This is a genomic window from Haloferax sp. S2CR25, from assembly GCF_031624535.1.
Taxonomy (GTDB): Archaea; Halobacteriota; Halobacteria; order Halobacteriales; family Haloferacaceae; genus Haloferax; species Haloferax massiliensis.
Map to the genome: position 1 here is coordinate 55,473 of NZ_JAMQOO010000010.1, position 57,671 is coordinate 113,143.

General features: G+C 64.2%; 45 protein-coding genes and 1 pseudogene (2 of these 46 cut by a window edge). 30 read left to right on the top strand and 16 right to left on the bottom strand.

The window, feature by feature from the left end; genetic code table 11:
* Both NDI65_RS18270 and NDI65_RS18275 read left to right on the top strand, forming a co-directional pair.
* On the top strand, window positions 1-791 hold the 3' portion of the coding sequence (locus NDI65_RS18270; protein WP_042663107.1) for an orc1/cdc6 family replication initiation protein. 487 nt of this gene lie to the left of the window's left edge; only the last 791 of its 1,278 coding nucleotides appear in the window; its start codon lies beyond the left edge, outside the window; its stop codon occupies window positions 789-791.
* Window positions 792-993: 202 nt separating this feature from the next.
* Window positions 994-1,312 (top strand): annotated as a pseudogene (locus NDI65_RS18275) (hypothetical protein); the annotation flags it as partial.
* Between the two features lie 545 nt (window positions 1,313-1,857).
* Here NDI65_RS18275 and sfsA read toward each other — a convergent pair.
* Window positions 1,858-2,598 (bottom strand): DNA/RNA nuclease SfsA, encoded by a 741-nt coding sequence (sfsA, locus tag NDI65_RS18280; protein WP_089780618.1) that lies wholly within the window; start codon window positions 2,596-2,598, stop codon window positions 1,858-1,860.
* 100 nt (window positions 2,599-2,698) lie between these two features.
* Window positions 2,699-3,349, bottom strand: a complete 651-nt coding sequence (locus NDI65_RS18285; RefSeq protein WP_089780616.1) for a ribonuclease HI family protein — start codon at window positions 3,347-3,349, stop codon at window positions 2,699-2,701.
* 745 nt (window positions 3,350-4,094) lie between these two features.
* Between NDI65_RS18285 and NDI65_RS18290 the strand changes: the two genes are divergently transcribed.
* Window positions 4,095-5,687 (top strand): FGGY-family carbohydrate kinase, encoded by a 1,593-nt coding sequence (locus NDI65_RS18290; protein WP_042663101.1) that lies wholly within the window; start codon window positions 4,095-4,097, stop codon window positions 5,685-5,687.
* Window positions 5,680-6,759 carry a hypothetical protein gene (locus NDI65_RS18295; protein ID WP_089780615.1) on the top strand — a complete coding sequence of 360 codons (1,080 nt, stop codon included), beginning with the start codon at window positions 5,680-5,682 and terminating at the stop codon, window positions 6,757-6,759. The genes NDI65_RS18290 and NDI65_RS18295 overlap by 8 nt, the downstream gene beginning before the upstream one ends.
* A 187-nt stretch (window positions 6,760-6,946) precedes the next feature.
* On the opposite strand, the gene NDI65_RS18300 is transcribed toward NDI65_RS18295, so the two are convergent.
* The 7 genes from NDI65_RS18300 to NDI65_RS18330 form a co-directional block, all read right to left on the bottom strand.
* Complete coding sequence (locus NDI65_RS18300) at window positions 6,947-7,750, bottom strand: inositol monophosphatase (RefSeq protein ID WP_042663097.1); 804 nt, start codon at window positions 7,748-7,750, stop codon at window positions 6,947-6,949.
* A 127-nt stretch (window positions 7,751-7,877) separates the two neighbouring features.
* On the bottom strand, window positions 7,878-8,591 hold the full coding sequence (locus NDI65_RS18305) for a ThuA domain-containing protein (protein WP_089780613.1): 714 nt from the start codon (window positions 8,589-8,591) through the stop codon (window positions 7,878-7,880).
* Window positions 8,592-8,840: 249 nt separating this feature from the next.
* On the bottom strand, window positions 8,841-9,284 hold the full coding sequence (locus tag NDI65_RS18310) for a heme-binding protein (protein WP_089780611.1): 444 nt from the start codon (window positions 9,282-9,284) through the stop codon (window positions 8,841-8,843).
* A 66-nt stretch (window positions 9,285-9,350) separates the two neighbouring features.
* Entirely contained in the window at window positions 9,351-10,787 is a 1,437-nt protein-coding gene (locus NDI65_RS18315) for an anaerobic glycerol-3-phosphate dehydrogenase subunit C (RefSeq protein ID WP_089780609.1), read from the bottom strand.
* 100 nt (window positions 10,788-10,887) lie between these two features.
* Window positions 10,888-12,246, bottom strand: a complete 1,359-nt coding sequence (gene glpB / locus NDI65_RS18320; protein ID WP_089780607.1) for a glycerol-3-phosphate dehydrogenase subunit GlpB — start codon at window positions 12,244-12,246, stop codon at window positions 10,888-10,890.
* Window positions 12,236-13,927 carry an anaerobic glycerol-3-phosphate dehydrogenase subunit GlpA gene (glpA, locus tag NDI65_RS18325; RefSeq protein WP_310894069.1) on the bottom strand — a complete coding sequence of 564 codons (1,692 nt, stop codon included), beginning with the start codon at window positions 13,925-13,927 and terminating at the stop codon, window positions 12,236-12,238. Before glpA ends, glpB begins: the two co-directional genes overlap by 11 nt.
* A gap of 211 nt (window positions 13,928-14,138) precedes the next feature.
* Window positions 14,139-15,482: a class II aldolase/adducin family protein gene (locus NDI65_RS18330; RefSeq protein ID WP_089780603.1), complete on the bottom strand. Its 1,344-nt coding sequence runs from the start codon at window positions 15,480-15,482 to the stop codon at window positions 14,139-14,141.
* Window positions 15,483-15,627: 145 nt separating this feature from the next.
* Between NDI65_RS18330 and dgoD (NDI65_RS18335) the strand changes: the two genes are divergently transcribed.
* A complete protein-coding gene (gene dgoD / locus NDI65_RS18335; protein WP_042661876.1) occupies window positions 15,628-16,779 on the top strand; it encodes a galactonate dehydratase in 1,152 nt (383 codons plus the stop codon).
* A gap of 66 nt (window positions 16,780-16,845) precedes the next feature.
* Window positions 16,846-17,613 (top strand): IclR family transcriptional regulator, encoded by a 768-nt coding sequence (locus tag NDI65_RS18340; RefSeq protein ID WP_089780601.1) that lies wholly within the window; start codon window positions 16,846-16,848, stop codon window positions 17,611-17,613.
* A 625-nt stretch (window positions 17,614-18,238) separates the two neighbouring features.
* Here NDI65_RS18340 and NDI65_RS18345 read toward each other — a convergent pair.
* Window positions 18,239-19,915, bottom strand: a complete 1,677-nt coding sequence (locus NDI65_RS18345; RefSeq protein ID WP_089780599.1) for a BNR-4 repeat-containing protein — start codon at window positions 19,913-19,915, stop codon at window positions 18,239-18,241.
* 345 nt (window positions 19,916-20,260) lie between these two features.
* The gene (locus tag NDI65_RS18350) at window positions 20,261-21,028 is read right to left on the bottom strand and encodes an IclR family transcriptional regulator (RefSeq protein WP_089780596.1); all 768 of its coding nucleotides are present in this window, start codon (window positions 21,026-21,028) and stop codon (window positions 20,261-20,263) included.
* A 186-nt stretch (window positions 21,029-21,214) separates the two neighbouring features.
* On the opposite strand from NDI65_RS18350, the gene NDI65_RS18355 reads away from it, so the two are divergent.
* The 4 genes from NDI65_RS18355 to NDI65_RS18370 all read left to right on the top strand — a co-directional run bounded on the left by NDI65_RS18355 (window position 21,215) and on the right by NDI65_RS18370 (window position 26,964).
* Complete coding sequence (locus NDI65_RS18355; RefSeq protein ID WP_089780594.1) at window positions 21,215-22,423, top strand: glycoside hydrolase family 88 protein; 1,209 nt, start codon at window positions 21,215-21,217, stop codon at window positions 22,421-22,423.
* Between the two features lie 90 nt (window positions 22,424-22,513).
* Window positions 22,514-24,343: a DUF2264 domain-containing protein gene (locus NDI65_RS18360; RefSeq protein ID WP_089780592.1), complete on the top strand. Its 1,830-nt coding sequence runs from the start codon at window positions 22,514-22,516 to the stop codon at window positions 24,341-24,343.
* A gap of 133 nt (window positions 24,344-24,476) precedes the next feature.
* Window positions 24,477-25,718 carry an RNA-guided endonuclease TnpB family protein gene (locus NDI65_RS18365; RefSeq protein ID WP_089780590.1) on the top strand — a complete coding sequence of 414 codons (1,242 nt, stop codon included), beginning with the start codon at window positions 24,477-24,479 and terminating at the stop codon, window positions 25,716-25,718.
* A gap of 148 nt (window positions 25,719-25,866) precedes the next feature.
* Window positions 25,867-26,964: a Gfo/Idh/MocA family oxidoreductase gene (locus tag NDI65_RS18370; protein ID WP_089780588.1), complete on the top strand. Its 1,098-nt coding sequence runs from the start codon at window positions 25,867-25,869 to the stop codon at window positions 26,962-26,964.
* Between the two features lie 51 nt (window positions 26,965-27,015).
* On the opposite strand, the gene NDI65_RS18375 is transcribed toward NDI65_RS18370, so the two are convergent.
* On the bottom strand, window positions 27,016-27,822 hold the full coding sequence (locus tag NDI65_RS18375; protein WP_089780587.1) for an aldo/keto reductase: 807 nt from the start codon (window positions 27,820-27,822) through the stop codon (window positions 27,016-27,018).
* 157 nt (window positions 27,823-27,979) lie between these two features.
* Between NDI65_RS18375 and NDI65_RS18380 the strand changes: the two genes are divergently transcribed.
* The 5 genes from NDI65_RS18380 to NDI65_RS18400 all read left to right on the top strand — a co-directional run bounded on the left by NDI65_RS18380 (window position 27,980) and on the right by NDI65_RS18400 (window position 37,744).
* On the top strand, window positions 27,980-29,365 hold the full coding sequence (locus tag NDI65_RS18380) for an extracellular solute-binding protein (RefSeq protein ID WP_089780585.1): 1,386 nt from the start codon (window positions 27,980-27,982) through the stop codon (window positions 29,363-29,365).
* A gap of 3 nt (window positions 29,366-29,368) precedes the next feature.
* Entirely contained in the window at window positions 29,369-30,346 is a 978-nt protein-coding gene (locus NDI65_RS18385) for a sugar ABC transporter permease (protein WP_089780584.1), read from the top strand.
* Window positions 30,347-30,348: 2 nt separating this feature from the next.
* Entirely contained in the window at window positions 30,349-31,197 is an 849-nt protein-coding gene (locus NDI65_RS18390; RefSeq protein WP_089780582.1) for a carbohydrate ABC transporter permease, read from the top strand.
* Window positions 31,198-31,203: 6 nt separating this feature from the next.
* The gene (locus tag NDI65_RS18395; RefSeq protein WP_089780580.1) at window positions 31,204-32,328 is read left to right on the top strand and encodes an ABC transporter ATP-binding protein; all 1,125 of its coding nucleotides are present in this window, start codon (window positions 31,204-31,206) and stop codon (window positions 32,326-32,328) included.
* Between the two features lie 394 nt (window positions 32,329-32,722).
* Complete coding sequence (locus NDI65_RS18400) at window positions 32,723-37,744, top strand: glycoside hydrolase family 2 TIM barrel-domain containing protein (RefSeq protein ID WP_089780578.1); 5,022 nt, start codon at window positions 32,723-32,725, stop codon at window positions 37,742-37,744.
* Window positions 37,745-37,858: 114 nt separating this feature from the next.
* Here NDI65_RS18400 and NDI65_RS18405 read toward each other — a convergent pair whose 3' ends face one another.
* Window positions 37,859-39,850, bottom strand: a complete 1,992-nt coding sequence (locus NDI65_RS18405; protein ID WP_089780576.1) for a beta-galactosidase — start codon at window positions 39,848-39,850, stop codon at window positions 37,859-37,861.
* A gap of 232 nt (window positions 39,851-40,082) precedes the next feature.
* On the opposite strand from NDI65_RS18405, the gene kdgK2 reads away from it, so the two are divergent.
* Window positions 40,083-41,039, top strand: a complete 957-nt coding sequence (gene kdgK2 / locus NDI65_RS18410) for a 2-dehydro-3-deoxygalactonokinase KdgK2 (RefSeq protein ID WP_089780574.1) — start codon at window positions 40,083-40,085, stop codon at window positions 41,037-41,039.
* Between the two features lie 84 nt (window positions 41,040-41,123).
* Here kdgK2 and NDI65_RS18415 read toward each other — a convergent pair whose 3' ends face one another.
* Together NDI65_RS18415 and gfo6 are read right to left on the bottom strand one after the other, a co-directional pair.
* Complete coding sequence (locus NDI65_RS18415; RefSeq protein WP_089780572.1) at window positions 41,124-41,771, bottom strand: bifunctional 4-hydroxy-2-oxoglutarate aldolase/2-dehydro-3-deoxy-phosphogluconate aldolase; 648 nt, start codon at window positions 41,769-41,771, stop codon at window positions 41,124-41,126.
* Between the two features lie 78 nt (window positions 41,772-41,849).
* Window positions 41,850-42,923: a D-xylose 1-dehydrogenase Gfo6 gene (gene gfo6, locus NDI65_RS18420; protein ID WP_089780570.1), complete on the bottom strand. Its 1,074-nt coding sequence runs from the start codon at window positions 42,921-42,923 to the stop codon at window positions 41,850-41,852.
* Window positions 42,924-43,040: 117 nt separating this feature from the next.
* Here gfo6 and dgoD (NDI65_RS18425) point away from each other — a divergent pair, with 117 nt between their 5' ends.
* The 5 genes from dgoD (NDI65_RS18425) to NDI65_RS18445 all read left to right on the top strand — a co-directional run bounded on the left by dgoD (NDI65_RS18425) (window position 43,041) and on the right by NDI65_RS18445 (window position 47,359).
* Window positions 43,041-44,195, top strand: coding sequence for a galactonate dehydratase (dgoD, locus tag NDI65_RS18425; RefSeq protein WP_042661890.1), 1,155 nt, complete (start codon window positions 43,041-43,043; stop codon window positions 44,193-44,195).
* Between the two features lie 67 nt (window positions 44,196-44,262).
* Window positions 44,263-45,033, top strand: coding sequence for an IclR family transcriptional regulator (locus NDI65_RS18430; RefSeq protein ID WP_042661891.1), 771 nt, complete (start codon window positions 44,263-44,265; stop codon window positions 45,031-45,033).
* Window positions 45,034-45,816: 783 nt separating this feature from the next.
* Complete coding sequence (locus NDI65_RS18435) at window positions 45,817-46,692, top strand: ParA family protein (RefSeq protein WP_310894071.1); 876 nt, start codon at window positions 45,817-45,819, stop codon at window positions 46,690-46,692.
* Window positions 46,689-47,099, top strand: coding sequence for a hypothetical protein (locus NDI65_RS18440; protein ID WP_089780689.1), 411 nt, complete (start codon window positions 46,689-46,691; stop codon window positions 47,097-47,099). Before NDI65_RS18435 ends, NDI65_RS18440 begins: the two co-directional genes overlap by 4 nt.
* A gap of 134 nt (window positions 47,100-47,233) precedes the next feature.
* The gene (locus NDI65_RS18445) at window positions 47,234-47,359 is read left to right on the top strand and encodes a hypothetical protein (protein ID WP_255516672.1); all 126 of its coding nucleotides are present in this window, start codon (window positions 47,234-47,236) and stop codon (window positions 47,357-47,359) included.
* A 93-nt stretch (window positions 47,360-47,452) separates the two neighbouring features.
* Here NDI65_RS18445 and narO read toward each other — a convergent pair whose 3' ends face one another.
* Window positions 47,453-48,088 carry a transcriptional regulator NarO gene (gene narO / locus NDI65_RS18450; RefSeq protein ID WP_042661893.1) on the bottom strand — a complete coding sequence of 212 codons (636 nt, stop codon included), beginning with the start codon at window positions 48,086-48,088 and terminating at the stop codon, window positions 47,453-47,455.
* A gap of 264 nt (window positions 48,089-48,352) precedes the next feature.
* Here narO and NDI65_RS18455 point away from each other — a divergent pair, with 264 nt between their 5' ends.
* The 9 genes in view from NDI65_RS18455 to NDI65_RS18495 are tightly spaced (at most 58 nt apart) and all read left to right on the top strand, a layout consistent with a single transcriptional unit that may run on beyond the window.
* On the top strand, window positions 48,353-48,928 hold the full coding sequence (locus NDI65_RS18455) for a hypothetical protein (RefSeq protein ID WP_089780566.1): 576 nt from the start codon (window positions 48,353-48,355) through the stop codon (window positions 48,926-48,928).
* Entirely contained in the window at window positions 48,928-49,581 is a 654-nt protein-coding gene (locus tag NDI65_RS18460) for a Rieske 2Fe-2S domain-containing protein (protein WP_042661894.1), read from the top strand. Before NDI65_RS18455 ends, NDI65_RS18460 begins: the two co-directional genes overlap by 1 nt.
* A complete protein-coding gene (locus NDI65_RS18465) occupies window positions 49,581-51,029 on the top strand; it encodes a cytochrome bc complex cytochrome b subunit (RefSeq protein ID WP_089780564.1) in 1,449 nt (482 codons plus the stop codon). The genes NDI65_RS18460 and NDI65_RS18465 overlap by 1 nt, the downstream gene beginning before the upstream one ends.
* Window positions 51,022-51,234 carry a hypothetical protein gene (locus NDI65_RS18470; protein WP_089780562.1) on the top strand — a complete coding sequence of 71 codons (213 nt, stop codon included), beginning with the start codon at window positions 51,022-51,024 and terminating at the stop codon, window positions 51,232-51,234. The genes NDI65_RS18465 and NDI65_RS18470 overlap by 8 nt, the downstream gene beginning before the upstream one ends.
* Complete coding sequence (locus NDI65_RS18475; RefSeq protein WP_089780560.1) at window positions 51,231-54,182, top strand: molybdopterin-dependent oxidoreductase; 2,952 nt, start codon at window positions 51,231-51,233, stop codon at window positions 54,180-54,182. Before NDI65_RS18470 ends, NDI65_RS18475 begins: the two co-directional genes overlap by 4 nt.
* Window positions 54,179-55,249 carry a 4Fe-4S dicluster domain-containing protein gene (locus tag NDI65_RS18480; RefSeq protein WP_089780558.1) on the top strand — a complete coding sequence of 357 codons (1,071 nt, stop codon included), beginning with the start codon at window positions 54,179-54,181 and terminating at the stop codon, window positions 55,247-55,249. Before NDI65_RS18475 ends, NDI65_RS18480 begins: the two co-directional genes overlap by 4 nt.
* Before the next feature lie 58 nt (window positions 55,250-55,307).
* Window positions 55,308-56,123 carry an ethylbenzene dehydrogenase-related protein gene (locus tag NDI65_RS18485; protein ID WP_089780556.1) on the top strand — a complete coding sequence of 272 codons (816 nt, stop codon included), beginning with the start codon at window positions 55,308-55,310 and terminating at the stop codon, window positions 56,121-56,123.
* Between the two features lie 10 nt (window positions 56,124-56,133).
* A complete protein-coding gene (locus tag NDI65_RS18490) occupies window positions 56,134-56,904 on the top strand; it encodes a molecular chaperone TorD family protein (RefSeq protein WP_310894072.1) in 771 nt (256 codons plus the stop codon).
* Window positions 56,901-57,671 carry the 5' portion of a hypothetical protein gene (locus NDI65_RS18495; RefSeq protein WP_089780777.1) on the top strand. 129 nt of this gene lie beyond the right edge of the window, so 771 of the gene's 900 nt are visible here — the first part of the coding sequence; it begins with the start codon at window positions 56,901-56,903; the stop codon falls past the right edge of the window. The genes NDI65_RS18490 and NDI65_RS18495 overlap by 4 nt, the downstream gene beginning before the upstream one ends.

The window sequence follows — 57,671 nt, forward strand, 5'->3', positions numbered from 1 at the left end:
TTCTGAACCTCGCCTACGATGCGGTCATCATCATTCTGGACGAGGTCGATCGGCTCGACGACGACGATATTCTGATGCAACTCTCACGGGCCCGTGAGTCCGGGAAAGCCGACTGTCACTTGGGCGTTATCGCGGTGAGTAACAAGATCGAGTACCGCGATCAGTTGAACGAGCGTGTCAAGTCGAGTCTCCGCGAAGAGGAGTTCGTCTTCCAACCCTACGACGCGAATCAACTCCGCGGGATTATGAAGCATCGGCGCGATGCGTTCCACGATGGCGTTCTTTCTGATGACGTCATTCCGCTGACTGCGGCGCTCGCCGCGCAGGAACACGGCGACGCCAGAAAGGCAATCGAAATTCTCCGACACGCGGGCGAACTCGCTGAACGAGAGAACGCCGACCAGGTCGTCGCGGAGCACGTCCGCGATGCCCAAGAGTGGGCGGAAGTCGACCGATTCGAGGAGTTACTTCGCGGATCGACGACCCAAGTTAAGTTCATTCTCTACTCACTCGCGCTGCTGACCGAGGAGAGTTCGAACGAAGACGAGTTCTCGACGAGCCGAATTTACAAGCGATACAAGAACACGACTGAGACGGTCGATGCGAAGGTTCTGAGCGAACACCGCGTCTACGAACTGTTGAAGGAACAGGCGTTCCTCGGCGTCGTAGAGTCGACCCGTACGGGTGGTGGGAGGGGAGAAGGAAGCTATCTGGAGCATCGATTGGTTCAGGACACTGGTATCGTGTTAAAATCCGTGCTCCGCGATAGCCGGCTGGAAGATCTCGCGTAATCCCCCTCTCCTCTCCTCTCCTCTCCTCTCCGACCGCGCACCCCCGGTCACGAGTGTAAGTCCCGATTTCCCACGCCGGGGACTCGCACCCTGCATGTAAAGTGTAAATGTGCGGAATCTCGCTGGGAGACCCCGTCAAACACGCATATACTGTCTAGGTGACCTGGTTTGGGAAGCGCACTGCGAGCAGGTCGTCCAGTGAATCGGTCATGACGACCGCAGAGTTCGCACCGGGTGCTTTGCGACGGATTTCGAGGAAACTCGGGAGGGCTCGCCGTCCAGCCACACGCGACCGGCTGTTCACTCGGAGACAAAAAGGAATTCATCGATTTATCGGTGTCGAACGGTCTCATCAAAACGTTTGGAAATCATCGCACAGACTGATCGATAGCGGTCACATCCCGCCTGAGGCCAACCGACGCGGGTTGCGGTCGACGAGACCGCTGGCAAAATCAACGGGAGTGGTCTTCGACGTCGAGTTTCACACCCGCGGTTTTCGAGCCGACCGCTTCGACAGTTCCTTGGGTGGGAAGCCACGCGAACGCCTGCAAAAGTTAGCACAGTTTGTGCAATACTATAGCTTCCAACGCCCGCATTACCTCCCGATTATTACTGTGTATATCGTGCAATAATAGCTGGCTCAGATTGATTCATTGGTAAACAAGTAATCGACTCATTCAGATTATCACATCGCGATTAGCCTGCGCTGATATCGGCTGAGAGACGATGATCTATTTAAGCGAGTGTAGCCCACGTACTCGTAAACTATCTCACGGTAAGTGGTCAAAACCCCCGAAATGTGTTGTTATAGTACGTCTCTTCTCTTTCTATAGAGACCACCACGATGTGGTTCAATCTCATAGGTCTGCTCAAAATGTATTGTAAAAGAAATACAATCGTCTGGTCGGGATAAACTGAACTAACGGCCGGTATCGAGATGAGTCGTTCGCGACGGACGCCGACCCACTCACCGCTCAGCGAGTCGCCCCCGGAGGTCGGACGGTCGGTTCCGATTCGGTCGCACCCAAACGAATCGCTTTGCATATCCACACAGACGGACTGGACGCTATTCGGATTCCGAGCGTCCCGCTCGTGACCCGATGTCGACGGGCAGGTCGTCGTTCCGAAGCGAGTAGTGAGGCGGGTCGAACGAGGTCGTAATCGCGTGTACGTCCACCCCGGTCTCCCGTACGCGGGCGAGTAATTCGGCGAACTCCGGGTCGACAGCTTGGTAGGGTCGGAAGCGTTCGACGTCAGGTCGCTGCACCACGAACACTACGTGTGTCTCGTGGCCGTCTTCGGAGAGCGCTTCGAGGCTCCGGAGATGACGCCGACCGCGCTCGGTTTGGCGGTCGGGAAACATGGCGACGCCGTCCTTGACGTGCGTGCAGGATTTGATTTCGACGAAGGCGGTCTCGCCGGCCGGCGTCTCGACGAGAAAATCCGTTCGACCGTACTCCGGTAGCGAAGGCTCGCGTTTCAGGCAACTGTACCCGTCGAACGCGGGGATTGCATCGCGGGCGAGCGCACGCTCGAAGAGGCCGTTCGCAAGCGCCGGGCGGACGCTCACGTACACGCCGTCGACGCGGACGGCGATGGCGTCGTAGTCCGTCGCTCGCTCCGGGTCCTCGACCGGTGAACAGAGAATCTCGTTTCCCGGTTCGACCGTGCCTTCGAGGGCTCCGGGATCTCCGAGGAAGACGCGTTCGGGCGCGTCTTCGAACCGAACGCGGACGACGAACCGATTCGGTCGGTCGACGATAGTCCCGGTGAGTAACTCGCCGTCGATTGTGAGTAGCGGGTCCATGTGTTGTGGATACGATGCGGCCGAGGGAATACCAATCGTTCGCTTCGAGTCTGTGAGAGCGCTCGGGCCGTCCGGGCGTGTCTCTCTTCTGGTTCTCTTATCAGGGTCCAAAGGCTGCGATATCTGAACCGACCGTCGCCAGCGCGTCGGCGGGGTTCGGGTCGCTGTCCGCCAGATGCTCGTACCAGTGGTTCGGAACGCGTGCCAGCGCCGTGGCAATGGCCTCGCTGTACGTCTCGACGCCGGGCTCTGTCGGGTCGTTACCGCCCCAGATATCGCGGATAACGGTCATCGAGTCGATTCGAACCGCTACGCTGTGTGGTTCGTAGCGGGCCAACAGCTCGGAGAGACCGAGTTGGAGGGCGACGTACTCCGCGGTGTTGTTCCCCGCCCGCGAGCCGACGGGGCGACCGAGACGAGCAAGCCGATTTTCTTCCGAGTCCATGACGACAGCGCCCGCTCCGGCGGGACCTGGGTTGCCGCGCGAGCTACCATCGACGTACAGGATGAACGAGCGGTCGGTCGGCTCCGAAATGGGTGGACGGCCGAGGTCCGAGGAGAGTAGCTCTTCGAGTGCCTGACGGAGCTCTGCCGGAGTGGTCGCGGGGTCGAAGAGACCGCCGTAGCCGGGGACCGCGTCGTCGATGAGTTCAGTGGCAACTGCCATCTCGTATCCGACGCCTGCGAGCACCTCGTCGACGAGCGTGGCGAGCGGTGAGAGGTGCTCGGAGGGGAGCGGTTCTCCGCTCACGCCGGCACCACCTCGTTCCGGTCTCCGTTGCCGGGCCTCCCATCCTCGCTCCCGGGTGAGTTCGTCGGTTCGTCGAACACCTGCATACCTCACCTCTGTCGTCGAGCGGGATAATTCCTTCAGTGCTCCGTCGTGGGAGTGAGGTATCGATTGAACCCGCCTGCCCGTCCCGACGATGCCCGACGCGAGCGCCCCGATAACCGGAGGGAACGTCAAGTTGGTGGTCCAGCCATCTCTGCCTCTCGGCGGCCATCCCACTAGTCACCGGCTATCTCGGGTTCAAACGCGCTGACCTGAGCTGGCCGATTAGTCCGGCCGATTAGTCCGGCCGCCTACTCCGACCACCGCCCGAACAGCACTGACAGCGACGGTCCGGCGTGCGATGCTACCGAGTGCGAGCGAGTCGGAGCGGGAGCCCCGGTATCGGACAAAGATTACGCGATTAGCTCTGTAATTCGCTCGCTCCCCATCGGTGCCGCTGGGCCGGTGCGCGTTTCTTCATACTGAAGCGCGTCGCTCTCGAACCGCTGGCTCTCGCCCGGTGGTTCTGAATCGCTGTGTCCGGGTCCGTCGTTAATACCCGCAACGTTGGGGTGTTACGACCGGCTCCAACGGCCGATTCGGAAATAGTGAATGCTGTGTCGATACCGAGTACGACCGGGAAAAGACTAAACGCGGCGTCCGCCCGCCCACAATTCTACAGCAATCCAAACCTATATTAGAATGATAATGATAATGGTCTATTATGGCGCAAGTCATTATCGGCGTAGACGCCGGTACGACAGTGATTAAATCGGTCGCCTTCTCGCTCGACGGCGAGGAGCTACACAAGAGCAGCGTCGAAAACGCGGTCGACCGCCCCGAGTCCGGCTGGGCGGAGCAGTCCATGGTGACGACGTGGAAGAAGACCGCACAGACGCTCAGCGAAGTCGAAGACCAGTTGGACGACGACGACGAGGTCCTCGCGCTCGGCGTCACCGGGCAGGGCGACGGCTGTTGGCTCGTCGACGAGGACGGTGACCCGGTCCGTCCCGCGATTCTCTGGTCCGACGGCCGTGCGAGTTCCGTCGTGCAGGCGTGGCAGCAGTCGGGAGTCTCCGAGCGGGTCTACGACATCTGCGGCGGCACCCAGTTCCCGGGGAGCAGCCTCGTCATCCTCCGGTGGCTCAAGGAGAACGAACCCGAGCGCTACGAGGAGGCCGACACGGTCTTCTACTGCAAGGACTGGCTGAAGTACAAGCTCACCGACGAACTCACCACGGACCCGAGCGACGCGTCGCTCCCGTACGTCGAATCGGAGTCCGCCGAGTACTCCGACGAGGTTCTGGACGTCGTCGGAATGCCGGAGGTCGGCGAGATGCGCCCCGACCTCGTTCCGGGCACCGACGTCGTCGGCGGTCTCACCCGGAACGCGGCGGTCGAAACGGGGCTCCCCGAGGGGACGCCCGTCGTTTCCGGCTTTATCGATATCGCCGCGTCAGCCTTCGGAAGCGGGGCCGCGAACCCGGGCGACGGCTCTTCTATCGTCGGGACGACCTCAGTGAACCAGACGGTTCTCGACGAGGCCCCCGACGACGACGAGCAGACGGGTATCCTGCTGACGCTCGGCGTCGAGGGCGGGCTCTGGACCAAGTTCATGTCCTCGATGACCGGCACGCCGAACCTCGATTGGGCCATCGAGGAGATCATGGACAAGAGCAGTTTCAACCTCGTCGAAGAGGAGGTCGAGTCGATTCCCGTCGGCTCCGACGGCCTCATCTACCACCCGTTCCTCAGCTCCGCGGGCGAGCGCGCGCCCTTCCTCAACCCCAACGCGCGGGCGCAGTTCATGGGTCTGAACCAAGAGCACACGCAGGCACACCTCGTGCGCGCGGTCTACGAGGGCATCTCGCTCGCCATGCGGGACTGTTTCACGCACCTCCCGCAGAACGCCGACGAGGTGTATCTCAGCGGCGGCGGCGCGAACTCGGACTTCTGGTGTCAGATGTTCGCCGACTGCCTGAACGCGACCATCATCATCCCGGAGGGAACCGAGTTCGGCGCGAAGGGAGCCGCGCTCCTCGCCGGCGTCGGCACGGGTGCCTACGACGACCTCCCCGGCGCGGCGGCCACCACGTCGTCCGTCTCGCAGTCGTTCGAACCGCGGCCGAAGAAAGTCCAGCAGTACAGCCGCTGGTACGACGTGTACACCGATGCCTACGAGGCGACGTTCGCGGTCTGGGACGAGCGCGTCGAGGCGCTGGAGGACCTCCGCTACATGTCGCAGTCCGCGGGCGCGAGACCGAACAAGAAGACCGTCGTCGGCAAGGACACCGTGAAAGGGGGATACGATGATTGACCTGTCGTTCCTCTCTTTCGGCATGCTCGTCGCCGCCTTCGCCGGCGGCGCGTTCGGCGCCGCAATCGGCGGTCAACCCGCCTTCATCTTCACCGGCTTCCTCGTTATCGCGGGCGAGGCCGGCAACCTCGCGACCGAGGCCGTCGCCGCTGCCACGAACGCCGACCCGGCGCAACTGAGCGCGCTCGGCCTCACCGGGTCGGTCGCGTTCGGTCCGGTCTTCGGCCCGCACATCAGCTTCGCCGCGGGGGCCGCCGCCTCCGCCTACGCCGCCAAGCGGGGGTACATGGACGCGGAGTTCGACTACCACCCCGCGAAGAACATCAACTACGCGTTCGGCACGAAACCGGACGTGCTCCTCGTCGGCGGACTGTTCGGTATCGCCGGCTACCTGATGACGCAGGTCATGGTCGCGTTCGCCGCGCCGTGGGACCCCGTCGCGATGGCCGTCGTCCTCTCGGCGGCGCTCCACCGCGTCGCGTTCGGCTACGACCTCGTCGGCCAGTCCGCGGAGGGGCGGCTCAACATGCGCCCGTTCGTCGAAGAACGGTTCCGCGACGCGCCCCAGGCCGCCACCGACGGCGGGCAACCGCAGTCGGGGCCGGCGACCCGGTTCCTCGTCGAGCCGTGGCTGCCGCAGCAGTACAAGTGGCTGAACGTCTCTCTGCTCGGACTCGTCGTCGGCGTGCTCGGGGCGTACCTCGGGTACGCGACGGGCAGCGTCTACCTCGGGTTCGGCATCAGCGCCGTCTCGCTCATCTTCTTGAGCATCGGCTTGGAGCACTTCCCCGTCACCCATCACATCACGCTCCCCGCGAGCACGGCGGTTTTCGCGATGGCCCCCGAGGGCGCGGCGGTGAGTTCACTGCCGCTCGCCGAGGTGGTCCTCGTCGGCGCGGGCATGGGCCTCGTCTGCGCGCTGTTCGGCGAACTCTTCCAGCGCGTCTTCTACGCGCACGGAGACACGCACTTCGACCCGCCGGCCGCGGCCATCGTCTTCGGGACGTTCCTCGTCGCGGTCCTCGGCGCGCTCGGCGTGTTCCCGCACACCTCGTGGGTGCCGCCGCTGTGACCGACGCCCGCCCACCGGCCGCGAGACTCGACTGAGACGACGACTCGACTGAGACGACGACTCGACCGATACACCAGACCCGACCGACGCACCAGACCCGACCGCTCTCGACCGACGGGCACCGACGGACTACCGCTCCCAGTCCGCACACCGCGAACGGCTCCCCGCATAGACGACCGCTTCGACGTCAGTGAATCGCTTCGAACGCCGCCTGCGCTGTTTCGAGCACCTCTTCGTGGGCCCGACCGTTCGACGCGACCAGTCCGGGGCGTCCCGGCAACCACTCGTTTCCGCGAATGTCCGTCACGACACCGCCAGCCCGCCGAACGTGGTGTACGCCGGCGACCGTGTCCCACGCGTTGGGGTGCTCGTCGAGGCCGACGACCGCGTCTATCGAGCCGTCGGCGACCCGCGAGAGCGTCAACTGCGTGGTTCCGATTCGGCGGAGTTCGCCGAACCGGCCGAATATCTCGCCGGCGAGCGTCTCGACCGCGGGGCGGTCCTCGGGTCCGAACCGGAGCGTCGAGGCGACGATGAACGCCTCGATATCGCGTTCGTCGTTCACGGTTATCGGGCGACCGTTGCGTTCGATTTCCCCGCCGGTCGCGACGTACGTGTCGCCCGTCGCCGGCGCGACGTTGACGGCGGCCAGCGGTTCCATGTCCTCGACGATGGCGACGCTCGTCACCCACGCGTTCGTCCCGCGGGTGAAGTTCTGCGTCCCGTCGATGGGGTCGATGACCCACGCGTAGCCCGACTCCGGCACGGTCTTTCGCTCGTCTTCCTCCTCGCCGACGACGGCGTCGTCCGGGAACCGCTCCCGAATCGTCGAGATGACCCGACGCTGGGTCTCGCGGTCGATTTCGGTCACGAGGTCGGTCTTGTCGCCCTTCTGTTCGATATCGAAGTCCGTTCTGAAGTGTTCGAAGGCGTACTCCGCCCCGGTCTCTGCGGCCTCTACCGCGACTGCTTCGCGCGAGCGCTTTTCCATACCCGGCTATCCGTTCACGGCGAGAAAAAACCTCGGACGGCGGTCGTTCCTTCCCGAATTCGGTTCGTCCCGTTCCGTCTCGCTCCGTTCCATCCCGTGACGACCCGAGCACCCTCGGCCGCGCCGCTCACTCGACCGGGTCGACCGCGCGGTTCACCGTCGGAACCGCCTCGTCAACGCCCGCGGCTGCCCATCTGACCGCGTTGTCGAGCACCTCTCGCACGACGGGAACCTCGTACACCGGGTAGGTCTCGTGGCCGGGCCGGAAGTAGAATATCCGACCGCTACCGCGCCGGTAGCAACAGCCGGAGCGGAACACCTCGCCGCCCTCGAACCACGACGCGAACACCAGACGGTCGGGCTCGGGGACCGCGAACGGTTCGCCGTACATCTCCGTCTCCGGGACGACAAAGGACTCGTCGAGGCCGTCGGCGATGGGATGGCCGGGGTCGACCACCCACACCCGCTCTCGCTCGCCGGACTCGCGGTACCGGAGCGAACAGGGCGTGCCCATCAGTCGCTTGAACGCCTTCGAGAAGTGCGCGGAGTGCAGCGGGACGAACCCCATGCCGTCGTAGACGTGCTCGCAGACCCGCTCGACGACCGCGTCTTCGACCGCCTGGTGGGCCTTGTGGCCCCACCAGACCAACGCGTCGGTGTCGTCGAGCACCGCATCGGTGAGGCCGTGGTCAGGTTCGTCGAACGTCGCGACACGCACGTCGTGACCCCGCGATTCGAGGGCCTCGGCGAGCACCGCGTGGATGCCGTCGGGGTAGACCGCGGCGACTTCCTCGTCCGTTCGCTCCTGTACGTACTCGTTCCATACGGTCACGGATACCATAGGTCCACTACGCGCGCACCCGGTCTAAAACCTCCGGAATATCGACATGTGGACTGTAACCGCCGCCGCGGCGGTCTCGAAAAGCGAGGCGGGACAGACGCCCCGTGGGTGCCTGCGTGAGCGTTCTCGAACCGCGGTCACGACTCGGACCGGTCGCGTCTCAGGGTCGCGTTCGACGCCGGGTGTCGACCTCCGAGTCCGGTCGCTCCCGCGGTCAGTCGTCAGTCGCTCGCGTTTCCTCGGAACGGCTCAGTCGTCGCTCGGAACCGCGTCCGCCTCGACGAGTTCGGTCCAGCGCTCGACGCCGGCCTCGGCGACGTCGCGGTCCTGCGAGACGGCGCCGCCGGAGACGCCGATCGCGCCGACGACTTCGCCGTCGCGTTCGAGCGGGTAGCCGCCGCCGAAGACGACCATCCGACCGTCGTCCCGCGTGTCCAGCCCGTACAGCGAGTTCCCCGGCTCGGACGCCTCGGCGAGTTCGTGCGTCGGCATGTCGAGCGCGGCGGACGTGTACGCCTTGTTGCGCGAGATACTGACGGAGGCGAGCCACGCGCCGTCCATCCGGTGCTGCGCGATGAGGTTCCCCTCGCTGTTGGCGACCGTGACGACCATCGGGTTCTCGATTTCGTCGGCCCGGCCCTCGGCCGCTTCGATCAACTGCGTTGCTACGTCTAGCGGGATTGCTTCCACCATGCGTGCGTAACCCCCGCACGCGGACACATAAATCCCGGTCATTTTTCGTCGGATTTTCCCAAGCCGTCACTCGACGAGCGCGTCTTCGAGCAGTTCGAGCGGGTGGCGAATCTCGTAGCCAGTGCCGTGTTCCATCTGCATCGCGCAGGTGGGACACTCGGTGATGCCCGCGTCGCCCTCGGCGTGACGCATGTGGTCGAACATCTCCTCGCCGATTTTCATCGACTTGTCGTACTTCTCTTCCTTCCAGCCGTAGGTGCCGGAGATGCCGGAACAGGAGTCGCCCACGTCCTCGATTTCGACGCCGTCGACGTCGCGGAACAGTTCGACGACCTGCCGGTGGAGCCCCTGATTGCGAGCGTGGCACGGTCCGTGGTAGCCGAACGACTCCCCGTCGAGTTCGGCGTCGGCCAGCGCACCCCGCAGGTCCTCGTGGATGCGGAGGTACTCCAGCGCCTCGAACGCGTTGTCCGAGACGTCCTCGATACCGTCGATGTCGAACAGTTCGGGGTACTCCTGCCGAAGCGACAGCGAACAGGAGGTACACGACGCGATGACGTCCGCGCCGTCCGCCAGCGCGGCCGCGAGGTGTTCGACGTTCGTCTCGGCGTGTCGCCGGGCGTCGTCGAGCATGCCGTTCGCGAACATCGGCGTCCCCGAGCACCCCTGCGGCGGGACGAGGACCTCGTAACCGAACTGCTCGAAGACGCGGACCATCGCCTTCGCCACCTCCGGCGTGTTGTAGTTGGCGTAACAGCCGTGGAAGTAGGCGACCCGCTTTTCGGGGTTCTCCACCCGCGCCCCGCCGCGTTCGCGCCACCACTCCCGGAACGTCTGCGACGCGAACTCTGGGAAGTCGCGTTCGGCGGTGACGCCCAGCAGTTTCTCCATCGCCCAGCGCGCCGGACCGAAGTTCATGGCGAAGTTCGCGAGTCGCGGAACCGCCGACGCGACCGCCGCCGAGGTCCGGTAGTTGGCGAGGATACGGTTGCGGACGTACTCCCGCGAGAGCGCGCTCATCTGCTCGCTCACGTACTCGCCGCGGGCCTCGTTGTGCATCTGGCTGAGCGGGACGCTCGACGGGCACGCCGAGTCACAGCGCATGCAGTTCGAACACGACATGACGGAGTCGTCGATGTCGGCGTCCCCTTTGCGCTTGAGTCGCCACTGCTCCGGCCCTTGGAACTTCGGTCCGGGGAACTCCTCGTCCACCTCGGCGACCGGGCAGGACGTGTCGCAGGCGGTGCATTTGTAGCAGTCGTCCGCGCCCGCGCGGAGGTCGAGGTCACCCTCCTCGAACACGTCGGTCAGTTCCGGGTCGGTGTCGTACTCGGCACTCTCGGGGGCTGACGCGGCCGCGACGCCGCCGTCGGTGACTCGTCGTTCCCCGTCGGTCCGTCGCTGTTTCCCCTCCTCGGCCGTTCTGTCTCTCTCGGTCGCCTGGTCGCGGCTGTTCGTCCGGTTCGGTTCGGTCGTTCGGTCTCCGTCGTCGGTCGCTGTCATAGTCTCGTGTGGTGGGTCGCGTCCGGCGTCGTTCGGCCGTCTGTTGTCGTTCGGTCGGTCCGGTTCGGTCGTCCAGTCTCCATCGTCGGTCGACTCGCCGTCAGTCGCCGAGTCTCTTCGCGGCGTTGCGTCCCGCGACGACGCCCGTGGCGAGAGAGACGCCGGCGGCGGACTTCTCCCGGGCGGCGTCCGCGCCGCCGACCACCGCGCCGGCGGCGTAGAGGTTCCCGAACTCCGGCGTTCCGTCGGCGGCGAGCGGCCGCATCTCGGCGTCCGGTTCGACGCCGAAACGGGCGTAGGGATGCGCCCCGAACGCGTCGTCGACGAACCAGTCGTAGCGGTCCGACGGCTGGGGGACGCGACAGTCGAACACGGGCTCTCTGACCGCCGTCCGGTCGGAGTCGAGGCCCTTGCCGACGAGGCCGCCGGTCGCGAGGACGAACGAGTCGGCCCCGTACGGTACCTCTCGGCCCTTCCGGTCGACGAGCACCGCGTCGACGTGCCCCGAGTCGCCGTCGGTCTCGTAGCCGACGACGGGGTTTCCGGTCTCGTACAGGACGCCCTCGGCGTCGAGCGCGTCGTAGAGCCGGTCCTCCAGCCGGAGGCCGGGGAGGCTCGGCGGTCCCATCGGAATCTCGAACACGTCGACGCCGAGTCGCTCCGAGAGCGCCGCCCGAACCGCGTCGGCGCGGTCGTCGCCGAGCACGGCCGGAAAGCCCACGCGCTCCGCGCGGTCGACGTACGGCTTCACGGCGTCCGCGAGCGCCCGCCTCGCCGGAGTCCCGTCGAGGCGCTCGTCGTGGTCCAGCGCCTTCGCAATTCGCGTCACCGGCGCGTCAGCCCGGAACTCCTCGGCGAACTCGACTTCGACGCCGGCGACGGGAAACGGAACGCCCGCGGCCTCAAGCGAGTCCGCGAGCATGCGGGCGTCGAAGTCCGTGAACGACCGGAAACCGACGACGAGCATCGGGCGGTCGTCGCTCGCCAGCCCCGCGGCCGCGGCGCGCGGGTATCGCGCTGTCGGCTTCACCGCGCCGCCGAACGTCGGCACGAGCGCGTTTCGCTCCGTGTGGCCGCCGAGATACGCGTCGCCCGTGAGGTCGTCGAACAGCGCGAGGCCGTCTCGCAGGGCGGACTCGCCGACGAGCGAGTAGGGGTGGTCCGCCGGGAGGTCGTCGAATCCGTCGGTCGGTCTGACGAGCGGTCCCCGGTAGGCGTCCCGGTTCGACCGCACTTCTCGGAAGTCCGCGCGCTCTTGGGAGACGTAGTCCGTCCCCTCGACCGCCGAGTCCCGGGACGGCACGTAGCCGAGGGCGTCGACCAGCCCCGACGCCTGTCGGAGCGTCGTCTTCTTGTGGGAGACCAGTCTGACCGTCGCGCCCTCGCGGGCGGCCGCGACCGCGCTCGCCATCCCGGCGAGTCCGCCGCCGACGACGAGCACGTCGCTCTCAATCGCCATGGCTGCCCTCCGGAACCGCGGTCCGCCCCCCGTCGAAGGCGCGGTACTCGATGTTCTCGTCGCCGACGACGTGATTCGCGTCGTGATTCATCGTCGTCGCGTGGAGCATGGCGTTGAGCATGGCCTGCGAGAGCTGTTCGCCCCAGAGGGCGTGACGCTGGCCCTTCCAGCGCTCCTGATACAGTTCGTCGACGGCGTCGCGGGCGGCCTCGGCTCCGTGGTCGGGATAGAGTTCGGCTCCCAGCCGATGGCTACAGAAGCCGCCCTGACAGTTCCCCATCGACGCGCGGGTCCGGAGGCGGACCCCGTTGAGGTCCGCGCCGACCTGGTCGATGGCGTCTCTGACCTCGGCGCGGGTGACGGCCTCGCACTCGCAGAGCGTCGGGTTCGGCCCGTCGATGTCGAGCACCTCGGGGGCCCGGTCGCCGAGTCGCTGACCGCTCCTGCGGGCGATGGGCGAGCGCAGGTCGAACTCGTCCATGTACTCGTCGAGCGCCGAGGGGTCGGCGCTCCCGGGGAGCGGGACCTCGTCCGTCCGGCACGGTTCTTCGACGCCCAGTACCTCGCAGACGTGGTCGCCGACGGACTCCGCCATCTCTCGGTAGGTGGTGAGCTTGCCGCCGACGACGGAGGCGAACCCCCCGACTCCGTCGCGCTCGGCGTGGTCGAGCACGAAGTAGTTCCGCGTCACGTCGCCGGGGTCGGTCGTCGACTCCGGGTTCGGGTCGTACAGCGGTCTGACGCCCCAGTAGGCGCGTATCATGCGGGCGTCGGCGACCACCGGAACCATCTCGGAGGCGACGTTTATCATCATGTCCACTTCCCACTGCTCTTCGGGGTAGTCGTCGGGGTCGTCCACCGGGTCGTCGTTTGCGCCGAGCAGGACCGTCGTTTCGTGGGGGATGATGGTGTCGCCCTCGCCCTTCGGGAGACAGCGGTTGATGACCGTGTCCAACTGCCGGACGTTGGTGACGACCATCGCGCCCTTCGAAATCGCCATTTCGAGGTCGACGCCGGCCATCGCCGCCAACTGTCCCGCCCACGCGCCGGTCGCGCTGACGACGTAGTCCGCCTCGAACGTCTCGGTGTCGCCCGCCGCGCCCTCGCCGCGGTGGTTCGGCCCTCGCCGCTCGACTTCGACGCCGGCCACCCGCCCCCCCTCGACGACGAGGTCGACGACCTCCGCGTGCGTCTCGATGCGCGCGCCGTGCTCGACGGCGCTCGCGGCGTTCGCCACGCAGAGGCGGAACGGGTCGACCGCGCCGTCGGGGACCCAGATGGCGCGCTCGACCGCGTCGGTGAGGTAGGGTTCGCGCCGCCGCGCCTCCTCGCCCGAGATGACCTCGGTCGGGATGTCGCACTCCGCACACCCGGCCAACTTCCGTTCGAAGTAGTCGTCGGAGTCGCCCTCTAACTGGACGAACAGCCCGCCGGTGTCCTCGATACAGTGGCCAGCGATGCGGTGGAGCACCCGGTTTTCCCGCATGCAGTCGACGGCGCTCTCTTTGTCCGACACCGCGTAGCGGGCCCCGCTGTGGAGGTGGCCGTGGGTGCGCCCGGTCGTCCCCTCGGTCAGGTTCCCCCGCTCCACGAGCGTCACGTCGAAGCCGCGCATCGCGAGGTCGCGGGCGGTCCCCGTACCGGTGGCTCCACCGCCGATAACGACGACTGAGTGGCTCATATAATTATGAAAGACCATGGGAAGCGACGTAATAATTGTTGTGCTCACCGAATTTTCCGCGGTCGCGGGTCGGACGCGGCGACGGCATCGCTCGCGTGCCCTCCGCGACACGGGGTCTCGATTCGGCGGCGCTCCGGGCTGTGACCTGCGACTCGCCGGAGCACCGACTCCCCGGAGCGCCGACTCGACGGTTGCGCCGAGAGCGGCCCGTTTAGTGGTCCTGTCCGTAGTCGGCGAAGCGGTCGAGGAGGGTGTCGATTTCCTCGCCAGGGAGCAGCGAGGGCTCGCCGATGTTGAGCGCCTGGTAGTGGATGCGGGCGCAGTACTCGACCATGAGCGCCACCTCGTACGCCTCCGCGACGGAGTCGCCGACGGCGACGACGCCGTGGTTTTCGAGGAGACAGGCGTTGTAGTCGTCGCCCAGCGCCTCCAGCGCGAGGTCGGCCAGTCCCTGCGTCCCGTAGGTCTCGTAGCCCGCGACGGGTATCTCGTCGCCGGCAAAGGCGATGAGGTAGTGCGAGGCCGGAATCGGCTCGCCGAGGCTCGCGAAGGTGCTGGCGTACGGGGAGTGGTTGTGGACCACCGCGCCCGCGTCGTCGCGCTCGCGGAGGATGCCGGCGTGCATGCGGACCTCGCTCGACGGCTTGCGGTCGCCGGCGACCCACTCGCCGTCCAGCGTGACGACGGGCACGTCCTCGGGTTCGATTTCGTCGTAGGGCATCCCCGAGGGACTGATGGCGACGAGGTCGTCGGCCTGCGCGCTGATGTTGCCGCCGGTCCCCTCGGTCAGGCCCTGATGGAGCATCTCGCGGCCGAACTCGCTGACCGCCGAGCGGTGCGACGCGAGGTCTGACAGTCGGTCGGCGGGGACGCGGTCGTCGCCGGTCGGTTCCGACCCGTCCTCGTCGGCCGACTGCGTCTGCCCGTAGTCGGCGAAGCGGTCGAGGAGGGTGTCGATTTCCTCGTCGGGGAGCAGCGAGGGCTCGCCGACGCTGCGCGCCTGATAGTGGATGCGGGCGCAGTACTCGACCATGAGCGCCACCTCGTACGCCTCCTCGGCGGTCGCGCCGGTGGCGAGGACGCCGTGGTTTTCGAGGAGACAGGCGTTGTAGTCGTCGCCCAACGTCTCCACCGCCACGTCGGCGAGTTCGGCGGTCCCGTAGGTCTCGTAACTCGCCACGGGAATCTCGTCGCCGATGAACGCGATGAGGTAGTGCGAGGGGCCGACTGGTTCGTCGATACTGGCGAAGGTGCTGGCGTACGGGGAGTGGTTGTGGACCACCGCGCCCACGTCCTCGCGCTGGCGGAGCACGTCCGTGTGCATGCGGAACTCGCTCGATGGCTTGCGGTCGCCGGCGACCCGTTCGCCGTCGATGTCGAGAATCGGTACGTCCTCGGGTTCGATTTCGTCGTAGGGCATCCCCGAGGGACTGATGGCGACGGTTCCGTCGTCCGCTCTGACGCTGACGTTTCCGCCGGTTCCCTTCGTGAGGCCGTCTGCCAGCATGCGCTTGCCGAGCGTACTGACTAGACGCTGAGGTTCGTTCACCGTCATGATTGTTCTATCCAGATGGGGGGAGATAATTCTAGGGGTTGCGACAGCGACGGTCCGACGCGACCCGTGTTTTCCCGGCGTTCGTCGCGGGCCGACCGCCGCAGTCGGACAAACTACTTTACGACCGCGGGTCGTCGGTTCGCGCATGGAAATAACCGGGTACGAACTGTTCGAAGTCCCGCCCCGGTGGGTCTTCCTCAAGCTCGAAACCGACGCGGGCGTCTGCGGGTGGGGGGAGCCAATCGTGGAGGGCTACGCGAAGACGACGAAGGCGGCCGTCGAGGAGATGATCGACAACTACCTCCTCGGGACCGACCCGCTCGAAATCGAGCGCCACTGGCAGGCGATGTACCGCGGGCGGCACTTCCGGGGCGGCCCGGTTCTCATGAGCGCCATCGGCGGTATCGACCAGGCGCTGTGGGACATCAAAGGGAAACACTACGGCGCGCCCGTCTACGACCTCCTCGGGGGGAAGGCCCGCGACCGGATTCCGGTCTACCAGTGGGTCGGCGGCGAGACGCCCGAGGCCATCGCGCGCGCCGCGGCCGAGGAGGTCGACCGCGGCTACGACTGCCTGAAGCTCTCCGCCGTCTCGCAGCTAGACCGCATCGACTCCCCGGCGGCGGTGGCTCGGGTCCGCGAGCGCCTCGAAGCCGTCCGGTCCGAGGTCGGAGCCGACGTGGACATCGTCGTCGACTTCCGCGGGCGCATCACGACCGGGATGGCGAAATGGGTCGCCGACGAACTCGACCCGCTCGATCCGATGTTCTACGAGGAGCCCGTCCTCCCCGAACACGCGCGCTCCCTGCCGCGCATCGAGAACCGGACCAAGGTCCCCCTCGCGACGGGCGAGCGCCTGTACTCCCGCTGGGACTTCGAGCGAACGCTGGAACTCGACGCCATCGACGTGCTTCAGCCCTCCCCGTCTCACGCCGGGGGCATCTCTGAGGTCCGCAAGATAGCCACGGCGGCCGAGTCCAAAGACGTGCTCGTCTCGCTTCACTGCCCGCTGGGGCCGATTTCGTTCGCCTCCTGTCTCCACCTCGACATGGTGCTCCCGAACGCCATCGCGCAGGCGCAGAACCTCGAAATCCACCGCGCCGACGGGAACGACCTCCTCGCGTACCTCGACGACCCCGCCGTCTTCGGCTTCGACGACGGCTTCGTCTCCGCTCCCGACGCCCCCGGCCTCGGTGTGGAGATAGACGAGGAGGCCGTCCGCGAGCACGCGCAGTCCCGCGTCGACTGGCAGAGCCCGATATGGTACCACGAGGACGGGAGCGTCGCCGAGTGGTGAGCCACCGACGCGGCCGATTCGGCGATAGTGAATACTTTTATGGTAAACTCCGTTCTTCGTTGGGCCATGAACGAGCGCGGAGACCCACCGGTGAAGGCGACGACGACGAGCGGGCGCGTGCTGGACGCCCTCTCGAAACTCGGCGACGCCAACCTGACCGAGGTCGAGACGGAGGTCGGCCTCTCGAAGAGTTCGGTGCACAACCACCTCGAAACGCTCCGACAGTTGGGGTTCGTCGTCAAGGAGGACCAGCGGTATCGACGCAGTCTTCGGTTTTTCGAACTCGGCTGTTCGGTCCGGTCCGGGGTCCCCTTCTACCGGGTCGGAAAGCGGGAGGTCGACCGACTCGCGCGGATTTCGGGACTCGCCGCCGGCCTCACCGTATTCGAGCGCGGACGGGGCGTCTGCATCTACGAGCGGACCGGTCAGAACGTCGAGACCCCGCCCGTGGCCGAAGGTCGGACGGTCCCGCTCTACTGCACGGCCCCGGGGAAGGCGATGCTCGCACAACTCCCGGCGGACGACCGCCGCGATGCCGTCGATGCGGCGTCTCTCGACCGCCACACGGACCAGACGATTACGAGCGCGGCCGCCCTCCGTGAGGAACTCGACACCGCGGAGACGCGCGGCCTCCTGTCGGACCGCGAGGAGTGGCAGACCGACCTCCGCGGTCTCGCCGCTGGCGTCGTCGACCCCGAGAGCGGTCGGGTCGGGTCGATATTCGTGTTGAGCCCCTCGGAGAGCATGTCCGGAAAGCGCTTCCAGCAGGACGTGCCCGGACTCATCATCAGCTCCGCCAACCAGATTCGGAAGGCGCTCCGCGAGTCGCCCTGAGTCGCGGCGCTCCGCGCCTCGCGGCCGCTCGACGCCTACTTCTGTTCTCTCTTCGCTCGATAGCGGCTTCGCCAGCGAGTGCGCGCCCCACACGGAGCGTTAGTGGACGACTCGCCCCTCTCCAAATATTGTTCACTATATCCGAACACTCCGCCGGCGTGACGACCCGTTACAGACGTCCCTGTGTCCTCCGTGTCCTCGCCGTCGGTCGCAACGTCCGTCTCATGCCACGCACGATGGCGATACGCGAGTTCCAGCGACCGCATCATTCGCCCGTCGGACGAGGAGTGACGAACTGACAAACGCGCTGGGAATTACGAGCATAGCTCTGTAATATTTCACGCCACGAGTGCGCGACAGCGTTGGTCAAGTGCGCTTCGAATGCTACCCGAACGCGGAGGTAACTCACGGACTGCAGACGAGATAGCGACCGCCCGTCTACGTAGCATCTCACAGCGACGCTGGACGTCCGTGTCCGTCCAGCCCGCGATATTGCGCAGATGGAACGAATCAGTCTATCTACGGATCTAACGAACCGATAGCCGTGGTCTCACAACCGAGCCGTTTCAGACCCGTTGGCGGTATCGCCACCGAAGTGTTAGCTCACGGTGAACGAACCACGTGACTATTCCATCGCCGCGTTCGACGAACCATCGGTCGTGACCCGAACGATGGTCGAATCGGTCTCGCCGACGCTGTTGACGGCCGTGAGTCTGTACTCGTAGTCACTGCCCGAACTCACGCGGGTGTCGGTGTACTGGGTGTAAAACGAGTTTTCCGCGATTTCGTCCGCGACGACCTCGAAATCTCCGTCGACTGGCCGCCGATGGAGTGTGTAACTCTCCGCGCCTCGCGCCTCGGTCCACGACAGTTCGACACTCGACGACGACTCGTTTGACACCGACAGCGAGGGTGCGGACGGGTCGTTCGGTCCCACGATGGAGTACTCCTGCAGTACGAACGCCGTGCCGTTCTCGCGGGGTCGTTCGAGTGGTATCGACAGGACGCTCTCGTTTTCCCACCGACACGTATCGTGTTTTCGACCGTCCATCCCACAGAACGGGCCCTCGTGGAGACAGTAGAGCGTCCAGTCGGTCCACCCCGAGGATGCTGTCGCAACCCCGGCGTAGAGTCGCCCGTCGACGACGGTGTACACGTGGAGCGCGTCGTTGTCGTCGAACAGCAAATCACCGCGATCTAGCAAGATATCTCCCGCACGCGTTGGGTCGATTCCGACCGTCGAGAGGTCGACGCTCGTGTCGTCGATGTACTGTTCGTGCCACTGCCCGTCCGTCGTTCGCCAATAGTGAATATAGTGGCGGTTAGCGTCGTCGAAGTCGGTCGTCGAGTCCGTCGAGCGCGACGTGAAGATGTGTGGTTGGTCGTTCGAGTCGAGCGCCTGCGTCCCCTGATTTATCAGCCACGAACGCGCCGGACCGTCGACGACGACGCTCTCGTCGTCCACGCGAATCGGGTCGTCCGCGTTCACGTCACCGATGACGGTACCGTCGTTGTTGCACCACGTGTAGCCACCGTCGTCGCTGTAGGCGTAGTGGATGTCGTGATTAGAGCGCCACGTCTCCCACGTCTCGCGCCACGTCCAGGTGACGTGGAGTCGACCGGTGTCGTCGAAGGTCCAGTCGTGATGGTACGCGTTCCGAGACGCGGAACCGTTCCACGGCTCGTACGTCCCCGCACTCGAAAACACCGTTCCGATGCGCGTCCACGAGTTCGACGGTGAGTCGTGGACGTGAAGGTACGAATCACCGTCGCCGGACGAGCCAATCCGGTACTCGCAGAACAGCGTTCCGCGCTGATCGTTGAAAAACCGAGGGTAGGTAACTGGGCGCTCCGGACCGCTCAGGCCCATGTCAGTAGTCTCTGAGAAATCACCGGTGGAGACGCTCGAAGGCGGGTCTGTCAGGAATCCAGACGACGAGTATCGGTAGTGGAACGGGTCGTCGTGGTGGTCGTACGCGAGATGGAGACGACCGTCGTTGTCGGTCCCGAGTGCCGTGTTCCTGTGCGAGTCCTCGTCTGGAACCCTCCAGTCGAACTGGATGCACTGAACCGAGTCAGTTGGCAGCGCTCGGCGAGCGAGCGAGAGAACGCCGTCGTCGTTCCAATACGGTACGTACTGGTAGTCTCCGACAGTAACGACTTTCCGTTGGTCCCACGGCGCGTTGTTGAACGCCCACGCCTCGCCGCTTAGGAGCCTCTCGCGCTTCAATGAGAACATCTTCCCGGCACTCTCCGTTCCGTTCTGCTCGGCCTGCTTCTCGTTTTGGTCCTCGAACGTCATTGGTACTCCGGTGCATTCGCGTTATGACAACGCACCTGTGAAGTGGATTACAATTTGTGGGCCATCGGTTAAACATTGTGTCCGTCGAGGCCGCTTTCGCCTTCGAGCACGCGATATCCACCGCTCAGGTCGCGGTTCGCCACGTAGCACGCCCGCCGGAGCGGCTATCCCCGTCAGCAAACCACGCCACCTAACCAAATCAACCCTCTCTACACTCATACTGAACTTCATTCATATATTATCTCACACACCACAGAATAATCAAATACCCAGTCATCTGGCAGATCACCACAGAATTAATGATAGATATTTCAGCAATCATTCAGGATTGTTCGGCCATCTTGACTACGTGTACGTAATGTTGAGTTCGATGATGTTCGCGACGTTCTGTAATTTCTCTGGGAGCGTTTCTCGGAACCGTTCGTCTTGAAACCGACTTTTCGGGCCCGAGACGCTGATCGCTCCCTCGACCTCGTCGTTATTGTTGATTATCGGGACCGCAACGCATCGGAGGCCTTTGACGCGGGTTTCGTCATCCAGTGCGTAGCCGTCTTCGGCCACCTTGTCGAGGGTCTCGAACAGCTCCGACCGCTCCGTGATGGTGTTTTCCGTGGACGCTGGCATGCCGTGTCGATCGAGGATTTCGTTCACGCGCTCCCGGGGGAGGTGCGCCAATATCGCGTTTCCGAGGCCGGTGTTGTGGAGGTAGACCGCCTGTCCGATGTACGAGTCCGTTTTAACCGCGTCGGCGCCGTGTGCTCTGTGGAGGTAGATTCCCTTCCCGTGTTCTTCCACGAGGAGGTTCGTCAGTTCTCCCGTCTCCTCGGCTAGCGCGGTCACTTCGTCTTTTGCGATTTCGTAGAGTCGCCGTCTGTGCCGTGCGTGGCCGCCCAAATCGAGCAACTTCAGACCGACACGATAGGTGTTGCCCTCTTTCACGATGTATCCGTCCTGTTCGAGCGTGCTCAGGTAGTTGTGTAAGCTACTCTTCGACAGGTCGAACTCCTGGGTCATCTCCGTGACGGTCGCCTCGTTCTTCTCTTTGAGCACTTCGAGTATCCGGAACGTCGTCCGCGCGGTCTTCACGTGATTCGACTGTTCTCTGTCTGACATACTCTCTCTAACAAGGGGAGCATTGTAAATGTATGTCATCAATGAATGGATATGATTCACCGATACTGAACCTCGTTCTGAATTACGCGGCGTGAACCCCTGAGAGCGTCGTTCCGAGTCGGAGTGAGAGACGGGCCGGTGGCTTGACGATGGCTTTATAGCGTCTGCCAAGGGAACTGTAGCCACATGGCACGAAAGCCAGCCGCGTTACTGCGACGTATCGACGACACCGGTCTGCCGGACCGATACGCGACGAGACCGGACGTCGCACAGAGCGATATCGAACGGGCGCTCTCGGTCGCAATCGACCGCATCGATGAGAATCTCGACGAGTTCTACGACCGATTTCCCGGGCCGTCGAGTGAGAATCTCGTTTATAGCCCCTCCGACAACATGGACGGCTGGACGACTTCGTTCTGGACGGGACTCTGTTGGCTCGCGTACGAGGCGACGGGCGACCGCACGTTTCGAGACGCCGCCGAAGCCCAATTGGCGACGTTCGAGCGGAGGTTGACGGCCGGTGACGTGAAGACCCACGACCTCGGGTTCCTCTATACGCTCTCTGCCATCGCCGGCTATCGGTTGACGGACCTCGAACGGTATCGGTCGGCGGCCCTCACCGCCGCCGACCATCTCGTCGCCCGCTTTTGGGACTCGCCCGGACTCATTCAGGCGTGGGGCGACCCCGAGGAACCCGAGGACTCGTGGGAGCGCGGTCGAATGATCGTCGACTCGATGATGAACCTCCCGCTTTTGTTCTGGGCGAGCGAGGAGACGGGTGACCCCACGTACGCCTCCGTCGCCGAGACGCACGCCCGGACGAACGCACAGCACGTCGTTCGCGACGACGGCTCGACGTTCCACACGTTCAAATGCGACGTCGAAAGCGGGTCGCCGCTCGGCGGCGAAACGGCGCAGGGCTACGACGCCGGCTCCTGTTGGTCACGCGGCCAGACGTGGGCCATATACGGGTACGCTCTCGCGGCGGAGTACACCGATGAGGCCGCGTACGCGCAACTGTCCGCAAAGCTGGCGAACTACTACCTCTCGAACGTCGAAGCGGACCACGTCCCGCGCTGGGACTTCGATGCGCCCGACGAGCAGAACTACCGTGACACCTCCGCCGCGGCGATCGCCGCCTGTGGACTCGACGAACTCGCCACGCGGCTCCCGCTCGCGGATACTCGCGCCCGGCGCTACGAGAACGCGTCACTCGCAATCCTCCGCAGTCTCACGGAGAATTACACGACCGACGGAAACCGGTCGAACGGATTGCTGACTGACGGCGCTTACGACCCGACCGAGGGAGACTACAACGAGTGTTGCATCTGGGGAGACTACTTCTACGTCGAAGGGCTCGTTCGAGCCACCCAACAGTGGTCCCGCTACTGGTGAGCGGCCCGCCACCCGCCGTTTCACGACGACGTAAACTCCCGGTCGGGGCAGGGAAACGCTATTGATGCATGCGATCAACGCACAAACTAGATGAATCCAACGACAGGTAACCCGCTCCAGACACGACGGGATTTCGAACGAGCGGTGTCCCAACTCGTCGAACCGTTGCTCACGCACGCCAGTCCCGGTAACGCGCGAGTGAGGCCCACGGCGACCGGCGCTCACTTTCCAGCCGTCGCAGCCGAACTTGAAGGATTTGCCCGCCCGCTGTGGGGTGTCGTGCCGTTAGGCGTTCACAGTGACGTCGACTATTGGTCGTTTTTCCGGACCGGGCTGACCAACGGGACGGACCCGTCTCACGAGGAGTACTGGGGAGACGTAGACGACCACTCACAGAAACTCGTCGAGATGGCCGCTATCGGCGTCGGCCTCGCGCTCACACCGGAACACCTCTGGGAACCGCTTTCGGAGCCGGAACGGAACCGACTGGTCAGTTGGTTGAACCGGATCAACGACGCGGAACTCCATGACTGTAACTGGCTGTTCTTCCGCGTGATGGTGAACGTGGGGCTTCGGTCGGTCGGGGCGCGCCACGACTGGGAACAGACCCAGTCCGCGCTCGACCGACTCGAAACGTTCTATCGCGGCGACGGGTGGTACACGGACGGCCCCGACGACGAACACAACCCCGTCGATTACTACGTCCCGTGGGCGATGCACGTGTACGGACTCCTCTACGCCGCCGTTGCTGGCGAGGACGACCCCGAGCGGGCGGACCGCTTTCGGGCGCGGGCCGAGAAGTTCGCGACTGCTCACATCCACTGGTTCGACGAGACCGGGCGAGCGCTTCCGTACGGCCGGAGCCTGACCTATCGCTTCGCGCAGGCGTCGTTCTGGGGGACGCTGGCGTTTGCCGGCTTGGAATCGCTCTCGTGGGGCGTCGTCCGCGGACTCTGGGCCCGGAACATCCGCTGGTGGCTCGACCAACCGATATTCACCGACGGCGGGTTGCTGTCGGTCGGATACCGATACCCGTCGCTGAAAGTGTCCGAAACCTACAACTCGCCGAATTCGCCGTACTGGGCGATGAAGGCGTTCCTCCCGCTGGCGCTACATCCAACCCACCCATTCTGGCAGGCCGACGAGGAGCCACTCCCGGACCTCCCGGAGACGACGGCACAGCCCGAAGCCGAGAAAGTCGTGTGCCGCGACGACGACCACCTCTTTGCGCTTTCGCTCACTCGGGACAGCCATCACGGACGAGAGAAATACACGAAATTCGCGTACTCGACGCAGTTCGCCTTCTCCGTTGCTGGTCGGACGCCCGGACCGGGACAGGCGGGACACGACAGCGCCCTCGCGCTCAGCCTCGACGGCGACCAGTTCAAGATTCCCGCGTCGTTCACGCAGACGCGCGTAGACGGGTCGACCCTCGCCGCCCGATGGAACCCGTGGGAGGACGTCAGCGTCGAGACGTGGCTCGCGCCCGACCTTCCGTGGCACGTGCGCGTCCACCGACTGCAAACGGACCGGGTCGTACACAGCGAAGAAGGTGGGTTCGCCCTGGACAAAACCGGTGACGACACCGGGGCCAACGTTACGCACGACAGTCAGAATGGAACGGCGCTCGCCAGATACCCGAACGGTGTTAGCGGTATCTCCGACGGGTTCGGCGACCGCACGCCGGCCGTCGTGGTCGACGACCCTAACACGAACCTGAACTACGCTCGCACGGTCGTCCCGACGCTGCGAGCGACGCACGAACCGGGGGAACACTGGTTCGCTTCGGCGGTCATGGCTAGCCCCGACGGGAGCGCACCGTGGGAACGGGGGCCGACGCTCGAACGAACTGCAGACGGTGTCGTGGTCGAGACCGCGAACGGCGACCGGCTCCTCGATTGCCGGCCTGACGACTTCTGACACCGTCGAGTCACCGGGCTTAGATTTATACTGGTCAGCAAGGCGAATACCCCGACCCACCGTGGTCGGGGATGAAGCCGACAACTCGTGATACAAACCGTTAAGGGAACACATCGCTAATCAAGAGACAGCGATGGAATACAGTCACCGCTACCACGCTTACCCAACGCAGGAGGTAGCGGAAGGACTGGAACACCATCTAGACGTTCATCGTCAACTCTACAACCACGTCCGATGGGACTACCAGAACAGTCCCGAGGACGACAAACCGAGCGAGTACGACCAGAACAACAAACTCCCCGAATGGAAACGCAAGTGGTCGGTGTTCGGTGAACTGTACTCGAAAGCCGCACAGACCACCGTCGCTCGTTTCCACCGTAACCTCTCGAATCTTCGCAAGAAGAAAGAGAAGGGGTACAAGGTCGGTTGTCTCAAACGGCAAGCACCTAGCGATTACCGGAGCGTGACGTACAACCAGTCTGGTTTTGACCTCGATGAAAAGAGGGGCCACGACAAGTACGCATACGTGCGCTTCAGCAAAATCGGGTGGGTGAAAATCCGGTACTCTCGCCCGGTTCCCGACCACGCCACTATCAAAGAGGCCACGTTCAAGAAGGAGACGACTGGCGAGTGGTTCGTCTCTTTCGGACTGGAAACCGGAGACGCCGACTTGCCCGAGAAGCCCGACGTGGACTCGCTTGACACGAGCAACAGCGTCGGGATAGACCTCGGCATCCAGAACTACATCCACACCTCCGACGGGAAGACCGTGGATTGGCTTGACCTCGAAGACGACTACGAGCGTCTTCGCCGCGAGCAACGCAAACTCTCGCGGAAGGTGAAGGGGTCGAACAACTACGAGAAACAACGCCAGAAGGTCGCCACGGTCAAACGCCACATTCGTCGGAAGGTACTGGACTACCAGCACAAACTCACAACGTGGCTCGTCAAAGAGTACGACGCCGTGTTCGTGGAAGACCTTGACGTTGCTGGAATGCTTCAGGGCGACGGGAACGCCCGGAACAAGCAGGACGCGGCGTGGCGACAGTTCATCACGCTCCTCGAATACAAGGCCGACCTGTACGGCTGTCACGTCAAACAGGTCGAAGCACGAGGCACGACGAAGGAGTGCGCTCGGTGCGGGGTGGAGACGGCAAAGCCTATCTGGGTCAGGGAACACTCCTGTCCGGCGTGTGGGTTCGAGACGGATAGGGATGCGAATGCGGCGATGAACGTCTTGCAGAGAGGCTTTTCTGAGTTAGGGCTGGGATGGCCCGAAGATACGCCTGTGGAGACTGTGACCGCTACGGACACGGCTCAGTTTGAGTCTGTGTCTGCAAGTCACGTCATCGAAACAGGAAGCCTGCCCTCGTGAGAGCAGGATTCCCCGCGCCACCGTGCGCGGGGTAACATTCAATACGTGTGGTAGTATTGCATCAATTAGCGATTGAATACTCGCGCTGGAAGCGGTCCGTCTACCGCGTGGTGGCGGTTCTGCGACCGGACGTGGAGAGTGATCAAGGATGACTTACAGAGCAGGCGTGATCGGAACTGGCGGTATCGCAGGTATGGGTATCCTCGGAATGCACGACGAGGAGGTGATCGGCAAAGAGAAAATCGACGCGAGTCACGCCGGCGGGTACGCCGACGCTGACGAGATCGAACTCGTCGCGATTGCGGACGTCGACTCGGAGAAACTCACCACGTTCGGTAACGCGTGGGACATCCCGACCGACCGGCGGTACGACGGCCACGAAGCGATGTTGGCACGGGAAGACCTCGATGTCGTCTCTATCTGTACCCCGTCTTTTCTCCACCACGAACACACCGTCGACGCGGCGAAGTCCGCCGCCGACCCGTCGGTCATCTGGTGCGAGAAACCGATCGCGTCGGAGGTCAGCGCCGCCGAAGAGATGGTCGAGGTGTGCGAGGAAACGGAGACGGAGTTGGTCGTCAACCACTCGTTCCGGTTCACCGAGAAGCTACGGCGACTCCACGACCTCATCCGGGAGCGGGACATCCTCGGAGACGTGCAATCGGTCAGTACGCAGTACAGGATGGAGTTGATGCGTAACTCCACGCACGTGCTCGACACGCTCGTGTATCTCCTCGACGCACGCGCGGAGCGTGTCAGCGGGTACATCACCGGCGAGAACGAAGCGATCGACTCGCTCGGAACGGCAGGGGGCGTAGTCGATGCGGGCGGCGGCGGCCACGTCGTGATGAACGACGGTTCGTTCGTCACCGTCGATTGCACGATTCCGCGGGACATCTCGTCGATGTCGCTGAACTTCATCGGCACCGAGGGGAAACTGTATCTGAACAACGACGACGGCGAGTGGCGCTACTGGTCGCTCGAAGACGGCGAGCACGTCGAACGACAGTTACCGGGCATCGAAGGAACGTGGACGTGGGACGATGACTACAAGCGGTCGTTTGCGAACGCCGCGAACCATATACAGGACTTACTGAACGGGGACGGACAGAACTACTCACCGGGGGCCGAAGCCGCCCGCTCGCTCGAAATCATCGTCGGGTTCTACATCTCTCATTACACCGGGTCGACGGTCGATATTCCGCTCGCAGAGCCGCTAAAAGACGTCCCGATAAAGTCGTGGTGAGTCACGGATAACCGTCGTTTCGGCGCTGGGATTCGTGTTCGGCGGGACGACTCAGTCGTCGAGCCACGGAGCGCCCTCTCGCTCGACGAGTCGGTCAGTTCGGCCGATGGCATCGATTCGCTCGATGTCTCGGTCGTCGAGGTCGAGAGACAGCGCGTCGACGTTGTCTCGGAGGTGCGGTTCGCTCGTCGCCTTCGGGATAACGGAGACCGGGTTCTTCGAGAGGAGCCACGCGAGGCTGACCTGTGCCGGACTCACCCCGTGTTTGTCGGCTATTTCGACCACTTCCGGGATATCGAAGACGGTCCCGCGGGCGAGCGGAGAGTACGCGACGTGGCGGTATCCCCGGGTCTCCGCGTGCGCGATGAGGTCGCCCTGTTGGAGGAGTGGATGGGTCTCGACTTGGTGTGCGAACAGCGGCGTCTCCAACTGTTCTATCGCCTCTTCGAGAAGGTCGATATCGAAGTTACAGACACCGACGTGGTTGATGCGTCCCCGGCCGACGAGTTCGTCGAATGCGGGAAGCGTCTCCGCCGAGTCGTAGTTCCCGACCGGCCAGTGGACGTACAGCAGGTCGAGGTATTCGAGGCCGAGGCGGTCGAGCGTGGCCGCCAGTCCCTCGATGACCTCGTCGTACGCGAGCCCGAACTTCTCAGCGTGCACCTTCGACGCCACGAATATCTCCTCGCGGGGGACGTCGGCCGCTTCGATACCGTCGCCGACAGCCGCTTCGTTTCCGTAGTACTGTGCGGTGTCGACGTGTCGATACCCCATCTCCAGCGCCGTCCGAACGCTTTCACGACAGGTTTCCGGGTCCGTGTTTTGCCACGTGCCGAGTCCGAGCTGTGGGAGACTCATACTCACTTGTCTCCGGTACGATTCAAATTTCTTTGGATGGTTCGCATCGAAAGTGGGCGTGGTGTCGACGAGTCGGGTTTGGGTCCGACACGGCGGGCAGTCTTGTCAACAAGGCCAAATTATTTATATGGAGCCAGTAATTTGCTAAACGTTCGCAATGAAAGATCAAGTAGAATCTCTCAACCGACGGAACGTGCTACAAGCGATTGGTGGTCTCGGTGCCGCGACTCTCGCCGGTTGCGTGGGGACTGGGTCCGGTCCGCAGACCGACGCGACGCAGACGACCAACAGCGACTCTTCCGCCGAAGGCACCGCCGACGAGACCCCAACGGAAGCGGCGACGGCCGCACCGATGGCGGACTCGATAGAGTTCTGGGAGATGGCGGGCTCCTACGGCGGACTCATGGACCGCTACGCCCAGGAGACGGGAACGGAGATATCCCACACGAACATGGGGTATCCCGAGATTATAAACAAGATGCAGACGCGGCTCATCTCCGGACAGGGTGCCCCGAGTACCGCGCTCATCGAACAGAAAAAGACGCTGAAAATCGCGTCGACCGGCGGCCTGCGGGACCTGCGGCCGCGAATGGAGGACGCCGGCATTATCGACGAATTCAACGACGGGGTGTTGTCCGCCGTGACCGGGGACGAGGGACAGATTTACTCGGTCCCGGACGACATCGCACCGACCACGCTCTATTACCGTCGAGACGTGTGGGACGAACACGGACTCGCACCGCACGACGAAATCGAAACGTGGGACCAACTCATCGAGGAGGGAAAGAAGCTCCCGGACGACATCTCGCTTCTCTCGCTTCCCGCGTCCGGGTCGAACCTCTACTGGCGGTTCCTGAACCGGATGCAGGGCGGACAGGAGTTCAACGAGAACGGGGAGGTCGTCCTCAACGGTGAGGAGGGCCTGAAGGCGGCCCGGATGATGAAGCGCCTCTCGAACGAGGGTCTCATCGACCGGGGCGCAAACTGGAGCCAACAGTGGTTCTCCGGATTCCAGAACGGGACTATCACCGGCTACGCGACCGGGTCGTGGTTCTACGGGACCATCACCTCCTCGATGCCGGAGACCGAGGGTAACTGGCGCGGCTTCAAGCTTCCCGCGCTTGAGTCGGGCGGCAACCGGGCGAGCAACCGCGGCGGTTCCGGCCTCGTCATTCCGCAGCAGGCGTCCGAGGAGGAGGCGAATCGAGTGTGGGACTACATTAAGTTCGTCACCGCCACCCCCAAGCAGAACGCGCTCAGTTACAAGAACGAAGGCCAGATGACGGCACACGAGCCGTCGTGGGACCAAAGCGCGTTCTCGAACGCCGAATTCGACTTCTTCGGCGGACAGCAGCTCGCCAACATCTGGATCGACACCGTTCCGGACATCCCCGGATACCGATTCACCGTCGATTCCCCCATCGTCTCCAGTATCATAAACGAGGAGATGCGAAACATGATCGACGAGGGCGACTCGCCGAAACAGGCCTTAGACCGTGCGGCACAGCGCGTCGCTGACCGAACCGGTCGCGACATCGCATAGAAGATGAGCTCGGAGTCCATCGTCAAACTGTCTGACCGCCTTCGCTTCCAGCGACAGCGGTTCAAGGAGATGATGCCGACGATTCCCGGGACTGCATACATCTTCCTCGCGCCCTTCTTCATCACGTTCGTCCTGTTCCTGGCGTTCCCGATCTTCTACACGGTCTACCTTTCGTTTTTCACGTATCAGGGCGTGGCGAGCGATCCGCTGTTCTGGGTCCAGTTCGGAAACGTCTACCTCGAAATACCGAAAATCGCGAGCCTAGAGTTTGTGGGGCTGGCGAACTACCAACGACTTCTTCGTGATAGTGTGTTCCATCAGTCGATGTTCAACACTATCTACGTCTTCGCAATCGAACTCCCGCTGATGGTCGGGCTCGCGCTCGGGCTCGCCGTGGTACTTAACGCGGGGTTCACTCGGTTCAAGGGCATCTTCCGGAGTCTGATGCTCCTCCCGGTCTCGGCAAACACCGTCGCGTACTCGGTCGTGTTCGTCGTCATCGTCGCCGAGGGCGGACTGCTCGACTTCATCTTCCAACTGTTCGGCATCGCGCCGCTGAACTGGCTCGGCAACGGGTTCTGGTCTCGGAACCTGATGGCGTTCATGGTCGTCTGGCGCTGGACCGGATACAACATGATAATCATCTTGGCCGGGCTCCAGACGATCTCCGAGTCGCTGTACGAGGCCGCGGAAATCGACGGCGCGTCGCGCCTCGAAAAGTTCCGGTACATCACCATCCCACAGCTCAAACCGGTGTTGCTGTTCGTTCTCGTGACGACGACCATCGGGAGCTTCAAGAAGTTCTCGGAGCCGACGATTCTCATCGGCGCGGGCGCGCCGGTAAAAGAGACTCGAACGGTCGTCTACTACATCTACGAGGTCGCCTTCCAGAACCTTCAACTCGGGTACGGAAGTGCGCTGACCGTCGTTCTCGTTGGAATCGTCATGTCACTGTCCGTAATCCAACTCAAGTGGAGCTAACCATGCACGAAAAATCGAAAACCGAGGCGTTGTGGCGATTCGGCGGCTACGGGTTCCTCATCGCGGCCGCGCTGTTCATGATCGTCCCGATATACTGGATCGTTATCGCATCTACTCTGCCTCAGTCGGCGATTCTGTCGAGCAGCGGCGCGCTTCCGCAACTACTCCCCGGCGGACACTTCGTGGAGAACTTTCAGGCGTTGCAGTCGCGCCAGTACGTCAACTTCATGAGCAGTGTCTGGAACAGCATCTTCATCGCAATCGTCTACACGGTCCTCGCGTTGATTCTGTGTTCGATGGCCGGCTTCGCGTTCGCCAAGTACGAGTTCCGGTTCAAGAAGTCCATCTTCGCCGGCATTCTGGCGACGCTTATCATCCCGGTCAATCTGTTGGTCATCCCTCTGTTCCTCGTCATGTCGACGGCGAACATGACCAACACGTACGCCGCGGTCATCCTGCCGTGGGCCGCGTACCCGGTTGGAATCTTCTTCATGCGTCAGTCGATGCAAGCGATCCCCGACGCGCTGTTGGAGTCCGCCCGGATGGACGGCGCCTCGGAGTTCCAACTGTTCTACCGCGTTGCGATACCGTCGATGAGATCGTCGATGGCGGCGCTCGCTGTCATCCTCTTTCTCTTCCAGTGGAACATGTTCCTCTGGCCGCTGGTCGTTCTCGACACGGATAAGTTCACAATCCCGGTAGCGATTACCAAAATCATGGGACAGCAGGTCGTCGCGTTCGACCAACTGATGGTCGCATCGGCGGTCGCAATACTCCCGATGTTCGTGGTGTTCCTCGCGCTTCAGAAGTACTTCGTGCGAGGCATCCTCTCGGGAGCCGTAAAGGAGTAATTCAACATGACACAGATTGACATCGAAGGACTCGTCAAAACGTACGAAGCGAGCGAAGACCACGACGTCGAGGGTAACGAAATCGTCGCCGTCGACCACGTCGACCTCCAGGTTCGAGACGAGGAGTTCCTCGTTCTCGTCGGGCCGTCGGGGTGCGGAAAGACGACCTTGCTCCGCTGTATCGCGGGTCTCGAAAGCATCACCGACGGGGACCTCCGCTTCAACGGCGACCAGGTGAACCACCTGCGGGCGAGCGAACGGGACGTCGCGATGGTGTTCCAGAACTACGCGCTGTACCCGCACATGACCGTCAGGGAGAACCTCGGATTCGGTCTGAAGCTGTCGACGAAACTCCCATCGGACGATATCGACAGGCGAGTCGTCAGCATCGCCGAGCTAATGGGAATCGAGGACCTGCTCCCGAAGAAACCCGGCGAACTCTCGGGCGGGCAACAGCAGCGAGTCGCGCTCGGCAGAGCGATCGTCCGAGAGCCGGAGGTGTTCCTGATGGACGAACCGCTGTCCAATCTCGACGCGAAGCTTCGCTCCGAGATGCGAACAGAGATTCAGGAACTCCAAAACGAACTCGGCGTGACGACCGTCTACGTCACCCACGACCAAACCGAGGCGATGGCGATGGGCGACCGAATCGCCGTCGTGAACGACGGGCGACTCCAACAGGTCGGCGTCCCGGAGGAGCTCTACCGGAATCCGACGAACGAGTTCGTCGCGGACTTCATCGGAAGCCCGAGCATCAACCTCATCACCATGGACGTCGAGGGCAACCGTCTCGTCTCCGAGTTCGGCTTCGAGTACGAGTTCTCCGACTATCAGGTCGACGACGTCGCTACGGTGCGGCTCGGAATTCGACCCGAAGACCTCGAAATCGACAGAGGCGGATCCGACATCGAGATATCCGTCGTCGAAAAGATGGGGAACGAGAACTTCATCTACGGGAAACTCGGTGACAAAGAGATTGTCGCCCGAACCGACGCGTCGGTTCGCCCCGACACCGGCGAGCGCGTCGGAATCAGCTTCCGAGACGAGGCGGCCTACCTCTTCGACGCGCAGTCCGGATCGGCGCTCAAGACGAAAACAGACGCCCTCCACGCCCCACAGACGCAGTTGTGACGCAGTTCCCCGCGTGAACACGCGAGGAACACCCACGCCGGTCGAACAGGTGAACGGCGGCCGTGCCGACAACGCTACCAGAGCACCGCCATCACGGCGAGACCGCACGCACCTGTTGGCTATCTCCGCACCGTTCGCGTCGTCATCTCCGGCACACCGACGTCGCCGACGACAAGTCTAGCAACGCCTCGCGCGCGCTCAACGGCCGGATTCTCCCCACGCTGGGCGGGAGACGAGGACTCACCGCCGAAATCCGCCCCACCAACAAAAACAATAAATAGTGAGGGTTGGTATCGTTAATCACGGTGACAGAAACCATGTGGATACGGACAGGCTTGACTATCCGTGGCGATGAGCACAGTGATACGCGCGACTGCCGGACGAGGGGAGACCGATGAGTCGGGACGATACCTCCGACAGTTCCGACGGCGGCGACTCCTCGTCGACTAAGCTGGCGGTGACGCGACGACGACTCATGCAGGTGACCGGCGGGTCGCTCCTTGGCGGCGCGTTGTTCGGCCACGAGACGTCCACGGCCCGCGCAGAACCACACGATGGAGTCGACCCGACGCCCGGGGACATTAATTGGAGCACGTATATCGAGACACCCGGCGTCGTCGGAGAGTACACCGAACCGCCGCACGTCGCGACGACGATGCCCTACGGGTCGCTGTCCGCGGCGCGAGCCGCCGAGCGCGACCGCGACTTCCTGACCGACCAATGGCTCGAATCGCAGTACGTCACATCGCTCGACGGCCCGTGGCAGTTCGACTTCGCAACCGACCTCGCTGGTGCGACGGCTGACACGTCGAACTACGCGAACTGGGACACAGTCTACGTTCCCCACACATGGAACACAGACGGCTACGGCGATTTGGGGTTCTACAATCAGGCGGTCGGTTTCTCGCCGAACGACCCGCCGAACGTCCCGAGTACCGACAACAGCGTCGGGACGTACAAACGGGAGTTCACCGTTCCGGACGGATGGACCCAAGGTCGGCAAACGTATCTCAACATCGGCGGTGCGAAAGCCGGGTACTTCGTCTGGGTCAACGACGCGTACGTTGGCTACAAGCAGGGGTCGATGACGCCCGGTGAGTTCAACATCACCGACGTCGTCACCGAGGACTCGACGAATACCGTCACAATTCAGGTCGTCCGCTGGACCGACGGGACGTATCTCGAACAACAACATATGTGGCGGTTAGCCGGCATCTTCCGGGACGTGCTTCTGTACTCGAAACCCGACGTACACGTCCAGGACTTCGATACGGTCGCGGACCTCGATTCCACCTACACGGACGGGACGCTGGAAGTCGACGCCGCCCTCGCCAACCACACGAGCAGTCAGCAGTCCGCGACCGTGCAAGCGACCCTGTACGACCCCGCCGGAATCGAAGTCGGGACGACTAATCGGAGCGTCACCATCGACGCCGGCGACACCGTTACGATGTCGGACGGCGTGGTCACCGACCACTCGACGGAGAACAACGGTGGCACCGTCATCGGCGACCCGTCCTACGTGAGTGGGTCCAGCGGACGGGCGCTCGATTTCGACGGGGGCGACGACTGGGTCGACGTCGGGTCCCACCCGAGTCTCGACCTCTCGGACGCGTTGACGCTGGAAGCCGTCGTCTACGGCGAGTCGCTCACCGGCGAACAGCCGATGGTTGTCAAGGGAGACACGTCCTACGGACTGAAGATGAGCGGCGGCGACCTCCAGTTCTTCGTCTACGACGGAAGCTGGAACACGGTCACTGTCGCGCCGCCGAGTGGCTGGTCCGGAAGTTGGCACACGGTGACCGGCGTCTACGACGGTTCGTCGCTTCGCCTGTACGTCGACGGCACCGAAATCGGCGCGACTTCGTTCTCGGGGTCGGTCTCGACGAACGGTTACCGCCTCGGTATCGGCCACAACGCCGAGGCTCGGAGCCGCTACTTTGGTGGCCGCCTCGACTCGGTACGCGTGTACGACCGCGCGCTCTCGTCGTCGGAAGTGAACGCCTCCCGAACCGGCCCCGACAGTTCGACGCGACTGTGGCTCGACTTCGAACAGACGGGCCCGCCGCTGTCGATGACGGTCTCCAACGTCGACGCGTGGACCGCCGAGACGCCGGCCCTGTACACGCTCGGCATCGAACTCATCCCGAGCGGGGCTTCCTCGGCTACCGAAGCGATGGTGGAGAAAGTCGGCTTCCGAACCATCGAGGTCGTTTCGACCTCCGACGGGGCAGCGGAGAAAATCACCGTCAACGGCGAGGCGGTGACGCTCGCCGGGACGAACCGCCACGACTACAGCCTCGACCACGGGCGACACGTGCCGACCGAGCGGATGCGAAAGGAGATCGAACTCGCGAAGCGGAACAACGCCAACGCGATCCGCTGTTCGCACTACCCCAACCGCCCCGACTTCTACCGACTGTGCGACGAGTACGGAATCTATCTGCAAGACGAGCTCAACGCCGAGGCCCACGGCAACCAGTCGCTCGTCAACGACTTCCCCTCGTACGACCCGTCGTTCCTCGACCGGTTCAAGCGGATGGTCGTGCGCGATAAGAACTTCGCCTCGATAACCGTCTGGTCGACCGGAAACGAGGCCGGTCTGGGGGAGGCGCATCGAAAGATGGCCGACTGGGTGCGCAGCGCGGACCCGACTCGGCTCGTCGGCCATCAGGATAACGCCGGTGGCTACGGGAGCGGTTTCGGTGGCACCGCTTCCTTCGCAGATATCAACGGCATCCGGTACCCCTTCCCAGGCACCATCGAGAGCATGGCGGGCGACTCCAGCGTGACGAAACCGGTCGTCATGGGTGAATACCAGATTATGTCCGGCAACGGCGGGGGACTCCTGACCGACTTCTACGACGTCATCCACGCCCACGAGCAGTTACAGGGCGGCTATATCTGGATGTGGAATCAGCACCAACTCAACGCGACGGAGGACCCGCTCGACGGGAATCTGTTGAGCGAGGACCACAGACGCGCGGCTATCGACGACCGCTCCATCGCGGGCCACACCGCGCTGGTTAACGGCTCGCCGAACGAGGTGTCCGGCGAGAGCGGGTCGGCGCTCGAACTCGACGGGACCGCCGACTGGGTCGACGCCAACCACGACGACAGAATCGACATTACGGGCGAACTGACCGTCGAAGCGGTCGTCTACGGCGACGGTAGCCTCGCCGGTGAACAGCCGTTCGTCGTCAAGGGCGACACCCAGTACGGACTGAAGATGAGCGACGGCGACCTGCAGTTTTTCGTCTCCGACGGCTCGAATCAGCAGACTGCGAGTGCCGCTCCCCCGAGCGGCTGGGACGGGAGTTGGCACACGCTCTCGGGCGTCTACGACGGGTCGGCCGTCCGGCTGTACGTCGATGGGTCCGAAATCGCGTCCACAGCCTTCTCGGGGGCGATAAACAGCAACCGATACCGGGTCGGAATCGGTCACAACACCGAGACGGCGGAGCGCTATGCGAACGTTCGGGTCGATTCCGTTCGCATCTTCGAGCGGGCGCTCTCGTCGAGCGAGGTTGGCTCGCTTTCCTCGCCGGACGACTCCTGTCGCCTCTGGCTCGACTTCGAACTCAAAGAGCACCACTGGGGCGACCCGCCCCAGCCGACGGCGACGGTAATCGACCACCGGCACACGATGCCCCAACTCGACGTGATGAAGAAGGCCCAGCAGTTCGTTCGCTTCGAGGCGAACGACCTGCCGAACGGCGACGTCGACGTCACGAACGTCTACGACTTCACGAACACGAGCCAGTTCGACTTCAGTTGGGTGCTCAAAGAGGACGACACGGTCATCCAGAGCGGGACGTTGAACCCGAGCATCGCTCCCGGCGAGACGCAGACGGTCAGCCTCGGGTACTCACAACCGTCGCTACAGGCCGGCTCCGAGTACTTCTTGGACATCAGCGTGACGCTCGCGTCGGACACGTCGTGGGCCGACGCCGGCTACGAAATCGCGTTCGAACAGTTCGTCGTCCCGTGGGACGCCCCGGACGCCCCGCAGTCGAGCCTCTCGGATATGAGCGGCGTCAGCTACTCGACGAGCGGGTCGGAAGTCACCGTCTCCGGGTCGGACTTCACGTACGTCTTCGATACGAGCGCGGGCCGATTCACGTCGTTCCAGCGCCACGGAGAGGAACTGCTGAACGCCGGCCCGCAACTCAACGCGTGGCGCGAACCGGTCCACAACGAGTCCGCCGGGTGGGGCGGAGCCGAGGCCGACGAGTGGACGTCGGCGGGGCTAGACGCGCTGACGGCGACGGTTGACGCTAGTAGCGTCTCACAGCCGGATCCGTCGGCGGTCCGCATCGAAGTCGAAACGACTGACTCCGCGAGCGGTCACAGCGAGGCCTTCACCACCGGCTACACCTACGACGTCCTCGGCAGCGGCGACGTGGTCGTGCAGGTCGAAGTGACGCCCAACACGGACATGCAGAACGCCATCACGGAGTACCTGCCGAAGTACGGCCTCCAACTCCGGATGCCGGCGGACTTCGATACCTTCGAGTGGTTCGGTCGCGGCCCCGGGGAGACCTATCCGGACCGGAAATGGAACGAGCGTATCGGGCGGTACAGCGGGTCCGTCTCCGACCAGTTCGTCGGGTACGTCCCTCCGGGCGACTACGGCAACAAGTGCGACACGCGCTACGCCGCGTTGACCAACGACAGCGGCGTCGGCCTGTTGGTCCACGGCTTGCCGTCGACGGAGACGATGAACGTCAGCGTCCAAGCGTTCACCGACATGAGTGACGCCGAACGCGTCAGCGACCTCCAGTTCGCCGACGGCATCGTCTTCAACGTCGATTACGCCGTCAGCGGCGTCGGCGGGATGCCTCGGAACACGCTTTCTGCGTACAGCGTCGACCCCATCAGCGAGCGGTTCTCCTATGCGTTCCGCCCGTTCGATGCAAGCAGCGACGACCCGCTCTCGCTGAGTCGGCGTGACCTCCCGTACGCCGGTCAATCGGGTTCGGGTCCCATCACCGAGGGGACGTACTACGTCGAGAACGTCAACAGCGGAAAGGCGATGGACATCGCGAACAGTTCGACGGCTGACGGCGGGAACGTCCAGCAGTACGGTTACTGGGGCGGTTCGAACCAGCAGTGGGACGCTGTCCGCAACGGGGACGGGACCTACCGCTTCGAGAACGTCAACAGCGGAAAGGTGCTGTCGGTCGATTCCGGGTCGACCAGCGAAGGGGCGACACTCGTCCAGTGGACGTGGAACGGAAACGACGAGCAGCGATGGGCCGTCAACGAAAACAGCGACGGCACGTACCGGTTGGAGAATGTCAACTCGGGGTACGTCGCCGACGTGAACGCCGCTTCGACCAGCAACGGTGCCGACGTCATCCAGTGGGGATGGGGCGGCGGCGACAACCAGAAGTGGACGTTCAACGCGCCGTAACGGCGAACCGGCGTCCGGTCGGTGCCTCGTCGGAGCACGGTCCGGCCAGTATCCCCCTCGACGTTCGAGAACACACCGGGCGAGAGCCGCCTTGGTGAGTGGTCCCGTGCCGACTTACTCGGACCCGAGTCCGACGCCTCCGATAGACCCGTCGAGTACCGCGATATCGAACGCGTCGACGGTCGCCTCACCGAGCAGGAACCCGGCGGAGTCGGGGACGGTCAACGTCACCGGGTCGCTCGTGAAATTAAGCGCCCACGTGTAGCCGTCGCGCTCCATCACGCGCACGCCGTCCGGGAATCGCTCAGTGTACTCGACGCCGGCGGCGTCCAGTAACTCCGTCACGAGCGCGTCGGCGAGGTCGTCCCCCGGCCAGCAACCGCAGTACGTCACGGTTCCGTTTCCGGCGTCGTTCCGCACGATTGCGGTGTTTCCGGCCGCTTCGCCCGTCCGATACTCTCCCCGGGGCACCCCGTCTTCGGGAGCCAGCCACGAGGCCCACGTTCGGAACTCGTACGTTGCACCGTCGTAGGAGAGCCGCGTCTCGATATGGTCGGGCAGCGTTTCGTGACGCGCCACCCGTGCGCCGGTGAGGGAGGTGAGCGGCCCCGGCGCGAGCGACTCGTGAAGCTGGTTGTACGGGTCTTTCTCCCCCGTCCGGGCCCCGAGGAGGAGACTGCCGCCCGAATCGACGTAGTCGGTCAGGGCGGTCGACAGCTCGTCGCCGACGAGATACAACGTCGGTGCGACGACCGCGTCGTACCGTTCGAGACTCGCTTCCGGCGAGACGATGTCGACCTGCACACCGCGGGCGCGAAGCGTATCGTAGTACGTCCGTAAGTGGTTCCAGTAGTCCCAGTCGGGCGAGAGAGGTTGCGAACGCGTCGCCCACAGGCTCTCGTAGTCGTGGACGAGCGCGACCGACGCATCGACCGAGTCCAAGTCGAACAGCTCGTCGGCGGCGGTCGACGCTTCGCGGTACCCGCGGTCCGGGGAGCCGTCCTGCCGCCGAAGCCCGGCGTGGTACTGTTCTTGCCCCTGACGACAGCGACGCCAGCGGAAGTAGACGACGGCGTCCGCGCCGTGAGCGACGGCGTGGTGGGCCCACAGGCGCATCGCCCCGTCGGCCGGTTGCGGCGACTGCGGCGGCCAGTTGATGTCTCCCGGCTGTTGCTCCATCACCCAGAACGGCTTCCCTTTCGCGCCGCGCTGGAGGTCGTGGTTCATGCTCACTTGGTCGGGATTCCCGGCCCGTAACTCGTCGGCTGTCGGCGTGTCCGGCTGTCGGTCCTGCACGAACCCCGTCGGATAGGAGTCCCACGAGAGGAAATCGAGGTCGTCGGCGAGGCGAAAGGCGTCGAGTGAAAAGCCACCCATGAAGTTGTGCGTGACGAACCACTCGTCGTTCGCTTCGCGGATGAGGTCTGCGTGCAGGCGGTTGTACTCGGCCACGCTGTCGTTACTAAACCGCTCGTAGGCGAGTACCCGCGAGGGGTGGTTGGCGGCCGGTGTCGGTTTTGGAGGGTCGACGCTCTCGAAATCGTCGTACTGCTGGCTCCAAAACGCCGTTCCCCACGCCTCATTGAGGTCGGCAACGGTCTCATAGCTGTCGGCGAGCCATTCGCTAAACGCCTCGCCACAGTCCTCGCAGTAGCAGGTAACCGTCTCGTGGCAGCCGAATTCGTTGTCGGTCTGCCACCCGGCGACGTGGGGGTTGTCGGCGTATCGTTCGGTCAGCACGCCGACGATGCGTTCGGTCTCGGAACGGTAGGTGGGCGAGTTGAAGCAGGTGAACCGACGGCTCCCCCACTCGCGCGGCGTGCCGTCTCTGTCTCGCTGTCGAACGTCGGGATGTTCGTCGACGAGCCATTTCGGCGGCGTCGCTGTCGGCGTGCACAGAACCGCTTTCATCCCGAACTCCCCGATGAGTTCGACGGCCTCGTCTAACCACGCGAAATCGAACGTCCCTCGCTCCGGTTCGATTCGTCCCCACGCGAACTCCCCCATTCGAACGTATTCAATCCCGGCTTCGGCCATCTGACTGATATCGGTCTCCCACCGCTCTCGCGACCAGTGCTCCGGGAAATAGCAGACACCAACTGTCATACCCATTAGTCAAAGTGGTGAGGTATAGTTCTTTCCGGTGTCTGGGCACTGGCTGATACCCACCCGTCGAGTCCTGCGCACCAGGCCCGCCGTCACAAATTTCGGAACCATCGCCCGTACTTATGTACCACTGTGAGAGACAGTCGTGCGAACACATGCACGGCTCAACTGTCGGTCTGAACGCCCTCGACACCGAACGCGAGACCCGGTCGCAAACCGCCGAGGGGCGTCGATGACTGCCGAACTCGTCACGTTCGGCGAGACGATGATTCGGCTGAGACCGCCGGAGGGCGAGCGAATCGAGACCGCCCAGTCCCTCGAATTCCGGACCGCCGGTGCGGAAAGCAACGTCGCGGTCGCCGCCTCCCGCCTCGGCTGCTCCGCCGCGTGGCTCTCGAAGCTTCCAGACTCGCCCCTCGGTCGGCGCGTCACCACGGAACTCCGGACACACGGCGTCGAGCCGTACGTACGCTGGGACGACGACGCTCGCCAAGGAGGGTACTACATCGAACAGGGGCGCTCGCCGCGTCCGACGAACGTCATCTACGACCGCGCCGATGCGGCAGTCACGACCGCGCGACCGGACGAACTCGCCGTCGAAGTCGTGGAAGACGCGGCGGCGTTCTACACGAGCGGCATCACGCCGGCGCTCTCCGAGACGCTTCGGGAGACGACCGGCGAGCTTCTGCAGACGGCGACCGAGGCGGGGACGACGACCGCGTTCGACCTCAACTACCGGTCGAAGCTCTGGTCGCCGTCCGACGCGCGAGACGTGTGCGAATCGCTCTTCCCCGAGGTCGACGTCCTCGTCGCCGCGGAGCGAGACATCCGCACTGTTCTGGAACTCGACGGCGACGCGCCGACGCTCGCATCGGAGTTGACCGCCGACTTCGATTTCGAGACGGTCGTGGTCACTCGCGGGGAAGACGGAGCGCTCGCACGACACGACGGAACGGTGTACGAGCAACCGGTCTTCGAGACGGACACGGTCGACGCCATCGGGACCGGCGACGCGTTCGTCGGAGCGTTCCTGTCGCGGCTCATCGCGGGCGAATCAGTCGAGACCGCGCTCGCCTACGGTGCGGCGACCGCCGCGCTCAAACGGACAATTCACGGCGACCTCGCGGTCGTGACGCCTGACGAAGTCGAACGCGTCCTCCGCGGGGGCGACGCCGGAATCGACCGATAACCCCCTCCTTCGCCGAGCGTTCCGGATTCGCCGCGCGAACCGCGCCGAGACAGTCAGCTCCGAACTTCCGAGCGGTGGGGTGCGTCAGTCGCGGCGTGCGCTTTCGACCGCTTCGACGAAGGAACGCGCGTTGTTCTCGATGGTCGCGAAGTCACCGCGCGAGACGGCGTCGTTGTCTACGATTGCGCTTCCGACCCCAACGGCGGTCGCTCCGGCGTCGAAGAACTCGCCGACGGTATCGAGGTCCACGCCACCCGTCGGAACCGTCGGAATGTGTCCGAGCGGACCGCCCAGTGCGGAGACGAACCCGGGGCCGAGCGTTCCGGCCGGGAACACCTTCACCATCTCGGCACCGGCCTCGTAGGCGTCGACCGCCTCGGTCGGTGTCGCGATACCGACGATAGAAGGGGAACCGTATCTGTTACCGGTCCGGATGACCCCCTCGTCGAACGTCGGCGTGACCAGGTACTCCGCACCTGCGAGCAGCGCCGCGCGAGCGGTTTCGCCGTCGAGGACGGTTCCAGCGCCGATGGTGACCTCTTCCGCCGTGAACGACGCGGACACGTCGCGGAGCATGTCGAGGACGCCGTCCGTGTTCGCGGTGATTTCGACGGTCGAGACGCCGCCGCGCGTGAGCGCTTCGACGGTTTCGATCGCCGTGTCGGCGTCGGTTCCACGGATGATGGCGATGAGGCCGGTCTCCCGGATGCGGCGTGCTGGGTGTTGGCTCATACTGGCTACTCTCGGACGAGGGGTTTAAACGCGGTGGTCGACCCGTCCAGAGATACCGTCCCGCCCCGTCGCCGACGCTCAGTCGAGCGTGACCACACGTCCGGACTCGCCTGCCTCGTAGACGGCCTCGATGAGTCGCATATCGAGGACACCGTGTTCGCCGTCGGGACCGATCGGCGCGTCGGTCAAGATGCGGTCTGCGGCGTAGTCGAACAACTCGGTCATCTGATTGACCTGCGGCGTGTCGAGCGTGACCGAAACGTCGTCGCGCGTCACTCGGATTTCCGTTTCCATGTGGTAGGCCGGTTCGACGAGAATCTCGCCGTTGGTCCCGACGACGCGGAGGCTGGTCGTCGCTTGGGCGTTTTGGCTGGCGGTCGCGGCCAAGTACGTTCCGTCGTCGAACTCCACCATGAACGAGGTGTGCTCGTCGGGCACCTGCTCGAACGCGTCGTGAGCGGATTGCATGAACGCCTGCGCGGCAACCGGGTCGGAATCGAGCAGGAACCGGCAGGTGTTGAGCGGATAGATGCCGATGTCCGTGACGGTCGCGCCCGGTCCCGCCAGTTCGGGGTCGAGCCGCCATTGGTTCGGGTCGGAACTCAGTTCGAGCATCGCTTGCGAGTTCGTCCCGATTGCGTGGACCGGGTCGCCGATGACGCCGTCTCGAATCAACTTTCGCGCGCGTCGAATCGCGGGTTCGGTGTGCATCCGGTAGCCGACGATAAGCGGAACGCCCGCCTCGTCACACGCATCGACCATCTTCTGCCCGCGTTCGCTACTCGCTTCGATCGGTTTCTCGCAGAGGACAGCCTTGCCCAACTCGGCGGCCGTGCGCGCGTACGGGAGATGAAGCGCGTTGGGCGAGCAGATGTATACCGCGTCGTAGGCGTCGGCGGCTTCGCCGGCGTGGAACTCGTCGTACGAGAGACCGTGTGTCGCCGTTTCGACGCCGGCCGCGACCCGCTTTGCTTTCTCCGAGCTACTACTGACGGCGACGGTCGTCTCGCACAACTCCGACGCGTCGATAGCCGGAATCGCTTGGTCGACGGTCCACCACCCGAGTCCGATGACTGCGATGCGGACCGTCCCGTCGGACACACGCTGCCAGTTACGGCGCTCGAAATCGTCGAGGAACGCTTCTAACGACATACGAGTCCCACAAGATGGACGAGTGGTATAATATCGAGGGTTCGGGAGTCGTCACCGAGGTCACGGTCCGAGAGAAAGACTTTTTCGAGGTACACCCCAACGTACGCGTAACGAATCATGAGTAAGATTTCGGAGTATGAGCTGTTCGAGGTGCCACCGCGATGGCTGTTTCTCAAGTTGGAGACGACCGACGGCGTCGTCGGCTGGGGCGAACCAGTCGTGGAGGGTCGCGCTCACAGCGTCAGGGCCGCCGTCGAGGAACTGATGGACAACTACATCCTTGGAACGGACCCCGCGGCGATAGAAGACCACTGGCAAGCGATGTACCGGGGCGGCTTCTATCGCGGCGGTCCGGTGTTGATGAGCGCGATTGCGGGTATCGACCAGGCGCTGTGGGACATCAAAGGGAAACGCTTCGGAGCCCCGGTTCACGAACTGCTCGGCGGTGCGACGCGGGACCGAATGCGCGTCTATCAGTGGATCGGTGGGGACCGCCCCTCGGAGGTCGCCGAACAGGCCGAACTGAAAGTCGAGGCGGGGCTGACCGCCGTGAAGATGAACGCCACGGCGGAGCTTGAACGGATTGACACGCCCGCGTCGGTCCAAGCGGCGGTCAATCGACTCGAAGAGGTCAGGGAGGCCGTTGGCCCCGAAATCGACATCGGCGTCGACTTCCACGGGCGCGTCTCGAAGCCCATGGCGAAGCGACTGGCGAAGGCGCTCGAACCGTACGAGCCGATGTTCATCGAAGAGCCCGTCCTCCCCGAACACAACGACGTGCTCCCGGAAATCGCACAGCACACGACGATTCCCATCGCGACGGGCGAGCGAATGTACTCGCGCTGGGATTTCAAGCAGGTGTTCGAGAACGGCGCGGTCGATCTGATTCAGCCGGACCTCAGCCACGCGGGTGGCATTACCGAAGTCAAGAAGATCGCAGCGATGGCCGAGGCGTACGACGTCGCGCTCGCCCCGCACTGTCCGCTCGGCCCGATTGCGCTCGCCTCGTGCCTCCAAGTGGACACCTGTTCCCCCAACGCGCTCATCCAGGAACAGAGCCTCAACATCCACTACAACCAGCGGAACGACGTGCTCGACTATCTCGAAGACAAGAGCGCGTTCGAGTACGAAGACGGCTACGTCGCGGTTCCCGACGAACCCGGGCTCGGAATACAGATGGACGAACAGTACATCCGAAAGCAGGCCGAACGCCCGGTCAACTGGCACAACCCCGTGTGGCGTCACGAAGACGGCAGCGTCGCCGAGTGGTGACCGGCCGCCGCGAATCGTTCACTAACTGTTAACAACTTATTTGTACGTCCGTCGAGTGTCGGAGGGTATGCCCACCGCAGACGACTACGGAATCAAGGCGACGATGACGAGCCATCGAATCCTCGATACGATACGGAGTCGCGACCGGCCGACGTTGACGGAGATCGCTCGGGCACTCGACCTCTCGAAACCGGCGGTCCACAAGCACCTCGCGACGCTCGAAACACTCGGCTACGTCATGCGACGTGACGAGGGGTACGAAATCGGACTCGAACTCGTGAGTTTCGGCGTCTACGCGAGGCGACGACAGCGGATATACGAGGTCGCGCGGTCACAGGTGGTCGAACTGGCCAACACCATGCGGGAGCAGGTCTGTCTGGTCGTTCCGGGACAGGGTAGTGAGTGGAACTGCCTCTACATGTTCACGGCCGTGCCAGCGGATTTAGACACTCCGGACCAGGAAGGCGAGATACGACCATTGCACGCGACAGCGGCCGGGAAGGTAATCCTCGCCAATATGGACAAAGACGAGGTCGCGGAGTTTCTCGACCACGACTCGCTCTCCTCGGAGACTGCGAATACGATCACCGAACGCAACGAGTTGAAGTCCAAACTCCAAGCGATTCGCGACCAAGGAGTCGCATACGACAGACAGGAGCAATCGGATGACTATCGGGGTGTCGCCGCACCGGTCCTCGACGACGATGGTCGCCCGCTGGGCGCAATCGAAGTCCTCGGCCCTCCCCCGAGAATGAGCGGAAAGCGTCTCGAAGAGGACACCGTCGGCTTGGTCGTCAGCGGAGCGAAGAACGTAGAGAATAAACTCTCGATCGACTGACTGGATTTTCTATTAGTTAACAGACCCGGCGCGGGAGGTAGAAATACGGATACGGAAACCCGGATATATGTTCGTGAAGTTCGTGATGGTCAAGATGATGGGTAGATAGTTCAGTCGTAGTCCGAGAGGGTGTTTTCTAACCGTGAACAATACTGAACGATTCGTATATTTGGCTCTGCGGGTTGCTCGGTGGCGGAACAGCGACCAAATTACATCCATAGGCCTGTAAACCTCACACATCGCGAATTCAATATCGAACTCGTGACTCGGACGGTATCTCGACAGGTCGTTTGACGGGACAGTATTGTAGTATATAAACAATTTCTTCCTCCCCACGCGTGACTGCAACCCTACGGCTGTCGAACTGACTGGCTCGCCTGTGGCGAGTGTGAGACCGCGTTTCGATGAGCTTTCGCTCGACGGACCGAGCGTACCGACCGCTCTAAATCGAGAGGTAACCGTCGTCTAGCGCGTTATCTCGGAAAGTCACATCGTTTAAGAAGTCGTGTTTCTCCGGGAGTCGGTGAGAACTGGAGCGGTCTACCGGTGCCGTCCCGTCAAAACGATTCACCGTCAAACGTCAGTTCCACGCCGCGTGTAGTTGTGCATCTTTTGCAATATAATTGCGTGAAGACGTGCCGGTCTGTCCGGTGCTGGCGGTAGATGTTCACTATGTGTGTTCAGTGAGTACATTCATTGATTCACACAATTAGTGGTGTTTCATGCTGAACACAATGGTGGTATGTACAGAAGATTCAAGGTGGACGTTCTTGATGAGACAGTATGCTCACGTACTCGACCTACAGCGAGGCGGGCGGGGTTGGGAAGACGACCACCGCAGCGAATCTGGCGGTCGCGCACGCTCGGGCGGGGCTGAAACCGCTCGTCGTTCCGCTCGACCCGCAGGACGGCGACCTCTCGCGTCTCTTCGGCGTTGACGACCAGCGGACGGATTCAGTCGATAACATCGTCCGGCATATGATTCGCCGCCCCAACGGCGACTTCGAGGACCTCATTCGAACCGTCGAGGGTGTCGATATCGTTCCCGAACACAATATGCTCTCAGATTTAGCCGATTTTCTCCAGCGAGAGAAAGATCAAGCCGAAGCCATGGGTGAAGCGTTCGGAATGCACGCACAGCTACTTCGCGTGCTTCGCGAGGCCGGCGTCCCGGAGGAGTACGATGTCTTGATCTGTGACCCGCCAGCGACTGAAGGGCCACACCTCTACAACGCGATTCACGCGACGCGGTCGCTTGTCATCCCCGTCGAGCCGAGCGCCAAAGGCCGGGCGGCAGTCGAAGGGCTCGAAGCCCTCGTCGCGGGCTTCGAAGACCAACTCGAAATCGACGTCGGTGTGCTCGCCGCCGTGCCGACCGGATTCAAAAACACGCGTGACCAACGGCAGGTGCTAACTGAAATCGACTATCCGATCCCTGAGATCATCAGCGAGCGTGCCTCCCTCATGGAAGGCTGCTGGATGGAACAGTGTTCGGCGTTCAAATACGTTCGTGAACACCGGTCTCGCCGTCGTGACTACGAAATTGAGACACTTGCGCAGTTCGACCGCATCGCAAGGCATCTCCAAGAACAGGTTGGTATCGAAGCGCCAAACCCACCGGAACCCGGTGACGTCGACCACGAGGTGATGACGGTATGACTGGGATGAAGAAAGGAGCTGGTGAAAACCCGTTCGCGGACGATTCGTCGACCGAATCGAAGACCGATACAGCGCCCGAGGCTGAGGAACCAGCACCTGAGCAGGACGATGAGGGTGGTTCGAACCAAGCCGAGGACGAAGACGAAAAACAGTCTCGCCAACAGATCCAGATTCCATACAAATTCCGCCGCGACGGCGTCCAAGACGGCCGTGACCGGGTTCCGCTGTTCTTGCAGAAGGAGACGAAAGTCGCGGAGCGAGACGCCCTCCGAGAGTTCGAAGACCGGTTCGAAGAGAACGTCTCGCTCACCGACCTCCGTGAAGCGCTCATGAAGGTTGGACTGCAACACCTCGACGAAACGGAAGAGTGCCTCGAAGAGTGGGGCTACGGGATGACCTTCGACTAGCGAATCGGGAGCAACGCGGAATGCAACTTCGAGACTTCGCCCCGCATCGGCGAGACGGTCGAGCCTGGCACGTGTCCCGCCCCCGTAGCCGTTCGCGACGTTGGAGACGCCACCCCCGGTCACGACTCTCCGGGATGCGAATCGAACGCGTCCGCCCCGACCGGCGAACCGCACAGCACGCACCCATCGTCGAGAATCCGCTCACGGATGCCCGCGTCGACGAACACCTCGACGCTGCACTCCGGGCAGTCGAAGACTAACTGGCCTGGCACGGCGACCACTACCCGAAGCACAGACGCTGTCAGTATCTATCACACCCCACCATAGGGCGGGAATACATACGCTAGGCCCAACTACACGTCGAGAATCGCGTCGAGAAGCTTCGACTGGGCGGCGGACAGATGCTCGGTGAACGTCGACCGGTTGATATCGAGCGCCGCGGCGACTTCCGTCGCGTTTGCCTCGCGGGGATGTTCGAAGTACCCCATCTCGTGGGCCGTCTCAAGGACCTCCCGCTGTCTCGCCGTCAATTTGTCGCGGTCAACGAACACGAGCGAGCTGGAGACGGAATCTGGTTCGGACTGTGTGAGTCGCCGAAGTGAGATGCCGTCGAACTCCGATTTAAGATTGACGACGATGTCGCGGAACGATGTGAGGTCCGAAGCGACGAACGACAGAACGACGGTGCCGCACTCCGCTTCGAGGTGCCGGACCGGACAGCCGTGACACTCGACGAGTTCGCAGGCGCACCGTGGCCCCTCGGCGGGGCCGCTGGTCACGCGATAAATCGTCTTTTGCTCGTGGTGAAACACCTCGTCTGCGTCGTCGATAGCGGCTGACGAGGGGGCGGTAAACTCGACCGCGGCGGTGTCGTTGTCGGCAGCCACCGACCGCGAGACGGATTCGACGGAGGTCTCCGCCGACGCTTCCGACACCCGGCAGACAGACGGGTCAGTCACGTGAATTTCACCGTGCACGCCCTCGGTCATAGGTCGGCGTACGACGGTGGCTCTGAAATAATCTTCGCCGAATCTGTTTGCCGTCTCGTGATTCCGGTCCGTGTTCGAGCGGATTCCCCGACGAGAGCCGTATAAAGTCCCCGCACCCTATGGTTCGGGTGTTACTGGCCTCGGTGCAGATTCTCCAACGAATCGAAGTATGACATATACGAGCTTGCTCGGGGCCAAACGGGGGAACGGAACGCCGCCCGTTTGGAGCGTGAGGCGGCGAGTCGGTACGCGGGGTGAGTCACCGTGAGACGCGGGACGGTCGTCGTGTTGCTGCTCGTCGTCGCGGTGCTCCTGCCGACGTGGTACGTGGCGCTGCACGGCGAGCCACCGAGCGAACAGATAGAAATCGACCAGAGCGTCACCGAGATGCGACCGCTGCAGGAGATCGTCGACACGCCGGAGAAACTCGCGCCGAGTCAGGTAGGCGTCATCGTGTGGGTCGCGCTCTTCGCGCTCGTCGGCGTCCTCGCCGCGGTCCACCGGTTCATGGACACGGCGGTCAGGAGTGACCCGGGTGACGAACCAACGATCGCGGACGGCGGTCAGGTCGGACTGCCGTGGTTCTGGACCGCGGACCGCTGGGTCGTCGAGTACGACGACGCCTCCGACGCCATCGAGGGAATCGTGGCGATGGGCGGACTGACCATCCTCGCTATCGTCTTCGCGGCGCTGTTCACCGGCGAGTACCTGACGCTCGCGCGGACCCAGTACTTCGGCGTCTACGCCGCGGGGATGTTCACCGCGCTCGCTTTGCTCACCGTGTCGTACTACGCGTGGTTCCTCCCCCACGTCGAGGTCGCAGAACGGAGGGGACACTAATGAGACTCGACAATCAGAACGCATCGGACGACTGCGACGAGCACTGCGATGACTGCGGGGACGACAGCAACTACCGGCCGAGCATCTTCTCCGACGACCGCGCCTCGCTCGCCCGCCGCGACTACGCGAAACTGCTCGCCAGCGTCGGGGGTTTGACCGCCGTCGGGAGCCTCGCGGCACCGTTGGCCGGGCTGACTCGCGTCTTCGAGCGCTCGTACACCGGCCCCGTGTACTCGGACGGCATCTACCTCGTCGACGGTGAGGGCGAGCGCGTCGGCGAGAACGCCCTGAGCGAAGGCGAAAAGATGACCGTGTTCCCGGAGCCCAGACCGGGCATCGAACGGGCGCCGACGCTACTCGTGAGACACGCCGAGGACGCCTACGGTGGCGCAACGAACCTTGAGTACACGGTGTCGGGTTACGCCGCCTACTCGAAGGTCTGTACCCACGCGGGCTGTATGGTGTCGAACGAGGAGGGAGAGACGTTCGTCTGCCCGTGTCACTTCGGGAAGTTCGACCCGACCGCGGGCGCGAAAGTGGTCGGTGGACCGCCTTCGAGACCGCTCCCGCAACTCCCAATCACGTTGTCGAGCGAGGGCAATCTCATCGCCACGGGCGACTTCAATGGGCCGGTCGGCCCGGGGGGCGAGTGATGTCGCGGCTCGACCGTCTCGCCGACCGCGCCGGCGACGCCGGCGACGAGGCGTACGACTGGGTAGACGAGCGGTTCGACCTCGACAGCGGCCGCGCGTTCCTCGGGAAGGCGTTCCCCGCCGAGGACTCGTTTCTCCTCGGCGAGGTGGCGCTGTTCTGCTTCCTGCTTCTCGTCCTCACAGGGATGTTCCTCGGGATGTTCTTCGAGCCGTCGACGAGCGGCGTCGAATACGAGGGGAGCGTCGCGAAGTTCCAAGGCCAAGAGGTGCCCGAGGCGTTCGCGAGCGTCCTGCACATCACCTACGACATCCCCTTCGGGATGTTCATCCGGCGGATGCACCACTGGGCGGCTCACCTGTTCGTCGCGTCCATCGGGCTGCACATGCTCAGGGTGTTTTTCACCGGGGCGTACCGCAATCCGCGCGAGCCGAACTGGGTCGTCGGCACCGGCCTCGCCGGACTCTCGATGGGCGCGGCCTATACGGGCTACGCGCTCCCCTTCGACGAGTTCGCCGCGACGGCCACCGGCATCGGTTACAGCCTCGCCACGTCGATTCCGCTCGTCGGGGGGGTAGCCGGGAAAGCGTTCTTCGGCGGGGAGTTCCCGTCGAGCGCGACGATACCCCGGCTCTACTTCCTCCACGTCCTCGTCATCCCCGTGGCAATCGGGGGGCTGCTGGCGGTTCACATGGCGATTCTCGTCCGCCAGAAGCACACGGAGGCCCCCCGCGATGACGACGTCCGCGGACTCGGGAACCGGGGCCGACGCCCGGCTGAGGGGTCCCCGTCGAGCGACGGCGGCACCGAACAGACCGTCCCGAGAGACGACGACAGCGTCGTCGTCGGTCTCCCGGCGTTCCCCAACCAGGCGGCCGTGAGCGCGGTCGTGTTCTTCCTCACGCTGGCCACGCTGGCGATGCTGGCCGGGTTCCTTCCGGTCCACAACATCGCCGAGTACGGGCCGAACAACCCCGCGGGGACGCCGGAACTCATCATGCCCGATTGGTTCCTGATGTGGGTCTACGGCCTGCTGAAACTGCTCCCGTCGTGGATGGGGTTCACCGTTCCGTTCACCGGCGTCCACGTCTCGACGGAGTTCGTCGGCGGCGTCTTTCTGCCGACGCTCGTGTTCGGCGCGGTGGCGGTGTGGCCGTTCGTCGACTACCACGACGAGTCGGTCCACTTCACGGCTGACCCCCTCGACCGGCCGTGGCAGACCGCGGTCGGCGTCGCCGCGGTTCAGTTCATCATGATCGCCTCCATCGCGGGCATGAACAACCTCCTCGGCCGGGCGCTCGGCGTCGGAACCGGCGTCGTCAACCCGATCTTGACCGTCGCGTTGTTCGTCGTTCCCGTCGGCTCCGCGGCCCTCGTCTACCGCGTGCTGGGCGACGACGCGGACGAGAGCCGAACCGGGCGCGTTCCGGGGGAGGCCGGCGATGACTGACGCGAACACCGGCGGGGCTCCGCGGCGACGCATCGAACTCTCGCCTCGGACGTACCGACACCTCGACCGCGCGAGCAAACTCCTCGGCGTGGCGCTCGTCGCCGTCGGCCTCGACGCGGGCGGCGACACGCTCGTGGGGGTTTCGCTCGGCGTTCTGGGCGCTGGACTGGCACTAACGACCGTCTTTTTACAGATAGATTCATGAACCGAACGAACACCTCGACCCCCGACGACGAGTCGGGAACGGACGAATCGCAAGCCGAACAGACGGACGGCCCGCCGGCGGTCGGCGACCCGCCGGGAGAGCCGGCGACCGAGGGGACGAGCGTCTCCCGTCGCCGGTTCCTCGAAGGCGTCGGCATCGCCTCGCTTCTGGGTATCGGCCGGTCCGCGGCCGACGACGACCCGCTGTTCCAGATGGGCGGGCTGAACCCCGTCGACGACCCTATCGGGAACTACCCCTACCGGGACTGGGAGGACCTGTACCGCGAGAAGTGGGACTGGGACTCGGTCTCCCGGTCCACGCACAGCGTCAACTGCACCGGCAGTTGTTCGTGGAACGTCTACGTCAAAAACGGACAGGTGTGGCGCGAAGAGCAGGCCGGAGACTACCCGCGGTTCGACGAGAGCCTCCCCGACCCGAACCCCCGCGGCTGTCAGAAGGGCGCGTGTTACACCGACTACGTCAACGCGGACGAGCGAATCAAACACCCGCTGAAGCGCGTCGGCGACCGCGGCGAGGGGAAGTGGCGGCGCATCTCGTGGGACGAGGCGCTCACCGAAATCGCCGAGCACGTCGTCGACGAGGTGCAGGCCGGTCGCTACGACGCCATCAGCGGCTTCACGCCCATCCCGGCGATGAGCCCCGTCTCGTTCGCCAGCGGGTCGCGGCTCATCAACCTCCTCGGCGGCGTCAGCCACTCGTTTTACGACTGGTACTCCGACCTGCCGCCGGGCCAGCCCATCACGTGGGGCACCCAGACCGACAACGCCGAGAGCGCCGACTGGTACAACGCCGACTACATCATCGCGTGGGGGTCGAACATCAACGTCACCCGCATCCCCGACGCGAAGTACTTCCTCGAATCGGGCTACAACGGGACGAAGCGCGTCGGCGTCTTCACCGACTACTCGCAGACGGCCATCCACACCGACGAGTGGCTCAGCCCCGATTCGGGCACCGACACCGCGCTCGCGCTCGGCATGGCACGGACCATCGTCGACGAGGAACTGTACGACGAGGCCCACCTCAAAGAGCAGACTGACATGCCGCTTTTGGTCCGGCAGGACACCGGGAAGTTCCTCCGCGCGAGCGAGGTTCCATCGGTCTCGACCGACGCCGACCGACCCGAGTGGATGTTGCTCATGCTCGACTCCGACGGACGCCTCCGCGAGGCGCCGGGGTCGCTCGGCGAACGCGACGGACAGAAAGACTACTCCAAGAGCATCGAACTCGACTTCGACCCGCAACTGGACGGCGAAACCACGGTCAGAACCGAAAGCGGGCGCGTCCGCGTCCGGACCGTGTGGGACGAGTTGCGGGACGAACTCGACAACTGGGACCCCGAGACGGTCCACGACGAGACCGGCGTCGGCGAAGAGACGTACCAGCGCGTCGCCCGCGAGTTCGCCGAGGCCGACAAGGCGAAGATAATCCAGGGCAAGGGCGTCAACGACTGGTATCACAACGACCTCGGGAACCGCGCGCTCCAGTTGCTCGTCACGCTGACGGGCAACCTCGGCGAGCAGGGGACCGGGCTAGACCACTACGTCGGCCAGGAGAAGATATGGACGTTCCACGGCTGGAAGACGCTGTCGTTCCCGACGGGCAACGTCCGCGGGGTGCCGACGACGCTGTGGACCTACTACCACGCGGGCATCCTCGACAACACCGACGCCGACACGGCCGCGAAGATACGGGAGTCCATCGACGAGGGGTGGATGCCGGTCTACCCCGAGGAGCGCGACGACGGCTCTCGTCCCGACCCGACGACGATGTTCGTCTGGCGCGGCAACTACTTCAACCAGGCGAAGGGGAACGTCGCCGTCGAGGAGGAGCTGTGGCCGAAGCTCGACCTCGTCGTCGACATCAACTTCCGGATGGACTCGACGGCGCTGTACTCGGACATCGTGTTGCCGACCGCGAGCCACTACGAGAAACACGACCTCTCGATGACGGACATGCACAGCTACGTGCATCCCTTCACGCCAGCGGTCGAACCGCTCGGCGAGTCGAAGACCGACTGGCAGATATTCCGCGAACTCGCCGCGAAGATTCAGGAGGTCGCCACCGAGCGCGGCGTCGGGCCGATTTCGGACCGGAAGTTCGACCGCGACATCGACCTCCAGTCCGTCCACGACGACTACGTCCGCGACTGGGAGACCGGCGAGGCCGACGCCCTCGCCGAGGACCGCGCCGCCTGCGAGTACATCCTCGAACACTCCGAGGAGTCGAACCCGTCCGAGAGCGACGACCAGATAACGTTCGCCGACACGGTCGAACAGCCCCAGCGGCTCTTGGCCGCCGGCGACCACTGGACCTCCGACATCGAGGACGGCGAGGCGTACACGCCGTGGAAGGACTTCGTCCAAGACAAGAACCCGTGGCCGACCGTCACCGGCAGACAGCAGTACTACATCGACCACGACTGGTTCCTCGAACTCGGCGAGCAGTTGCCGACCCACAAGGAGGGGCCGACGCAGACGGGCGGCGACTACCCGATGGAGTACAACACGCCCCACGGACGGTGGTCTATCCACTCCACGTGGCGGGACAACGAGAAACTGCTCCGCCTCCAGCGCGGGGAGCCGGTGGTCTATCTCCATCCCGAGGACGCCGCCGAACGGGGCATCGAAGACGGCGACACCGTGGAAGTGTTCAACGACCTCGCGTCGGTCGAACTACAGGCGAAACTCTACCCGAGCAGCCAGCGCGGCACGGCGCGGATGTACTTCGCCTGGGAGCGGTTCCAGTTCGACGGCGACACGAACTTCAACTCGCTCGTCCCGATGTACATGAAACCGACGCAGTTGGTCCAGTACCCGGAGGACTCCGGCGAACACCTCTACTTCTTCCCCAACTACTGGGGGCCGACGGGGGTCAACAGCGACGTCCGCGTCGACGTGCGGAAAGGGGGAGGTGAGGCCGAATGAGCACCGACGACGGGCCAGCGGCACAGACCGACGGCGACGGGGTCGACCTCGCCGACGGGGTCGACCACCAGGTCGCCATGGTGATGGACCTGAACAAGTGCATCGGCTGTCAGACCTGCACGGTCGCGTGCAAGTCGCTCTGGACGGAGGGCGGCGGCCGCGACTACATGTACTGGAACAACGTCGAGACGAAGCCCGGCAAGGGCTACCCGCGCGACTGGGAGGACTCCGGCGGCGGCTGGACGGACGCCGAACACACCGAGCGAAAGCCCGGCGACATCCCCGACCAAGCGGACTACGGCGACGCGTGGTCGTTCAACCACGAGGAGGTCATGTACAACGGCGGCGACCGGCCGCTGCGTCCCGACAGCGACCCCGAGTGGGGGCCGAACTGGGACGAAGACCAAGGCGCGGGCGAGCATCCGAACTCGTATTACTTCTACCTCCCGCGCATCTGCAACCACTGCACGCACCCCTCCTGCGTGGAGGCGTGCCCGCGGAAGGCCATCTACAAGCGCGAGGAGGACGGTATCGTCCTCATCGACCAGGAGCGCTGCCGCGGCTACCGCTACTGCGTCGAGGGCTGTCCGTACAAGAAGGTGTACTACAACGCGACGCAGAAGACCTCCGAGAAGTGCATCTTCTGTTACCCCCGCATCGAGGGCGAGGGCCCCGACGGCGAGACGTTCGCCCCCGCCTGCGCGGAAGACTGTCCGCCGCAGTTGCGACTCGTCGGGTTCCTCGACGACGAACAGGGGCCGATTCACAAGCTCGTCGAGGAGTACGAGGTCGCACTCCCGCTGCATCCGGAGTACCAGACGCAGCCGAACGTCTACTACATCCCGCCGTTCGCGCCGCCGCAGCACTCCGAGGACGGCGAGACGGTGGACGTGGACCGCATCCCCCGTAACTACCTCGAAGAGCTGTTCGGCGACCGCGTCCACGACGCGCTCGACACCATCGAGAAGGAACGCGACAAGGTCGACCGCGGTGGAGAGAGCGAACTCCTCGACATGCTGACCGACACCAACCCGGCCCGGAAGTACCGGTTGGAGGTGTTCGACTGATGCGAGCAACGCGAGCGGAGTCGGGCTCGCCGGGCCTCGCCCCGGGGGTGTTCGACTGATGCGTGAGCGTCGAGCGGCCGCCGTCGGCGCGGTCGTCGTCGTGGCGCTGCTCTTGGCCGCCGCAGTCGCCGGCCCCGCGGCGGTGTCCGCGCGCCCCGCGAACGAGATTCCCGTCCAATCGGTCGCTGCCGACGACCGGCCCCAGCGGCCGACGAGCGAGGCCTGGGACACCGTTCCGTCGGTGAACGTCCCGCTGACGAGCGCGCCCAGCGGCGTTCCGAACGCGAGCGACACCTCCGTCGAATCGGTTCGCGTCCAGTCGGCCCAGACCGACGAGCGGTTGTATCTCCGGCTCTCGTGGGCCGACGGAACCGCCGACCGCAACGCCACCAGTCCGAGGTCGTTCCTCGACGCGGCCGCGGTGCAGGTACCGGTCAACACCTCGGTCCGCCCCCCGATTTCGATGGGGAGCACGCGGAATCTGGTGAACGTCTGGTACTGGAGCGCCGACGGCGAGAGCGAGGAACTGCTCGCCGGCGGCCCGGGGTCCACGACCGAGTTCGAGCAGACGGCCGTCGAGACGACGGCGAGCCACGACGACGGCCGCTGGACGGTCGTCATGTCGCGGCCGCTCGACTCGGACGCCGCGAACCGGACCTCGTTCGCCGTCGACAACGACGTGGACGTGGCCTTCGCGGTGTGGAACGGGTCCGAGATGGAGCGCTCCGGCCGGAAATCGGTCAGCGACTGGTATCACTTCCCGTTCGGTCCCGGACCGCAGGGGCCGCCGTACGAGTCGATACTGTGGGCCGTCGCCGGCCTCGCCATCGTCGGCGTCGCGCTCGTGACTATCGAAGCGGTGCGGAAGAACTGAGGACACGACGATGGATACGAACACCCACGCGGAGACGCGAACCGACGACACGAACCGCGACACCAACAGCGATACGAACAACGACGCCGACCGAATCGATTCGAGCGCGGTCGACCGACCCGCGGCGGCGCGGGCGGCAATCTATACCGCGCTGGCGACGCTGCTCGACGAGCCCGACGAGCGGCTCCACGAGCGACTCGCCGCCGGGGAAGTCGACGAGACCGTCCGGGGACTCCTCGGGGCGACCGGGCTCTCGGTCGCCCCGCCGGAACTGACCGTCGAAGACGACTACGAGACGGCGTGTGCCCGTTTCAACGACCTGTTCACGGTCGGCTACGCCGAGTACGCGGACCGAACCGACGGCTCGCTCGACAGCGAGGGGCCGCGAATCTCGCTGTACGAGTCGTCGTACCGCCCCGACGCGGCGTGGAACGACGTGAATCTCGACCTCGCACGCGCGTACGACTACTTCGGGCTCGAAATCGACCGGGAGACCCGTGACAACCACGACTATCTCCCGTACGAACTGGAGTTCGCGGGCTACCTCGCGCGGCTGGAGGCCGCGGCCGATCCGGGCGGCGGGCGGGCCGACGACGCGGCGCGGGCGCGGCTCGATTTCCACGACCGCCACCTCCACGTCGTCGCCGGGGGCTTGGCTGAACGAGCGGCCGACACGCCCGGCTCGGGCCTGTACGGCGAAGTCGCGGACTTCCTCGACCGGTTCGTCGCCGCCGACCAGCGCGCGCTCGCCGCGCGGTTCGAGGGAGGTGACGGCGCATGAGCGGTCGCGGAGTCGAAGATGCGGTCGGTTCGGCCTCCCCGTTGGCCGATATCACCGCGCTTCGGTCTCGAACGCCCGGGCGAACGTTTCGGATACTGGCCGGGATACTGGCGCTGTGCCCGGTCGCCGCGGTGACGGCGTATCGCGTCGGCCACAACGTTCCCGGCGGCCTCCCGGGGGGCGTCGCGACGCTCGCGGCGGACTGGTCGGGCCTCGCCGTCGTCGGGCCCGCGCTCGCGGCGCTGCTTCTCGCGTCGACCGCCGACGCCGGAGCCGAACGCGTGGGGCTCGCCTTCGTCGGCGGGTTCGGAGTCCTGGCACTCGTGACGGCGGCCGCGGCGTGGCAGCCGGCCGCAATCGGCGTTTCGGTCGGCTTCGCGGTCGTCGCGGCGGACAGGCTCGCCGCGCTCGGACGGAAACGAGAGTGGAACGGGGTCCGACGAGCCGCGCCGGTCGGCCTCGCCGCGGTTGGCGTGGCGACCTCCCTCGCGGCGACCGCCGGCGTGATGCCGGCGACGCTTCGGCCGCTCGGCTCCGGGGTCGCGCTCACCGCGGTCGGCGTCGTCCCGCTCGCTGTCGGCTGGGACCGAACCAGCGCGCTTGCCGGTGTCGCCGCGGGAGCGACTGTGCTTGCAACCGCCGCGAGCGCACCGTACGTCGCGGGGGCGGTACTGCTCGTCGGCGGCGGTGTCGTCGGCGTTCCGGCGGGTCTCGTCGCCTTCGCCGCGGCCGGCGGAACAGCCGGCGTCGTCTCCGCGCTCCGCGAC

Excerpts from the sequence above, each read along its gene's own strand:
- NDI65_RS18485 (WP_089780556.1), top strand. The coding sequence starts at position 55,308 with ATGCGTGAGCGTCGAGCGGCCGCCGTCGGCGCGGTCGTCGTCGTGGCG.
- NDI65_RS18360 (WP_089780592.1), top strand. The coding sequence starts at position 22,514 with ATGAATCCAACGACAGGTAACCCGCTCCAGACACGACGGGATTTCGAA.
- NDI65_RS18350 (WP_089780596.1), bottom strand. The coding sequence starts at position 21,028 with ATGTCAGACAGAGAACAGTCGAATCACGTGAAGACCGCGCGGACGACG.
- NDI65_RS18355 (WP_089780594.1), top strand. The coding sequence starts at position 21,215 with ATGGCACGAAAGCCAGCCGCGTTACTGCGACGTATCGACGACACCGGT.
- gfo6 (WP_089780570.1), bottom strand. The coding sequence starts at position 42,923 with ATGTCGTTAGAAGCGTTCCTCGACGATTTCGAGCGCCGTAACTGGCAG.
- NDI65_RS18365 (WP_089780590.1), top strand. The coding sequence starts at position 24,477 with ATGGAATACAGTCACCGCTACCACGCTTACCCAACGCAGGAGGTAGCG.
- NDI65_RS18430 (WP_042661891.1), top strand. The coding sequence starts at position 44,263 with ATGCCCACCGCAGACGACTACGGAATCAAGGCGACGATGACGAGCCAT.
- glpA (WP_310894069.1), bottom strand. The coding sequence starts at position 13,927 with ATGAGCCACTCAGTCGTCGTTATCGGCGGTGGAGCCACCGGTACGGGG.
- NDI65_RS18390 (WP_089780582.1), top strand. The coding sequence starts at position 30,349 with ATGCACGAAAAATCGAAAACCGAGGCGTTGTGGCGATTCGGCGGCTAC.
- NDI65_RS18475 (WP_089780560.1), top strand. The coding sequence starts at position 51,231 with ATGAACCGAACGAACACCTCGACCCCCGACGACGAGTCGGGAACGGAC.
- NDI65_RS18470 (WP_089780562.1), top strand. The coding sequence starts at position 51,022 with ATGACTGACGCGAACACCGGCGGGGCTCCGCGGCGACGCATCGAACTC.
- NDI65_RS18305 (WP_089780613.1), bottom strand. The coding sequence starts at position 8,591 with ATGGTATCCGTGACCGTATGGAACGAGTACGTACAGGAGCGAACGGAC.
- NDI65_RS18375 (WP_089780587.1), bottom strand. The coding sequence starts at position 27,822 with ATGAGTCTCCCACAGCTCGGACTCGGCACGTGGCAAAACACGGACCCG.
- NDI65_RS18405 (WP_089780576.1), bottom strand. The coding sequence starts at position 39,850 with ATGACAGTTGGTGTCTGCTATTTCCCGGAGCACTGGTCGCGAGAGCGG.
- glpB (WP_089780607.1), bottom strand. The coding sequence starts at position 12,246 with ATGGCGATTGAGAGCGACGTGCTCGTCGTCGGCGGCGGACTCGCCGGG.
- NDI65_RS18310 (WP_089780611.1), bottom strand. The coding sequence starts at position 9,284 with ATGGTGGAAGCAATCCCGCTAGACGTAGCAACGCAGTTGATCGAAGCG.
- NDI65_RS18480 (WP_089780558.1), top strand. The coding sequence starts at position 54,179 with ATGAGCACCGACGACGGGCCAGCGGCACAGACCGACGGCGACGGGGTC.
- NDI65_RS18345 (WP_089780599.1), bottom strand. The coding sequence starts at position 19,915 with ATGACGTTCGAGGACCAAAACGAGAAGCAGGCCGAGCAGAACGGAACG.
- NDI65_RS18290 (WP_042663101.1), top strand. The coding sequence starts at position 4,095 with ATGGCGCAAGTCATTATCGGCGTAGACGCCGGTACGACAGTGATTAAA.
- NDI65_RS18300 (WP_042663097.1), bottom strand. The coding sequence starts at position 7,750 with ATGGAAAAGCGCTCGCGCGAAGCAGTCGCGGTAGAGGCCGCAGAGACC.
- NDI65_RS18440 (WP_089780689.1), top strand. The coding sequence starts at position 46,689 with ATGACTGGGATGAAGAAAGGAGCTGGTGAAAACCCGTTCGCGGACGAT.
- NDI65_RS18465 (WP_089780564.1), top strand. The coding sequence starts at position 49,581 with ATGTCGCGGCTCGACCGTCTCGCCGACCGCGCCGGCGACGCCGGCGAC.
- NDI65_RS18490 (WP_310894072.1), top strand. The coding sequence starts at position 56,134 with ATGGATACGAACACCCACGCGGAGACGCGAACCGACGACACGAACCGC.
- NDI65_RS18370 (WP_089780588.1), top strand. The coding sequence starts at position 25,867 with ATGACTTACAGAGCAGGCGTGATCGGAACTGGCGGTATCGCAGGTATG.
- NDI65_RS18340 (WP_089780601.1), top strand. The coding sequence starts at position 16,846 with ATGAACGAGCGCGGAGACCCACCGGTGAAGGCGACGACGACGAGCGGG.
- NDI65_RS18435 (WP_310894071.1), top strand. The coding sequence starts at position 45,817 with ATGCTCACGTACTCGACCTACAGCGAGGCGGGCGGGGTTGGGAAGACG.
- sfsA (WP_089780618.1), bottom strand. The coding sequence starts at position 2,598 with ATGGACCCGCTACTCACAATCGACGGCGAGTTACTCACCGGGACTATC.
- NDI65_RS18315 (WP_089780609.1), bottom strand. The coding sequence starts at position 10,787 with ATGACAGCGACCGACGACGGAGACCGAACGACCGAACCGAACCGGACG.
- narO (WP_042661893.1), bottom strand. The coding sequence starts at position 48,088 with ATGACCGAGGGCGTGCACGGTGAAATTCACGTGACTGACCCGTCTGTC.
- NDI65_RS18395 (WP_089780580.1), top strand. The coding sequence starts at position 31,204 with ATGACACAGATTGACATCGAAGGACTCGTCAAAACGTACGAAGCGAGC.
- NDI65_RS18385 (WP_089780584.1), top strand. The coding sequence starts at position 29,369 with ATGAGCTCGGAGTCCATCGTCAAACTGTCTGACCGCCTTCGCTTCCAG.
- dgoD (WP_042661876.1), top strand. The coding sequence starts at position 15,628 with ATGGAAATAACCGGGTACGAACTGTTCGAAGTCCCGCCCCGGTGGGTC.
- NDI65_RS18295 (WP_089780615.1), top strand. The coding sequence starts at position 5,680 with ATGATTGACCTGTCGTTCCTCTCTTTCGGCATGCTCGTCGCCGCCTTC.
- NDI65_RS18415 (WP_089780572.1), bottom strand. The coding sequence starts at position 41,771 with ATGAGCCAACACCCAGCACGCCGCATCCGGGAGACCGGCCTCATCGCC.
- kdgK2 (WP_089780574.1), top strand. The coding sequence starts at position 40,083 with ATGACTGCCGAACTCGTCACGTTCGGCGAGACGATGATTCGGCTGAGA.
- NDI65_RS18460 (WP_042661894.1), top strand. The coding sequence starts at position 48,928 with ATGAGACTCGACAATCAGAACGCATCGGACGACTGCGACGAGCACTGC.
- NDI65_RS18400 (WP_089780578.1), top strand. The coding sequence starts at position 32,723 with ATGAGTCGGGACGATACCTCCGACAGTTCCGACGGCGGCGACTCCTCG.
- dgoD (WP_042661890.1), top strand. The coding sequence starts at position 43,041 with ATGAGTAAGATTTCGGAGTATGAGCTGTTCGAGGTGCCACCGCGATGG.
- NDI65_RS18445 (WP_255516672.1), top strand. The coding sequence starts at position 47,234 with ATGCGAATCGAACGCGTCCGCCCCGACCGGCGAACCGCACAGCACGCA.
- NDI65_RS18330 (WP_089780603.1), bottom strand. The coding sequence starts at position 15,482 with ATGACGGTGAACGAACCTCAGCGTCTAGTCAGTACGCTCGGCAAGCGC.
- NDI65_RS18380 (WP_089780585.1), top strand. The coding sequence starts at position 27,980 with ATGAAAGATCAAGTAGAATCTCTCAACCGACGGAACGTGCTACAAGCG.